Source organism: Pseudomonas sp. O39, from assembly GCF_045447295.1.
Lineage (GTDB): Bacteria > Pseudomonadota > Gammaproteobacteria > Pseudomonadales > Pseudomonadaceae > Aquipseudomonas > Aquipseudomonas antarctica_A.
On sequence record NZ_JBJGXV010000015.1, the window covers coordinates 1 to 56,408 of the forward strand.

The 56,408-nt window shown below is 59.9% G+C and carries 58 protein-coding genes, 1 tRNA gene and 1 pseudogene; 11 read left to right on the top strand and 49 right to left on the bottom strand.

The features are described 5' to 3' along the window. Positions 1-418, top strand: a 418-nt coding sequence (locus tag ACI77D_RS18850; RefSeq protein WP_407017244.1) for a hypothetical protein, incomplete at its 5' end; no start/stop codon positions are given. 208 nt (positions 419-626) lie between these two features. Here ACI77D_RS18850 and ACI77D_RS18855 read toward each other — a convergent pair. Next, a tRNA-Ser gene (locus ACI77D_RS18855) sits at positions 627-716 on the bottom strand. A gap of 336 nt (positions 717-1,052) precedes the next feature. Between ACI77D_RS18855 and ACI77D_RS18860 the strand changes: the two genes are divergently transcribed. From ACI77D_RS18860 to ACI77D_RS18870, 3 genes are all read left to right on the top strand, one after another. Then, complete coding sequence (locus tag ACI77D_RS18860) at positions 1,053-1,745, top strand: crotonase/enoyl-CoA hydratase family protein (RefSeq protein ID WP_064453715.1); 693 nt, start codon at positions 1,053-1,055, stop codon at positions 1,743-1,745. A gap of 213 nt (positions 1,746-1,958) precedes the next feature. Further along, a complete protein-coding gene (locus ACI77D_RS18865; protein WP_407017245.1) occupies positions 1,959-2,705 on the top strand; it encodes a lysophospholipid acyltransferase family protein in 747 nt (248 codons plus the stop codon). A gap of 42 nt (positions 2,706-2,747) precedes the next feature. Further along, the gene (locus tag ACI77D_RS18870) at positions 2,748-3,719 is read left to right on the top strand and encodes a magnesium and cobalt transport protein CorA (RefSeq protein ID WP_407017246.1); all 972 of its coding nucleotides are present in this window, start codon (positions 2,748-2,750) and stop codon (positions 3,717-3,719) included. On the opposite strand, the gene ACI77D_RS18875 is transcribed toward ACI77D_RS18870, so the two are convergent. The 3 genes from ACI77D_RS18875 to ACI77D_RS18885 form a co-directional block, all read right to left on the bottom strand. Beyond that, complete coding sequence (locus ACI77D_RS18875) at positions 3,716-4,441, bottom strand: amidotransferase (protein WP_407017247.1); 726 nt, start codon at positions 4,439-4,441, stop codon at positions 3,716-3,718. The two genes, ACI77D_RS18870 and ACI77D_RS18875, sit on opposite strands and share 4 nt — an antisense overlap. Positions 4,442-4,671: 230 nt before the next feature. Continuing rightward, entirely contained in the window at positions 4,672-6,819 is a 2,148-nt protein-coding gene (locus tag ACI77D_RS18880) for a 3-hydroxyacyl-CoA dehydrogenase NAD-binding domain-containing protein (RefSeq protein ID WP_407017248.1), read from the bottom strand. Positions 6,820-6,835: 16 nt separating this feature from the next. Beyond that, on the bottom strand, positions 6,836-8,041 hold the full coding sequence (locus tag ACI77D_RS18885) for an acetyl-CoA C-acetyltransferase (RefSeq protein WP_221295465.1): 1,206 nt from the start codon (positions 8,039-8,041) through the stop codon (positions 6,836-6,838). A 649-nt stretch (positions 8,042-8,690) separates the two neighbouring features. Here ACI77D_RS18885 and ACI77D_RS18890 point away from each other — a divergent pair. Beyond that, positions 8,691-9,497 carry a c-type cytochrome gene (locus tag ACI77D_RS18890; protein ID WP_407017287.1) on the top strand — a complete coding sequence of 269 codons (807 nt, stop codon included), beginning with the start codon at positions 8,691-8,693 and terminating at the stop codon, positions 9,495-9,497. A 138-nt stretch (positions 9,498-9,635) separates the two neighbouring features. On the opposite strand, the gene ACI77D_RS18895 is transcribed toward ACI77D_RS18890, so the two are convergent. The 14 genes from ACI77D_RS18895 to ACI77D_RS18960 form a co-directional block, all read right to left on the bottom strand. After that, entirely contained in the window at positions 9,636-10,439 is an 804-nt protein-coding gene (locus tag ACI77D_RS18895) for a transglutaminase family protein (protein WP_128588314.1), read from the bottom strand. Further along, on the bottom strand, positions 10,436-11,386 hold the full coding sequence (locus ACI77D_RS18900) for an alpha-E domain-containing protein (RefSeq protein WP_064453722.1): 951 nt from the start codon (positions 11,384-11,386) through the stop codon (positions 10,436-10,438). The genes ACI77D_RS18895 and ACI77D_RS18900 overlap by 4 nt, the downstream gene beginning before the upstream one ends. Before the next feature lie 4 nt (positions 11,387-11,390). After that, the gene (locus tag ACI77D_RS18905; protein ID WP_064453723.1) at positions 11,391-12,800 is read right to left on the bottom strand and encodes a circularly permuted type 2 ATP-grasp protein; all 1,410 of its coding nucleotides are present in this window, start codon (positions 12,798-12,800) and stop codon (positions 11,391-11,393) included. Between the two features lie 414 nt (positions 12,801-13,214). Continuing rightward, positions 13,215-13,556 (bottom strand): ribonuclease E inhibitor RraB, encoded by a 342-nt coding sequence (locus tag ACI77D_RS18910; RefSeq protein WP_003193463.1) that lies wholly within the window; start codon positions 13,554-13,556, stop codon positions 13,215-13,217. Positions 13,557-13,770: 214 nt separating this feature from the next. Then, positions 13,771-14,007, bottom strand: coding sequence for a hypothetical protein (locus tag ACI77D_RS18915; RefSeq protein WP_064453724.1), 237 nt, complete (start codon positions 14,005-14,007; stop codon positions 13,771-13,773). 103 nt (positions 14,008-14,110) lie between these two features. Next, on the bottom strand, positions 14,111-14,716 hold the full coding sequence (locus tag ACI77D_RS18920; RefSeq protein ID WP_064453725.1) for an START domain-containing protein: 606 nt from the start codon (positions 14,714-14,716) through the stop codon (positions 14,111-14,113). Between the two features lie 41 nt (positions 14,717-14,757). Further along, complete coding sequence (locus tag ACI77D_RS18925; protein ID WP_128588320.1) at positions 14,758-15,012, bottom strand: YkgJ family cysteine cluster protein; 255 nt, start codon at positions 15,010-15,012, stop codon at positions 14,758-14,760. A gap of 161 nt (positions 15,013-15,173) precedes the next feature. After that, on the bottom strand, positions 15,174-15,665 hold the full coding sequence (locus tag ACI77D_RS18930) for a translation initiation factor 2 (protein WP_407017249.1): 492 nt from the start codon (positions 15,663-15,665) through the stop codon (positions 15,174-15,176). 93 nt (positions 15,666-15,758) lie between these two features. Beyond that, complete coding sequence (locus ACI77D_RS18935; RefSeq protein ID WP_053257531.1) at positions 15,759-17,198, bottom strand: PLP-dependent aminotransferase family protein; 1,440 nt, start codon at positions 17,196-17,198, stop codon at positions 15,759-15,761. A gap of 251 nt (positions 17,199-17,449) precedes the next feature. Next, on the bottom strand, positions 17,450-18,265 hold the full coding sequence (locus ACI77D_RS18940) for an OmpA family protein (protein ID WP_064453728.1): 816 nt from the start codon (positions 18,263-18,265) through the stop codon (positions 17,450-17,452). After that, positions 18,262-18,624, bottom strand: coding sequence for a DUF4398 domain-containing protein (locus ACI77D_RS18945; protein ID WP_064453729.1), 363 nt, complete (start codon positions 18,622-18,624; stop codon positions 18,262-18,264). The genes ACI77D_RS18940 and ACI77D_RS18945 overlap by 4 nt, the downstream gene beginning before the upstream one ends. Positions 18,625-18,633: 9 nt before the next feature. Further along, positions 18,634-19,443 (bottom strand): substrate-binding periplasmic protein, encoded by an 810-nt coding sequence (locus ACI77D_RS18950; RefSeq protein WP_407017250.1) that lies wholly within the window; start codon positions 19,441-19,443, stop codon positions 18,634-18,636. 82 nt (positions 19,444-19,525) lie between these two features. Then, positions 19,526-20,455: an electron transfer flavoprotein subunit alpha/FixB family protein gene (locus tag ACI77D_RS18955; RefSeq protein WP_407017251.1), complete on the bottom strand. Its 930-nt coding sequence runs from the start codon at positions 20,453-20,455 to the stop codon at positions 19,526-19,528. A gap of 2 nt (positions 20,456-20,457) precedes the next feature. Continuing rightward, positions 20,458-21,207: an electron transfer flavoprotein subunit beta/FixA family protein gene (locus ACI77D_RS18960; protein ID WP_017138339.1), complete on the bottom strand. Its 750-nt coding sequence runs from the start codon at positions 21,205-21,207 to the stop codon at positions 20,458-20,460. A gap of 532 nt (positions 21,208-21,739) precedes the next feature. Between ACI77D_RS18960 and ACI77D_RS18965 the strand changes: the two genes are divergently transcribed. Beyond that, positions 21,740-23,404 carry an electron transfer flavoprotein-ubiquinone oxidoreductase gene (locus tag ACI77D_RS18965; RefSeq protein ID WP_407017252.1) on the top strand — a complete coding sequence of 555 codons (1,665 nt, stop codon included), beginning with the start codon at positions 21,740-21,742 and terminating at the stop codon, positions 23,402-23,404. A gap of 191 nt (positions 23,405-23,595) precedes the next feature. Here ACI77D_RS18965 and ACI77D_RS18970 read toward each other — a convergent pair whose 3' ends face one another. Continuing rightward, positions 23,596-24,486 (bottom strand): AraC family transcriptional regulator, encoded by an 891-nt coding sequence (locus ACI77D_RS18970; protein WP_221295469.1) that lies wholly within the window; start codon positions 24,484-24,486, stop codon positions 23,596-23,598. 221 nt (positions 24,487-24,707) lie between these two features. Between ACI77D_RS18970 and ACI77D_RS18975 the strand changes: the two genes are divergently transcribed. Further along, complete coding sequence (locus ACI77D_RS18975) at positions 24,708-25,760, top strand: NAD(P)-dependent alcohol dehydrogenase (RefSeq protein ID WP_064453734.1); 1,053 nt, start codon at positions 24,708-24,710, stop codon at positions 25,758-25,760. Here ACI77D_RS18975 and ACI77D_RS18980 read toward each other — a convergent pair whose 3' ends face one another. The 6 genes and pseudogenes from ACI77D_RS18980 to ACI77D_RS19005 form a co-directional block, all read right to left on the bottom strand. Beyond that, positions 25,761-26,564, bottom strand: coding sequence for an IclR family transcriptional regulator (locus tag ACI77D_RS18980; protein WP_064453735.1), 804 nt, complete (start codon positions 26,562-26,564; stop codon positions 25,761-25,763). Between the two features lie 193 nt (positions 26,565-26,757). Next, positions 26,758-27,723 (bottom strand): L-arabinose ABC transporter permease AraH, encoded by a 966-nt coding sequence (gene araH / locus ACI77D_RS18985; RefSeq protein ID WP_017138344.1) that lies wholly within the window; start codon positions 27,721-27,723, stop codon positions 26,758-26,760. Positions 27,724-27,740: 17 nt separating this feature from the next. Next, a pseudogene (gene araG, locus ACI77D_RS18990) lies at positions 27,741-29,247 on the bottom strand (L-arabinose ABC transporter ATP-binding protein AraG). Continuing rightward, the gene (locus ACI77D_RS18995; RefSeq protein WP_064453737.1) at positions 29,244-30,224 is read right to left on the bottom strand and encodes a substrate-binding domain-containing protein; all 981 of its coding nucleotides are present in this window, start codon (positions 30,222-30,224) and stop codon (positions 29,244-29,246) included. Before ACI77D_RS18995 ends, araG begins: the two are co-directional and overlap by 4 nt. 19 nt (positions 30,225-30,243) lie before the next feature. Then, a complete protein-coding gene (locus ACI77D_RS19000; protein ID WP_407017253.1) occupies positions 30,244-31,065 on the bottom strand; it encodes an SDR family oxidoreductase in 822 nt (273 codons plus the stop codon). A 241-nt stretch (positions 31,066-31,306) separates the two neighbouring features. Continuing rightward, on the bottom strand, positions 31,307-31,786 hold the full coding sequence (locus tag ACI77D_RS19005) for a GNAT family N-acetyltransferase (RefSeq protein ID WP_064453739.1): 480 nt from the start codon (positions 31,784-31,786) through the stop codon (positions 31,307-31,309). A 189-nt stretch (positions 31,787-31,975) separates the two neighbouring features. Between ACI77D_RS19005 and ACI77D_RS19010 the strand changes: the two genes are divergently transcribed. From ACI77D_RS19010 to ACI77D_RS19020, 3 genes are all read left to right on the top strand, one after another. Next, positions 31,976-33,172, top strand: coding sequence for an MFS transporter (locus ACI77D_RS19010; protein WP_262666022.1), 1,197 nt, complete (start codon positions 31,976-31,978; stop codon positions 33,170-33,172). An 85-nt stretch (positions 33,173-33,257) separates the two neighbouring features. After that, complete coding sequence (locus ACI77D_RS19015; protein ID WP_064453741.1) at positions 33,258-33,605, top strand: hypothetical protein; 348 nt, start codon at positions 33,258-33,260, stop codon at positions 33,603-33,605. A gap of 51 nt (positions 33,606-33,656) precedes the next feature. Further along, complete coding sequence (locus ACI77D_RS19020) at positions 33,657-33,923, top strand: hypothetical protein (RefSeq protein ID WP_064453742.1); 267 nt, start codon at positions 33,657-33,659, stop codon at positions 33,921-33,923. 277 nt (positions 33,924-34,200) lie between these two features. On the opposite strand, the gene ACI77D_RS19025 is transcribed toward ACI77D_RS19020, so the two are convergent. From ACI77D_RS19025 to ACI77D_RS19125, 21 genes are all read right to left on the bottom strand, one after another. Continuing rightward, positions 34,201-34,929 carry a class I SAM-dependent methyltransferase gene (locus ACI77D_RS19025; RefSeq protein WP_407017254.1) on the bottom strand — a complete coding sequence of 243 codons (729 nt, stop codon included), beginning with the start codon at positions 34,927-34,929 and terminating at the stop codon, positions 34,201-34,203. Positions 34,930-34,954: 25 nt separating this feature from the next. Continuing rightward, positions 34,955-35,872, bottom strand: a complete 918-nt coding sequence (locus ACI77D_RS19030) for a PfkB family carbohydrate kinase (RefSeq protein ID WP_407017255.1) — start codon at positions 35,870-35,872, stop codon at positions 34,955-34,957. Beyond that, entirely contained in the window at positions 35,865-37,331 is a 1,467-nt protein-coding gene (locus ACI77D_RS19035) for a cytosine permease (RefSeq protein ID WP_064453745.1), read from the bottom strand. The genes ACI77D_RS19030 and ACI77D_RS19035 overlap by 8 nt, the downstream gene beginning before the upstream one ends. A gap of 192 nt (positions 37,332-37,523) precedes the next feature. Further along, positions 37,524-38,525 carry an ADP-ribosylglycohydrolase family protein gene (locus ACI77D_RS19040; protein ID WP_221295473.1) on the bottom strand — a complete coding sequence of 334 codons (1,002 nt, stop codon included), beginning with the start codon at positions 38,523-38,525 and terminating at the stop codon, positions 37,524-37,526. After that, the gene (locus ACI77D_RS19045) at positions 38,522-39,235 is read right to left on the bottom strand and encodes a GntR family transcriptional regulator (protein WP_407017256.1); all 714 of its coding nucleotides are present in this window, start codon (positions 39,233-39,235) and stop codon (positions 38,522-38,524) included. The genes ACI77D_RS19040 and ACI77D_RS19045 overlap by 4 nt, the downstream gene beginning before the upstream one ends. Positions 39,236-39,305: 70 nt before the next feature. Beyond that, a complete protein-coding gene (locus ACI77D_RS19050) occupies positions 39,306-39,866 on the bottom strand; it encodes a DUF1285 domain-containing protein (protein WP_064453748.1) in 561 nt (186 codons plus the stop codon). Positions 39,867-39,892: 26 nt separating this feature from the next. After that, positions 39,893-40,498 (bottom strand): DUF4823 domain-containing protein, encoded by a 606-nt coding sequence (locus ACI77D_RS19055; protein ID WP_128588377.1) that lies wholly within the window; start codon positions 40,496-40,498, stop codon positions 39,893-39,895. 129 nt (positions 40,499-40,627) lie between these two features. Then, on the bottom strand, positions 40,628-41,596 hold the full coding sequence (locus ACI77D_RS19060) for a GTP 3',8-cyclase MoaA (protein WP_259763519.1): 969 nt from the start codon (positions 41,594-41,596) through the stop codon (positions 40,628-40,630). A 139-nt stretch (positions 41,597-41,735) separates the two neighbouring features. Next, positions 41,736-42,404 (bottom strand): TetR/AcrR family transcriptional regulator, encoded by a 669-nt coding sequence (locus ACI77D_RS19065; RefSeq protein WP_221295476.1) that lies wholly within the window; start codon positions 42,402-42,404, stop codon positions 41,736-41,738. A 445-nt stretch (positions 42,405-42,849) separates the two neighbouring features. Further along, positions 42,850-43,635 (bottom strand): TatD family hydrolase, encoded by a 786-nt coding sequence (locus ACI77D_RS19070; protein WP_407017257.1) that lies wholly within the window; start codon positions 43,633-43,635, stop codon positions 42,850-42,852. A 77-nt stretch (positions 43,636-43,712) separates the two neighbouring features. After that, a complete protein-coding gene (locus tag ACI77D_RS19075) occupies positions 43,713-44,702 on the bottom strand; it encodes a DNA polymerase III subunit delta' (RefSeq protein WP_221295478.1) in 990 nt (329 codons plus the stop codon). Further along, positions 44,695-45,327, bottom strand: a complete 633-nt coding sequence (gene tmk, locus ACI77D_RS19080; RefSeq protein WP_064453753.1) for a dTMP kinase — start codon at positions 45,325-45,327, stop codon at positions 44,695-44,697. The genes ACI77D_RS19075 and tmk overlap by 8 nt, the downstream gene beginning before the upstream one ends. 19 nt (positions 45,328-45,346) lie before the next feature. Continuing rightward, positions 45,347-46,549 carry an endolytic transglycosylase MltG gene (gene mltG / locus ACI77D_RS19085; protein ID WP_407017258.1) on the bottom strand — a complete coding sequence of 401 codons (1,203 nt, stop codon included), beginning with the start codon at positions 46,547-46,549 and terminating at the stop codon, positions 45,347-45,349. 1 nt (position 46,550) lies between these two features. After that, entirely contained in the window at positions 46,551-47,366 is an 816-nt protein-coding gene (gene pabC / locus ACI77D_RS19090; protein WP_064453755.1) for an aminodeoxychorismate lyase, read from the bottom strand. Beyond that, a complete protein-coding gene (gene fabF / locus ACI77D_RS19095; RefSeq protein ID WP_053257561.1) occupies positions 47,366-48,610 on the bottom strand; it encodes a beta-ketoacyl-ACP synthase II in 1,245 nt (414 codons plus the stop codon). The genes pabC and fabF overlap by 1 nt, the downstream gene beginning before the upstream one ends. A 128-nt stretch (positions 48,611-48,738) precedes the next feature. Further along, positions 48,739-48,975, bottom strand: coding sequence for an acyl carrier protein (acpP, locus tag ACI77D_RS19100; RefSeq protein ID WP_010566559.1), 237 nt, complete (start codon positions 48,973-48,975; stop codon positions 48,739-48,741). A 192-nt stretch (positions 48,976-49,167) separates the two neighbouring features. Then, a complete protein-coding gene (fabG, locus tag ACI77D_RS19105) occupies positions 49,168-49,911 on the bottom strand; it encodes a 3-oxoacyl-ACP reductase FabG (protein ID WP_010566560.1) in 744 nt (247 codons plus the stop codon). Positions 49,912-49,935: 24 nt separating this feature from the next. Further along, the gene (gene fabD / locus ACI77D_RS19110) at positions 49,936-50,874 is read right to left on the bottom strand and encodes an ACP S-malonyltransferase (RefSeq protein ID WP_064453756.1); all 939 of its coding nucleotides are present in this window, start codon (positions 50,872-50,874) and stop codon (positions 49,936-49,938) included. Positions 50,875-51,000: 126 nt separating this feature from the next. Next, on the bottom strand, positions 51,001-52,011 hold the full coding sequence (gene plsX / locus ACI77D_RS19115; RefSeq protein WP_407017259.1) for a phosphate acyltransferase PlsX: 1,011 nt from the start codon (positions 52,009-52,011) through the stop codon (positions 51,001-51,003). A 4-nt stretch (positions 52,012-52,015) separates the two neighbouring features. Then, on the bottom strand, positions 52,016-52,198 hold the full coding sequence (rpmF, locus tag ACI77D_RS19120) for a 50S ribosomal protein L32 (protein ID WP_008152339.1): 183 nt from the start codon (positions 52,196-52,198) through the stop codon (positions 52,016-52,018). 13 nt (positions 52,199-52,211) lie between these two features. Beyond that, positions 52,212-52,742, bottom strand: a complete 531-nt coding sequence (locus ACI77D_RS19125) for a YceD family protein (RefSeq protein WP_032886799.1) — start codon at positions 52,740-52,742, stop codon at positions 52,212-52,214. A gap of 105 nt (positions 52,743-52,847) precedes the next feature. Here ACI77D_RS19125 and ACI77D_RS19130 point away from each other — a divergent pair, with 105 nt between their 5' ends. Beyond that, complete coding sequence (locus tag ACI77D_RS19130) at positions 52,848-53,426, top strand: nucleoside triphosphate pyrophosphatase (RefSeq protein WP_064453758.1); 579 nt, start codon at positions 52,848-52,850, stop codon at positions 53,424-53,426. A 131-nt stretch (positions 53,427-53,557) separates the two neighbouring features. Here the strand turns inward: ACI77D_RS19130 and ACI77D_RS19135 are convergent, their stop codons facing one another. From ACI77D_RS19135 to rluC, 3 genes are read right to left on the bottom strand one after another with little or no spacing between them, the layout of a single operon-like run. Next, on the bottom strand, positions 53,558-54,541 hold the full coding sequence (locus ACI77D_RS19135; RefSeq protein ID WP_064453759.1) for a S49 family peptidase: 984 nt from the start codon (positions 54,539-54,541) through the stop codon (positions 53,558-53,560). Positions 54,542-54,562: 21 nt separating this feature from the next. Beyond that, on the bottom strand, positions 54,563-55,225 hold the full coding sequence (locus ACI77D_RS19140) for an HAD-IA family hydrolase (protein WP_064453760.1): 663 nt from the start codon (positions 55,223-55,225) through the stop codon (positions 54,563-54,565). After that, the gene (rluC, locus tag ACI77D_RS19145) at positions 55,212-56,171 is read right to left on the bottom strand and encodes a 23S rRNA pseudouridine(955/2504/2580) synthase RluC (protein WP_032886795.1); all 960 of its coding nucleotides are present in this window, start codon (positions 56,169-56,171) and stop codon (positions 55,212-55,214) included. The genes ACI77D_RS19140 and rluC overlap by 14 nt, the downstream gene beginning before the upstream one ends. Positions 56,172-56,408 lie beyond the last annotated feature (237 nt).

The window sequence follows — 56,408 nt, forward strand, 5'->3', positions numbered from 1 at the left end:
ACAAGCCTGCAGTTTCGTGCTCTCAGAACAGGCGAAGCAAAAACTGAACACGCTGGCGAAGCAGAACAAAAGCAGCATAACCAATTTTCTTGAGAGCCTGCTCTCTGATGAATACGAGCAGGCCGCCCAACAGAAAACCGTTGCTAAGAATGCCGCCAAAAGGGCCGCAGAAAAGGAGCAGCAACTAAAAAAGAGGCTGGACTCCCTATACCTAGCACTCCAGAAGTGCGCCACGGAACTCACGCAGCGCGTCGTCATGATGGAAGCCGTAGACCTCTCAATCGCCAGCCTCTCAGAGGAGCAGAAGAGCCAAAGCGAAGCGCTTTACGCAAAAACACTAAAAAAGCTTACAGGCAAAAGTCCAACGACATTTCTCAATGAGCAACTCTCTCGCAGCACGGAAAGAGCGCCGAACTAGCCGAGCCCTTCAGGGGCAGCGACGCCAACGCCCACCAGCGCAGCTCGGATCCCGATTTGAACACAAGCGCCAGCGTAGATTGCCAAGAAAGAAAAGCGCCCTATCGCGAACTACCTGACGACAGGGACACCTTTCCAAAATCCGAATGGGGGAACAAAAACCGTAGAATGCAAAAAGGCCCCATTTATGGGGCCTTTAGGTATCAATATGGCGGTGAAGGAGAGATTCGAACTCTCGATACAATTTCTTGTATACACACTTTCCAGGCGTGCTCCTTAAGCCACTCGGACACTTCACCGTATCTCGTCAAACCAGTTCAGTCTGTCGAGGCGCGCTAATGTAGTCGAAAGCCTTTCTGATGGCAAAGGTTTTTTTCAGAATTTTCATGCGGTTAGGCGGTTATGCCGTTACCCGCTCGGGGAGGGCGGTGATTCTGCCATTCTCGGGCACCGCTGGCACGCACTTGGGGCGGCTGCTGCGCCCTGCCCTGGGCCGTCTAACCTAATGAGATACGGGAAAAGTCTGACTGAGTAGTCAGTCATGGCGCTTTACCGGGGCGGGCGTGGTGGGTAACGTCTGCGCATGCTCTTCTATAAACAGCCTATCTATAACAAGTCCTACAAGGAACCGCGTCATGAGTGAGTTGATTGCCTACCACCTCGAAGACGGTATCGCGACCCTGACCTTGAGCAACGGCAAGGTGAATGCCATTTCTCCGGCGGTGGTGAGTGAGTTTAATGCGGCGCTGGATCAGGCCGAGAAAGATCGGGCGGTGGTGATCATCACCGGGACGCCGGGGATTCTGTCGGGCGGTTATGATTTGAAGGTGATGACGGCCGGCCCTAAAGAGGCTATTGGCCTGGTGACGTCGGGCTCGACGTTGGCGCGTCGCCTGTTGTCGCACCCGTTTCCCGTCATCGTCGCATGCCCCGGGCACGCAGTGGCCAAAGGTGCGTTCCTGCTGTTGTCGGCAGATTATCGGATTGGTGTGGAAGGCCCGTTCAGCATTGGCCTGAATGAAGTGGCGATTGGCATGACCATGCACCACGCCGGTATCGAGTTGGCGCGGGATCGTCTGCGCAAGTCGGCGTTTCATCGTTCGGTAATCAATGCAGAAATGTTTGACCCGCAGGGCGCACTGCAAGCGGGCTTCCTGGATAAGGTGGTCGCACCGGAAGAATTGCACGCGGCGGCCCTGGAAGCAGCCCGCCAGTTGAAGAAGATCAACATGAACGCCCACAAGCACACCAAGCTGAAGGTGCGTAAAGCGCTGCTGGAAGCGTTGGATGATGCAATCATCCAGGATCAGGGCCATATCCTGAGCTAACACCCCGCAGCGGCAACGCCAGAGCCCGACCTAGAGTCGGGCTTTTTCTTACCGATAAATCCGAAACCTCTTTAGCCGCTCTAGTCAGGCCTTGTCGGCACACGTTGAAACATGTACTTAAACATCGCCTATCTCCTACGTCTGTAGGGGCAATTGCCGAATACAGTGCACATCCGTACACTGCGCCACCTTTTGTCCCGATGGGCCGCGTCGATGCTCTTTCTGTTACGTATGTTGTTGATGAGCCTGCACTTTATGGTTGCCGGTGTGCTGGGCGTGCTGTTGGGCATTTGTCGGCCGTTCAATCCCGACAACAGCCGCTTGTGCGCGCGCCTCTATGCGCTGCCCGCCATGTGGATATTGCGTTTAAACGTGAAGACGGATGTTGACTCGCTGCGCAACAAACCCGGCACGTGCGTGGTCATCGCCAACCACCAGTCCAACTATGACTTGTTTGTGTTGGGTACTGTGGTGCCTTACCGCACGGTGTGTATTGCCAAGAAAAGCCTGAAATGGGTGCCGCTGTTCGGCCAGTTGTTCTGGCTGGCAGGCAATGTGCTGATCGACCGCGGCAATGCGCACAAGGCGCGTCGCGCGATGCTCACGACCACGCATACCTTGCAGCATCAGGACACGTCGATCTGGGTATTTCCGGAAGGCACGCGCAACCTCGGCAAAGGCCTGCTGCCGTTCAAGAAAGGCGCGTTCCATATGGCGATTGCGGCAGGTGTGCCGATCGTGCAGGTGTGTGTCAGCAATTACATCACCCATATGCAACTTAATCAGTGGAACAGTGGTGATGTCCTCATACGCTCGTTGCCACCGATTCCTACCGCAGGCCTGACTTCGGATGACATCCCTCAGTTGATGCAGACCTGTCAGACGCAGATGGATGAATGTATTGCCGCGATGGACAGTGAGCTGCAAAGTGCCGTAACAATCGAACTCGCTTCCAGCTAAGCTGCCCAACACCTGTCCTCCTAATAAGAAGCGATCAGCACCATGGGTAGAGTTGTTGCGGCCGCCGTTTACAGCGGCGGAAAGAAAGTCACCGATATTACCCTCGATGAGGGCGCGGCCTGGGCCGCCAAACCCGACCATTTTGTGTGGATTGGCCTGGAAGAGCCCAACGCCCAGGAACTGGCCAACCTGCAACGCCAGTTCAACCTGCATGAACTGGCCATTGAGGACGCCCTGGAAAAGCACAGCCGACCGAAGCTGGAAACCTTCGGCGATGCGCTGTTTATCGTGACCTACTCACCGGTACGCGAGAACGGCAAACTGGTGTTTATCGAAACTCATATTTTTGCCGGCAACGGCTACATCATTACCGCACGCAACGGGCACTCAGCGTCGTACGGCTATGTGCGCCAGCGCTGTGAGGCGCGGCCGCTGTTGCTGGAGCATGGGGAAGATTTCGTACTCTATGCGCTGCTGGATTTCGTCACCGAGAATTACCAGCCGGTGAGCGAGGCGATCCATGCCGAGATCGATGAGCTGGAACGCAACGTGTTGTGCAACTCCCTCAATGAAACCCATATCCAGAACCTCCACGGGCTGCGCCGTGACGTGCTGCGGCTCAAGCGTTATGTGGCGCCGATGGTCGAAATCAGCCAGGAACTGCAGAAGCTGAGCTTCCCGTTTATCGACAAGAACATGCGCCCCTATTTCCGTGACGTGCAGATCCACGTGACGCGGCAGATGGAAGACCTGACCACCCTGCGCGATATCGCCAGCCAGACCATTGAGATCGGTGTGTTGCTGGAGGCCTCACGCCAAAGCGTGGTGCAACGCAAGTTCGCCGCGTGGGCGGCGATTCTGGCATTCCCCACCGCGGTGGCGGGGATTTACGGGATGAACTTCCAGAACATGCCCGAGCTGCAATGGCACTACGGCTATTTTGCGGTGCTCGGGTTTATTGCGGCGGGCTGCACCGGTTTGTGGGCAAGCTTCAAGCGTTCGGGCTGGCTTTAAGCCGCAGTCTCTGGCTTGTGCGCGACAAAACGCATCATCCACTCCGCCACGGTGGCACCGTGGTGGTCGCGTTCCAGGCTTGCCACGCCGTGGGTGTAGACCTTTTCCCCAAGAGTTGTCTGAAGAATCTCCAGCAACTCGCGGGAATAATCGTGGATGAATTCCGGGTGGCCCTGGAAGCACAGCACCTGGTCTTCGATGTGATACGCCGCATAGGGGCAAAAATCGCTGGAAGCGATCACCGTGGCGTTTTCCGGCAGGCTGGTCACTTGATCCTGATGACTGATCAGCAACGTCAGTTCTTCCACCACCGGGCTCATCCAGGGCGCCTTGGCATTCAGCGTGTAGTCGTGGATGCCCATGCCCCAGCCTTTGCTGGCGCGTTCAGTCTTGCCGCCCAACAGCAGCGCCAATAACTGGTGACCGAAACAGACGCCCAGCAATTTATCGCCGCGCGCATAGCGTTCGAACAGGTAGGTCTTGAGGGTCTGGATCCATGGGTCGGTGCCGAAGGAGTCGGCTTTGCTGCCGGTGATCAGGTAGGCGTCAAACACTTCATCATCTGACGGGTATTCGCCCTGGACGACGTTGTAGATTACAAATTCGGCGGCAATCGGTTGCTTGGAGAACAGGCGCTTGAACATCTGCCCGTACCCTTGGTAGTGATCGATCAAGCCTGGACGCAGGATATCGGTTTCCAGGATACAGACGCGTAGCGACATAAAAAATACCTGACACGGTGATGGGAATAATGCACACCCCAGAGCCTGCCTTGAAATACCCCTGCAAAGCAACCCCCACCCTGTGCCTAACTGCAGGAGCGGCGGTGCGAGGATTCAACTTGCCCGCGATGGCGTCATATCAGCCAACATTTGCAGTGGCTGGCATACCGCTATCGCGGGCAAGCCCGCTCCCAAAAGGGTTCTCTATTACCCAAAATATTGCGTTTCGGTCAGGCGAATATTGCTCCCTGTGCAGCTTTTTCCAGTAGCAGGGCCGGCGGTGAGAACCGCTCCCCATACTGCTCGGCCAGGTAGCGTGCCCGAGCGATAAAGTCGTTGAGCCCGTACTGGTTGATAAATTGCAGCGCGCCGCCACTCCACGCGGCAAAGCCAATACCAAAGATCGAGCCCACGTTGGCGTCGGCCGTCGACATCAACACGCCCTCCTCCACACACCGCACGGTTTCAATCGCCTGGATAAACAGCAAACGATCGCGCACATCTTTTGGCGAAATCTGATTGCCGGGCTGTTCGAAGCGCGCTTTCAGCTCGGGCCACAGGTGTTTCTGCCCGCCTGCGGGATAGTCGTAAAAACCGCCCCCGGCCGCCTTGCCCACGCGTTTGTATTCATTCACCAACAGATCGATCACCCGCGTCGCAGGATGCGTCGGTACCGCCTTACCTTCCGCCTGCAGATCCTTCGCGGTTTGCTGTCGGATATGGCTCATCAGGCTGAGCGATACCTCATCGGACACCGCCAACGGCCCCACCGGCATCCCAGCCTTGCGCGCTTCGGTCTCGATCATTGGGGCGGCCACGCCTTCGCCTAACATCGCAATGCCTTCGTTGGTGAAGGTGCCGAACACCCGCGAGGTGAAGAAGCCGCGACTGTCGTTGACCACAATCGGGGTTTTCTTGATTTGCAGTACGAAGTCGAAACCTCGTGCCAGGGTTTCGTCGCTGGTCAGGGCGCCCTTGATGATTTCCACCAGCGGCATTTTGTCGACAGGGCTGAAGAAATGCAGGCCGATAAACTTGCCTTGATCAGGCACCGCTTTGGCCAGGCCGCTGATGGGCAGCGTCGAAGTGTTGGAGGCAATCACCGCACCGGCGCCAACCACGTTTTGTGCAGCCGCCGACACCCTGGCTTTGAGTTCACGGTCTTCGAAGACGGCTTCGATGATCAGGTCGCAGCCAGCCAGGTCGGCGTCATCCTGAGTAGGATGAATCCGCGCCAGGGTGCTTTCACGCTGTTCGGCCGTCAGTTGCCCACGGCTGACCTGCTTGTCCAGCAGCGCGGCCGAATGGGCCTTGCCCTTCTCGGCAGCCGCCAGGTTGACGTCCTTGAGCACCACCTCGATGCCCGCACAGGCACTGACATACGCGATGCCCGCCCCCATCATTCCCGCGCCAAGCACGCCAACTTTACGCGTGACGTAAGGCGCGAAGCCTTGGGGCCGTGAACGGCCGGCGTTGATTTCGTTGAGCTGGAACCAGAAGGTACCGATCATGTTTTTCGCCACCTGCCCGGTGACCAGCTCGGTGAAGTAGCGCGTTTCAATCAGGTGCGCCGTGTCGAAATCCACCTGGGCGCCTTCCACGGCGGCACACAGGATCTTCTCCGGTGCCGGGAAGCAGCCTTGGGTTTTACTGCGCAATATCGACGGCGCAATTGCCAGCATCTGCGCCACTTTGGGGTTCGACGGCGTGCCGCCGGGGAGCTGATAGCCTTTGTTGTCCCACGGCTGCCTGGCCTCAGGATTGGCAAGAATCCAGGCGCGGGACTTGGCCAGCAGTTCGTCGCGGTCCACCGCCAGCTCATTGATCAAGCCCGCCTGCAGCGCCTGCTGCGCACGGACTTTTTTACCTTCCAGCAAATACGGCAAGGCTTTTTCCAACCCCAGCATGCGCACCATGCGGACCACCCCGCCGCCACCCGGCAACAGGCCCAGGGTGACTTCCGGCAAGCCGAGCTGCACCGACTTGTCGTCCAGCGCGACGCGGTAATGGCAGGCCAGGCAAATCTCCCAGCCGCCGCCCAGGGCAGCGCCATTAATCGCGGCAACCACCGGTTTGCCGAGCGTTTCCAAGCGGCGCAATTGCGCCTTTAACACGACCACACCGGCGTAGAAATCCTTGGCGTGCGCTGTGTCGACTTTGATCAATTCATTGAGATCACCCCCGGCAAAAAAGGTCTTCTTCGCCGAGGTAATGACCACACCGGCCAGCGTGTCCTTCTCCGCTTCCAGGCGCGCGACAGTGGCCGCCATCGCCTCGCGGTACACACTGTTCATGGTGTTGGCGCTCTGGCCAGGCATGTCGAGGGTCAGCACCACGATCTGGTCCTGGCCTTTTTCGTAACGAATGGCTTCGGTCATGACAAATTCCTTGGGCTCAGAGGCGTTCAATAATGGTGGCGATGCCCATGCCACCGCCGACACACAGGGTGGCCAGGCCGTAGCGCTGCTGGCGCACTTCCAGCTCGTCGAGCAACGTGCCAAGGATCGCGCAGCCCGTGGCGCCCAGTGGATGGCCCATGGCGATGGAGCCGCCATTGACGTTGACCCGCGCAGCGTCGATACCCATATCCTTGATGAACTTGAGCACCACCGAGGCAAACGCTTCGTTGACCTCGAACAGGTCGATGTCTTCCACGCGCAAACCAGCCTTGGCCAGGGCTTTGCGTGTAGCAGGTGCCGGGCCGGTGAGCATGATGGTGGGGTCGGTGCTGGTAACCGCCGTGGCGACAATCCGCGCCCGCGGTTGCAGGCCCAGTTCACGGCCTTTGGCCTCGGAGCCGATCAGCATCAGCGCCGCGCCATCGACGATGCCGGAGCTGTTGCCGGGCGTGTGCACGTGGTTGATGCGCTCCACATGGCTGTAGACCCGCAGCGCGGTGGCGTCGAAGCCCATCTGCCCCATCATCTCGAAGCTCGGCTTGAGCTTGCCCAGGCCTTCGAGGGTGGAGTCGCCACGGATAAACTCGTCATGGTCCAGCAGTACGATACCGTTCTGGTCCTGCACCGCAATCAGCGATTTGTTGAAAGAACCGTCTGCGCGTGCCCTGGCCGCTTTCTGCTGGGACTGTAGGGCGAAAGCGTCGACGTCCTGGCGAGTGAAGCCTTCCAGGGTCGCGATCAAATCCGCGCCGATGCCCTGGGGCGTGAAGTGGCTGTGCATGTTGGTCTGTGGGTCGAGCACCCAGGCGCCGCCATCACTGCCCATCGGCACGCGGGACATGGATTCGACGCCACCGACCACCACCAGGTCTTCAAAGCCGGAACGCACTTTCATCGCGCCAAGGTTGACCGCTTCAAGGCCCGAAGCGCAAAAGCGGTTGATCTGTAAGCCGGCGACACTGACGTCCCAGTCCGCCACCAGCGCGGCGGTCTTGGCGATGTCGGCACCCTGGTCGCCTACCGGGGTGACGCAGCCGAGGACGATGTCATCCACCTGGCGCGTGTCGAGGTCGCTGCGTTGTGCCAGCGCGGTGAGTAAGCCCGCCACCAGGTTTACCGGTTTGACGCTGTGCAAGGCGCCGTCGGCCTTACCTTTGCCCCGGGGCGTGCGTATCGCATCAAAGATCAAAGCTTGGGTCATGACGTCCTCGAACCGCTGTGCATGTGTGCCCCTTACCTTAGGCCCGATTGACACGGTTTCAATGACGGATGCGCTCATTGCTTTTGACACCCACGCTCGGACGAACGGTAGCCAGCTACGGAAAACGGTCGGTTAAACGTTTTAGCTGTCTAGCCTCGGGGCTGGCGCCAAGATGGCCTTAGGCCTCATGCCGTTTTTAGCGGATTTACTGATTAGCTGATATGAAATGGATCTAAGCCGCAAAGAACGAGGGCTCTAAGGTTGAATCAGTAAGAAGTTGCTGCCGGGTTTTGCTGGAGCAGCTGTAAGAAAAGCGACACGTCACGTTGCGATACTGAAATTAACCGGCACGCATTTGACGTTCAGGAATAACAACAAAAGGCAGACAGCCATGTTCAAACACACCAAAGTACGTCAGGCGGGACTTATTCTTTTCGCCACCACCCTGATTCTGATCTTGCCCAATTTAACCAAGATTATTGGGTGACGACTCGATCCTCACATTGCGTGCACACAGTCCACCAGGACTGCAGTTTTTGGCAGCACCTGCCGGGACATTGCGTATAGCGGTCCTGTTGCAGGGGCTGTCTTTTTGCGTGCAGATTTCCGGTATCGTGTGCGCAACCGTCACTTCGAACCGGGCTCCCTCTTGAAACCGATCCTTGCCTTCCTCGCCTTGCTGTTGGCCCTGCCCGCTGCGGCGGCGCAATTGACCATTGAGTTGGACCACGCCAGTAAAACCTGGCAGACCGAGGACTTGCTCAAGCACCCGGATGCGCAGACGGTGCAGATCGTTGATGACGTTTCCTACAAGCGCAATATGACGTATCGCGCAGTGCCGTTGGCAGATCTCCTGCCCGGTTTGAAACCTGAAAACCACCTTCAAGCCGTGGCCCTGGATGGATTTGCCGCTGAGCTAACCGCTGCGCCATTGTTGGAGAAACACGGCGCACGTGCCTGGCTGGCGGTGGAAGACCCGGCGCACCCGTGGCCCGCGCTGGCGGAAGGCAAACCCGGTGCCGGGCCGTTCTATCTGGTGTGGACCGACCCGCAAGCCGCCCATGTCAGCCCGGAGCAGTGGCCGTTTCAACTCTCCGCCATCAAGCAACTGAAGACGGTGGCCGAGCGTTTTCCGGCCCTGTTGCCCGACCCGAAGTTGGCTGCAAATGACCCGATCAACCAGGGCTTCGCGTTGTTCCAGAAAAACTGCCTGGCCTGCCATCGCCTCAATGGCGCCGGCGATGCACAGATGGGGCCGGACCTGAATGTGCCCTACAGCCCCACCGAGTATTTCAGCGGGGATTTCCTCAAGCGTTATATCCGCGACCCGCAGAGCCTGCGGCATTGGCCACAAGCGAAGATGCCGGCGTTTACGGCCAGTGTGTTGCCGGATGGCGAGCTGGATTTGCTGGTGGGGTATTTGAAGCATATGGCGGGGCGTAAACAGCAGCCCTGAGCCTGGCAATTTTTCTGAAAACACCCGCGCCCACTGTGGGAGCTGGCTTGCCTGTGATAACGGACGTTCAGTTAACCCATTTGTAGCTGACCCAGCGCAATCGCAGGCCCGCCAGCTCCCACACCAGAGTTGCCTCGCCTATTGCTGCTGCACGGAAATCACCGGCGTCGGCGCCACACACACCTTGGCATGCATCTGCTCATGCCCACCGCCACGACGCATGCCGCGTACCGGGCAGGCATCCAGGTAATCCAGGCCCACGGCCAGTTTCAAATGCCGTTCCGGCCGGGCCAGTTGGTTGGTCACGTCAAAGCTGTACCAGGCGTCATCCAGCCAGGCTTCCGCCCAGGCATGGCTGGCGAGGTGCGTGCTGTCCTCAGTGTACAAATACCCCGACACATACCGCGCCGGAATCCCCAGGCTGCGCGCGCAGGCCAGGAACGCATGGGTGTGATCCTGGCACACGCCTGCGCGGCCGGCGAAGGCCTGCGCGGCACAGGTGTCGACTTCAGTGGCGCCGGGCGTGTAGACCATTGACTGGTTGAGGGCGTGCATCAGGTCGATCAGCGCGCTGCGGTCACGACGGCGCTGGCAGTGTTGCTCGGCAAAGCCGCGCAGTGCCTGGTCGGGCTCGGTCAGGCGTGTGCTGCGCAGGAACGGAAAGGCCGACTGGCTCTCGTGTTCGGCCTCGCGTAATTCGTCGATATCCACTTGGCCACGGGCGCCAATGATGATGGCGTCGTGGGGTTCATCCAGGGTCAGCACGTGCAGGATGTTGCCGAACGGGTCAACCTGCGCCCGCACCGGGCGCGGCAGGTCGAGTTGCCAGCTGAGCACATGCTGGCGCTCGCTGTCGTGGGGCGTGAGGCGCAGGTACTGGATGCTGGCGCGCACCTGGTCTTCGTAACGGTAGGTGGTTTCGTGGCTGATGGAGAGTCTCATGCCGCCTCCAGGTAGGAACTGTAGATGGCGTCGCCCAACTGGCGGACCAAGGGAATAAAATCGGTCAGCCAGGCGTGCAGGCCTTCCTCGAGAATTTCATCGATGGCGGTAAAGCGCAGGCGCGCGTCCATCTCGGCGGCCAGGCGCTGGGCCGGGCGGCCATTGAGGCCGGGCAGGCTGGCGAGAATCTGGTCGATCTCTTCGCTGCAGGCCCGCAGGGAACGCGGGACGTCTGCGCGTAACAGCAGCAGCTCGGCCACTTGCCGGGCGCCGGGCGCGTCGCGGTAGATCTCGGTGTAGGCCTCGAATGACGACAAGGCGCGCAACAAGGCGCTCCATTGATAGTAGGCGTGGGCCGTGCCGTCGGTGACGGCGGCGGCTTGGTCACCGGCCATTTCGTAGCGAGCATCGAGCAGGCGCAGGGTGTTGTCGGCGCGCTCGATAAAGGTGCCCAGGCGAATAAAACGAAACGCATCGTTACGCATGATGGTGCCGTAGGTAGCGCCTCGGAACAGGTGCGAACGCTCCTTGACCCATTCACAAAACCGGCTCATGCCGTAGTGGCTCAGCCCTTGTTGGGCAATATCGCGAATATCCAGCCAGGTGGCGTTGATGTTTTCCCACATGTCGGCGGTAATTCGCCCACGCACTGCATGGGCGCTGGCCCGCGCAGCACCGAGACAACTGTAGATGCTGGCCGGGTTGGCCGCGTCCAGTGCAAAGAAGTGCAACAGGCGTTCGGCGTGCAGTTCGCCGTGGCGTTCGTGGTAATCCTCCAGAGTGCCGGTGATCAACAACGGCATGGCCAACTCATGCAGGCCATCGCCACGCCCGTCCTGGGGCATCAGCGACAACGAATAGCTGACATCGAGCATGCGCGCGAGGTTTTCGGCGCGCTCCAGGTAGCGCGACATCCAGTACAAATCCGAGGCAGTTCTACTCAACATGGCATCAGTCCTCGACCACCCAAGTGTCTTTGGTGCCGCCGCCCTGGGACGAATTGACCACCAGCGAGCCTTCGCGCAGCGCCACACGGGTGAGGCCACCGGGAACGACGCGGGTTTCCTTGCCGGACAATACAAACGGCCGCAAGTCGATATGGCGCGGCGCGATGCCGTTTTCGACGAAGGTCGGACAGGTGGATAAACACAGGGTCGGTTGTGCGATATAGGCGTGGGGCTTGGCCTTGATACGGGCGCGGAAGGCTTCGATTTCCGCCGCCGTGGAAGCCGGGCCGACCAGCATGCCGTAGCCGCCGGAGCCTTGGGTTTCCTTGACGACCAGGTCCGGCAGGTTGGCCAGCACATGGGACAGTTCATCGGGCTTTCGGCACTGAAACGTCGGAACGTTCTTCAGAACCGGCTCTTCATCCAGGTAAAAGCGGATCATCTCGGTGACGAAGGGGTACACTGACTTGTCATCCGCCACCCCCGTGCCGATCGCATTGGCCAGTACCACATTGCCCGAGCGGTATGCCGCGAGCAGGCCAGGCACGCCCAGCATAGAATCCGGGTTGAAGGCCAGCGGGTCGAGGAATGCGTCGTCGAGGCGCCGGTAGATCACGTCCACTGCCTTGGGGCCGTCGGTGGTGCGCATGAATACGCGGTCATCGCGTACAAACAGGTCCGCGCCTTCTACCAGTTCCACGCCCATCTCCCGGGCCAGGAAGGCATGTTCAAAAAACGCGCTGTTGAAGCGGCCCGGCGTCAGCACCACCACACTTGGATTATCCAGCGGGCTGGAGCTTTTGAGGGTATCGAGCAGCAGGTTGGGGTAATGATCAATCGGCGCAATGCGCTGCGCCGCGAATAATTCCGGGAACAGCCGCATCATCATCTTGCGATCTTCAAGCATGTAGCTGACACCGCTTGGGGTGCGCAGGTTGTCTTCCAGCACGTAGTAAGTGCCATCGCCATCGCGTACGAGGTCGACCCCGGAGATGTGGGAATACAGATCGCGGTGCAGGTCCAGGCCCTGCATCGCCAGTTGGTATTGCTCGTTGGCCAGCACCTGCTCGGCGGGGATAATGCCGGCCTTGATGATGCGCTGGTCGTGATACAGGTCGGCGAGAAACATGTTCAGCGCCTTGACCCTTTGAATACACCCACGCTCGACAATCCGCCATTCACTCGCCGGAATACTGCGCGGGATGGTGTCAAAAGGGATCAGACGCTCAGTGCCCTGCTCGTCCCCATAGAGGGTGAAGGTGATACCGGCACGGTGGAACAGCAAGTCGGCCTCACGCCGGCGCTGCGCCAGCAGTTCGGCCGGCGTTTCGGCCAACCAGCGGGCGAACTCGCGGTAATGGGGGCGAACCTGCCCTGCCCCGTCGTACATTTCATCGTAATAAGTGCGGGTCATGCCGTACTCCTTGTCACCCGGGCGCAAGCACTGTCGCAAGGCCCGTGCCATCGGCATAAACACTTAGAAATCAGTCAGTTAAATAAGCTGCGAAATCTGACCGCACCGTCCTGGTGCGCAGAATGCTGGCGCTCACGACCCGCGCTTCATCGCAATGCAGGCTTTGACTATCAACAGCATAGTCAGAGTTGATTTCACTGCCCGGCCCCTCCTGCGGATAATCACCCACATCGGCTGAACAGGATTGTTTCCTGAGATTTCAGCGAACCTCTCTTCCCTTTGGGCCACCCTTTTCGGGTGGCTTTTTTTTGCTGCTCGAAAAGTGCGCTGCACGTTCGGGAAATTTCAGACAGCACAAACAAAATCGGCCGACCCAAAGGTCAGCCGATACGCTGTGTTGCTCATAAAATCCAGCTACATGGGTAACCCACGCACCTCCTGCTTGACGCCCCACCCTTCGATGATTCCGCCCAGCGGCTCGACCACCGCTTCAAAGTCTTGCTCGAAGTCTCCTATACCGTCGTAGGTTGCGAACATGATTTTGCTCAGCTCCAGGTACCAGGCGCCATCATCGCGCGCGCTGACCTGGGCATTCAGGGATTCCCCACGAAATCGACCCGCAGCCCTTCGCGCCCGTTCCTCATCCGGGAAAATGGCGTAGAACTCGATGGGGTGAAAACGCGAGAAGTCGAAGCCGCCCTCTTTCATGCGGCGCAGTACGTTGGTGCTGATGTCTTCTTGATAGGCTGTGCTCATGAAACGTCCTCCTCAAACCGATGGATAGACTTTCCGTGCTTCCCGAAGCCCGCGCCCTACTGGCGCGGGTACTACGGCAATGACATGACCGCGGGAAAACAAGCATGTAGCTGACAAGACCAGACCTTAGCGATTCATTCGCTGATCTCAGTTGCAGAGTAGCGCGAAGCTATCACCTCCACCAGAGGTGGTTTGGATGCCATACAGGGAATATTCAGGCGGCGGGGGAGATGTCGAGAATCTGAATACTGTTCTGATCCTTGAGGATCTTGACCGTAGGCTCGGGCTTGCGGCCCTCAAGGTCATTAAGATCGAGTTCGGCGGCTACGGGCACCAGCTTGCTGCGAATCATGTGTGCCGCATCTTCGAGGCTGGGTTTTTGTGCGCAGGTGAACTGCTCCACGGACTGTACGCCGTGATCATCAACGAAGGTAATCTGCCACTTTTGCATCGGTGCCTCCTCGATAAAACCCGTGTGTGGGCTTACACATATCTGGACCTTGAGGGACCGGCAAACGTTCCACTCAAGGCCGGAGGCACCTGATCAACTGCGCTTATTTTTCAGCGTGTTCTTTCAAGGCTTTCAAGGTGTTGAACGGCGCGTCCACCACAAACTTGTTGGCCAGCCACGACGGCACACTGCCACCTGGCTCGGTGTGCACCTGGTAGGTGACTTCGGTCTGGTTGTCGCCTTTTGGCACCAGTTTCCAGTAGCCATCTACCTGGGCGACACGCACGTAGCCTTTGACTTCCGGCTGGTAGGTCGGCACTTCCAGCAGTTTACGGGTCACAGTGCCATCGGCGGCCTTGGACGTGGTGATCTCAAGGATCGAATCGCGGTCGGTCACCGGGAACGGTGCCTTGAACTGGGTGTAGGTCCAGCTCTTGTCACCTTCGGTCTTGAGCAGTTTTTGCGATTTGCATTCGTGAATCCAGGAACAGGCACCGGCCACGTCTTCCTGCAGGGCCTGGATCTTGGCGACGGGCGCCTTGATCAGGGCCACACCGCGATACGCCTTGTATTTGGAGCCGGCAATTTCGCTCAGGGACACCTTGATACCGTCTTCGTCCTTGGCCACTTGCCAATCTTCAGCCTGGGCAGTGGCTGCAAATAACACCGTAAAACCGCACAACACAGCCATTCGTTTCAGCGAACCCATTGTTGTATTCCTTATTGTTGAAGTTCCGATAGTAAAGCCCATCAAGCCGCCGTCATTTGTTCCCACCAGCCGATCAGCCGGATCGCATCGGCTTGATCGTTGCCACAAACCTCAAGGTCTGCCTTGAAGTCACTGCACACCGCCGGTCGCTCCGGTTGCCCGAACAGCAGGCACAGCTGTTCGACCGACAGATGCAGGCAGCGTTCGCCTGCCGGTTTGCCGTGGGGCATTCCAGGTAATGGCGAACTGATGGAGGGGGCGATGCAGCAAGCGCCACAGCCTTCACGGCATTTCATGACCAGCAGGTCCTCGACGACTCAATGTGGATGGCCGGGCTAGAGTACGCCCTTAAACAGCCGTTTTAAAATGGTCTAACAGGGGTTTTTCGCACAAAACAAAAGTGACTGACCAGTCTGCGACAAATGGTCGATGGCCTGCGTCACCTTTGCGGGAAAATTTATTGCTTGAATTCGAAATCGAGCGCGGCGCCTTCAATATCGCGTCGTTCTTCACTGCGCAGTTGCAGCTGCATCTGGTTGCTGAGCAGGCGGCCATTGATCTGGAACGCGCTGTCGTCGGTGGGTTTTTCAGCAAACATGGGCGGTAACAACGGCACGCTCTTCGGTTTAGGCATGGTGCCAATGGGCTGCAAATGCCTGACCATTTCCGTCGGCAGGGACAAGTCCAACTGTGCCGGTGGCAGTTTGGTCTGGGCTATTTCGTGGGCAGACTTGGATTTGCTCGCGACCGGTGCGCGTTTTTTTATTACTGCAGGTTTCTTCTTGGCTGCCGGAGCCTTTTTAACCGGCGCCGGCTTCTTCGCAGGGGTCTTCTGTTCGGTACTGGCAGCGGGCTTGCCGTCAGTCACGGGAGCCGCCGCCAGCACCGAGCTGGCATTGCACAGGCTTAGCAGGCCAATCACCACAACAGTGCGAAAAATAGAGGTCATATCGCCAACAGCATTAACGGCAGAGAGCCATATGCTCGCTTTTTGTGCGTGGCATGACAAGTCTGGTGATTCACCAGCCCATCTTGCCACCCTTCAAAAACCGGCCGCAGTTTCCTGACACAACTGGTTGGCCAACATCCCCAGCGTCATCAGTGCCCGCTCTGCCTCGCGGTTCCACGGCGTGCCGCAGTTAAGACGAATACAGTGGTTGAACTGTTCCGTATTACTGAAGATCACCCCCGGCGCGATGCTGATGCCCTGCTGCAGTGCACGCACATGCAGTTCCTGGGTATTGACCCTTCCCGGCAAACTGACCCACAGAATGAAGCCGCCCGTCGGGCGTGTCATCTGTGTGCCCTCCGGGAAATACTGCTGCACCGCCAGCTGGAAAGCACTCAGGTTCTTGCGGTATTCCTGGCGGATGTAGCGCAGATGCCGATCATAGCCACCGTTCTCCAGGTACGCCGCGACCCCCATCTGGGTGACGCTGCAGGCCGAGTGGGTACTGAACATCTGCAACCGCTGGATTTCCTGTTGATACTTGCCGGCGATCATCCAGCCGATGCGCACACCCGGGGACAAGGTCTTGGAAAAGCTCGAGCAATAGATCACCCGGTCCAGGCGGTCATAGGCTTTCAGCGCCTTGGTGCGGCCCAGTTCGAACATCAGCTCGCCGTAGATATCGTCCTCGACGATCTGAATATCAAAATCCGAGGCCAGGCGCAGCAACTGTTTCTGGCGCTCCTCGGGCATGGTCGCGCCCAGCGGATTACTCAGGCGCGTAGTCAGCACCAACGCCTTGATCGACCATTGGTTGGCTGCCAGTTGCAGGGCTTCAAGGCTCATGCCGGTGGACGGGTCGCTGGGGATCTCGATGACTTTGAGGCCCAGCAGATCCGCCAGTTGCAGCAAGCCGTAATACGTCGGGGACTCGGCGGCAATCAAGTCGCCGGGACGGGTCAGCACACGCAAGGACATCTGCAACGCATCGACACAACCGTGGGTAATCACCACTTCGGAGGGGTCCACAACCACGCCGGCATCGCGCATGCGAATTGCCACCTGGCGCCGCAGCGGTTCAAAGCCGGGGCTGAACATGTAGCTGAACGCCCGCGGGCTCTGGAAGCGCGTGACCTTGGCCAACTGTTGATGCAGCGCCCGTACCGGCAAGTAGTCAACACTCGGTACCGCCGCGCCGAGCGGGAACACACCTTCACGGCGCGACTCGACCAATACCTGCTGGATAATGCTGCTGCGGGTGACCAACCCCGGGCGTTCAACCCGCGCGATGTCCGGCGTGGGCGCCGTGAGTGCGGGCGTCTGGTGCACATAATAGCCTGACTGTGGCCGCGCCCGGATCAGCCCCTGGTCTTCCAGGTTGGCGTAGGCCTGCAACACCGTGGCGTGGCTGACGTTGAGCTGTGAACTCATCTTGCGCACCGAAGGCACGCGCTCGCCGGGTTGATAGACACCGCGCCGGATGTCCTCAGCCAGTTGCTGGGCGATACGTTGGTAAAGCAACAGATTGGTCATGACGCAGCACTCGATTTCACGGGTATTTTATTTTTGTGTGAAACATACCGGCACAGTTTAGAAGTGTACGGGGACAGTTGCGAGAATAGTCGAGCGCGAGCGGCAGTGATAGAAAAAACTGTAAGGTGTATACAGAACAAAAATGTGGGAGCGGGCCTGCTCGCGAATGCGGTGTGTCAGCCAATGAAATGTTGACTGATACTCCGCATTCGCGCGCAGGCCCGCTCCCACATTTTATTCGGCGACAGGCTTCAGCGCGCAGCGCCTAACTGGCCTTTCTCATCGGAGAACACAATTTCCACACGACGATTCTGTGCGCGGCCCCGCTCGGAGGCGTTGACCTCCACCGGGTACTGGTCGCCGTAGCCTTCAACCTGGATGCGTTTTTCGTCGATCCCCAGGTCCATCAGCACGTCGGCCACGGCCTGCGCACGGTCGCGGGACAGCTTGAGGTTTTCCTGTTCGCCGCCGGTGTTGTCGGTGTAGCCCTCGATGCGCACCACGCGCTTGGGGTTCAGTTGCAGGAACTGCACGATCTTGAGCACGGTGCGGTTGGCCGAGTTTTGCAGCTGCGCGTCACCGGTGTCGAACAGCACATCGCCCAAGGTCATGACCAGGCCGCGATCGGTCTGGGTGGTGGTCAGGCTGGCGATTTGCTCTTCGAGCCACTTGCCTTGCTGCTGCACACTGGCCAGCTTGTTTTCACGCAGGGCGAGTTGCAGGCGTTGGCGCTCCAGTTCGAGCTTGGTACCGCGCTCTGCGTTAAGGCCTTGCTCGGTGTGTTCGCGGGCGATGGCACTGTAGCGCTGGCTCAGGTAGGCGTAATGCACCACGTCGGCACCGCTGCCCCAGTAGCTGGACAAGCGATCGGCGCGGGCCAGGGATTCACCGGCGCGAATCACATCTTTAGGCGCGAAGCGCAACACGTTGGAGTCTTCCTTGACCTTCTGGAAGTCACTGCCGGCCTGCTGCAACGCCTGCTCGCTATTGGGTTGGCTGGCGCAACCGCCCAGGGCGGCGCTGCTCAACAGCAGCACACAGCTCAGACCACGGATCATCGGGCTCATTGGGCTTCTCCCAACTGCAATTGCTTGCGCAGGCGAGTGATGCGGGTATTGAGCACGTTCAGTTGCTCCTGGCTCTTGCGGGTCAGAATTTTCGCTTCGGCGAGGCGCGCGTCCAACTCGGCCTGTTCGGCCCGCATACGCGCATGCTTGTAGGATTGGTCAGCCATATCGGCCTGGGCCCTGGCGAACTTGTCTTCGGCCAGTTTCAGTTCCGGCGACTCATCGGTGCTGGCACCCACGGCGCCGGCTTGTTCCAAGGCTTGCTGGGTGAGGCGTATTTGTTCATTCGGCGCAGGATCGGCTGCACATCCCGCCAGAGCGACAACGGCGAGGGCCGCGAAAAGAGGTCGAAGAGTCACTGTAAATCCTTACTTTGCTGGGGTGCCGACGGGTTGCTGCAATTGCGCTTTCCAGCGTTCGAGGTTGCGCTGCAATGCGGCTTGCGCGGCACCGGACGCGGGCAATTCTGTCATCTTTTTGGCCAGCTGTCCGCGCAGCCACGGATCATTGCAGGCGGAGTTGTGGGAAATCGCCAGGTACAGGCCAGGTTGATCGACGGGCACTTCGCGCGCGATCAGGTCGTTGCTCATGCCCAAGGTCTGGGCCATGGCCATCCCGGAATAACGCCCGGCAAGCACATAGTCGACCTCCCCCAGCAGCAGTTTCTGAAAGGCCGGCGTCAAGCTGGGCAGGCGTTGCAGGCTGAGTTGCTGGGCGGCGAAGGTCTCGAAGCCGGCACTCAAGCGCGCGCGTTCGGATACCGCGCCCTTATGGCCGTGAAGGTCGGCGGCCGTGGTGTAGGGCAACGGCGAATCCTTGCGGGTCCAGACCAGGTAATCGATCTGTACCAGCGCCGGGTGGATGTAGTCGAGGGTTTCCAGTTCGCCGAGGTTCAGCGGTGCGTCCGCGAGGATGTCCACGCGCCCGCTGCGCACTTCATCCAACGCCAGGGAGCGTTTACCACCGTAGAGCAGGTCGATTTTAAGCCCCAGATCCTTGCCCACTTGTTGCAGCACGTCGGCGGTGGCACCGATCAGGTGGGTCGGGTCTTGGGGGTCGCGCCACAGCAGCGGCGGTGCATCCGGGCTTCCGGTAATCACCAGGCGATCACATTTGCCGGCGGCCAGCGCCAGGCTTGGCAGCAGCAACAGAGCCAGCAATACGGGACGCAAATCCATGGCAATTTCTCCAGGTTGAAAAAGGGCGCGCAAAAAAAAGCCCGGTCACTCGACCGGGCTCTTTATAAGTGAAGCGGCTGGATTAGACCAGCTTCTCCAACTCAGGTACGGCTTCGAACAAGTCCGCAACCAGGCCGTAATCAGCCACCTGGAAGATCGGTGCTTCTTCGTCCTTGTTGATCGCAACGATCACTTTGGAGTCTTTCATACCGGCCAAGTGCTGGATCGCGCCGGAGATACCGACCGCGATGTACAGCTGTGGCGCAACGATTTTGCCGGTCTGGCCGACCTGCATGTCGTTGGGTACGAAACCTGCGTCGACGGCCGCGCGGGAAGCGCCGACCGCAGCGCCCAGCTTGTCGGCCAGGGCGTACAGGTGCTTGAAGTTGTCACCGTTCTGCATGCCGCGACCGCCGGAAACGACGATTTTGGCAGCAGTCAGTTCAGGACGATCCGACTTGGCCAGCTCTTCGCCGACAAAGCTGGAAGTGCCAGCGTCGTGAGCAGCGGAGACGGCTTCAACGGCAGCCGAACCACCTTCAGCGGCAACCGGGTCGAAGCCGGTGGCGCGCACGGTGATCACTTTGATGGCCGCGGTCGATTGCACGGTGGCGATGGCGTTACCGGCGTAGATCGGGCGCTTGAAGGTGTCGGCGCTTTCTACCGAGATGATCTCGGAGATCTGGTCAACGTCCAGCTGCGCAGCAACGCGTGGCAGGATGTTTTTGCCGTTGGAGGTGGCAGCGGCCAGGATGTGGCTGTAACCAGCGCCCAGCTCTGCTACCAGCGGAGCCACGTTTTCCGGCAGTTGGTGAGCGTAGGCGGCGTTGTCGGCCGACAGTACTTTGCTCACACCAGCGATTTTCGCCGCGGATTCAGCCACGGCGCCAGCGCCTTGGCCTGCTACCAGCACGTGAATGTCGCCACCGATTTTCGCAGCAGCAGCCACTGTGTTCAGGGTGGCCGGGGCCAGCACCTTGTTGTCGTGTTCTGCGATTACCAAGATAGTCATTTTTAGATTACCTTCGCTTCGTTTTTCAGTTTCTCAACCAGTTCAGCCACCGACTTGACCTTGATGCCTGCGCTGCGTGCAGCCGGCGCTTCGACTTTAACGGTCTTGTTGGTGGAGGCGGTGGAAACGCCCAAAGCTTCTGGAGTTACCGACTCAAGCGGCTTCTTCTTGGCTTTCATGATGTTTGGCAGGGACGCGTAGCGCGGCTCGTTCAAACGCAGGTCGGTAGTGACGATAGCCGGCAGTTTCAACGAAACGGTCTGTGCGCCGCCGTCGATTTCACGGGTAACAGCAACGCTGTCGCCGCTCACTTCGACTTTGGAGGCGAAGGTGCCCTGGCCGTAACCGGTCAGCGCAGCCAGCATCTGGCCAGTCTGGTTGTTGTCGCTGTCGATGGCCTGCTTGCCGAGGATCACCAACTGAGGCTGTTCCTTGTCGACAACGGCTTTGAGCAACTTGGCAACGGCCAGGGAGGTCAGGTCTTCAGCGGACTCAACCAGGATGGCGCGGTCGGCGCCCAGTGCCAGGGCAGTACGCAACTGCTCTTGAGCAGTGGTCGGGCCGATGGAAACCACGACGATTTCAGTCGCCACGCCTTTCTCTTTCAGGCGTACGGCTTCTTCCACAGCGATTTCGCAGAAAGGGTTCATCGACATTTTGACGTTAGCGAGGTCGACGCCGGAATTGTCCGCCTTGACGCGAACTTTCACGTTGTAATCGACAACGCGTTTGACAGCTACAAGAACCTTCATGGATTCCTCGTTACTCTCCGGTGAAAAGAAAGTCGCCTAGGCGAACCTGGCGGTTGATGCTCATCGGCACACAAGGGCACCTCCAAAAACCTCGGCGTGTGACACAGCGATGGGGGGATTGATGACCGTTCGTCAGTGGTGACTGAGAGGTCATTCCTTATCGCGGCGTGTAAACTGCGCGCCATCAATCAAACGCGCGTCACCTGTTTTGCCGTTGCCCTGCTTTTGGACGTGCTCTTGAAACCTGCGGTGTGCCTACGGTTAGCGCAAAACCGACCGTATATTGACCGGAACGCCTATTCTGGTCAATACGCCAAAATAGCCAGTCATAAGCCGCGTTGCTTTGATTTACCTAGCTTCCAAGCAATTCAAACAAACGTTTGTATTGGACGCTGCCAGTGGTGTAGATATAATGCGCCACCTAGAGAGAAAGGTGGGTCATCCCCTGCCCTTTTGCAGCGATGACGGACACGACACCGAACCTCCACCCATTAGAAAAAAAGCCTGTTGAGCCTTGAGTAGGAGATAGCCTGTGGAACGCGAATACATGGAATTCGACGTAGTCATCGTCGGCGCTGGCCCGGCAGGCCTGTCTGCCGCCTGCCGACTGAAGCAGAAGGCCGCCGAAGCCGGTAAAGAAATCAGCGTCTGCGTGGTCGAGAAAGGCTCCGAAGTCGGCGCACATATCCTCTCCGGTGCCGTGTTCGAACCGCGCGCCCTGAACGAACTGTTCCCGGACTGGAAGGAACTCGGCGCCCCGCTCAACACTCCCGTGGTGCGCGATGACATCTATGTACTGCGCAGCGCCGACACCTCCACCAAGGTTCCCGACTTCTTTGTGCCCAAGACCATGCACAACGAGGGCAACTACATCATCTCCCTCGGCAACCTGTGCCGCTGGCTGGCCCAACAGGCCGAGAACCTGGGTGTGGAAGTCTACCCAGGCTTCGCCGCCCAGGAAGCACTGTTCGACGAAAACGGCGTGGTCCGCGGGATCATCACCGGTGACCTCGGCGTCGACCGCGAAGGCAATCCAAAAGAAGGTGTCTACACCCCTGGCATGGAACTGCGCGGCAAGTACACGCTGTTCGCCGAAGGCTGCCGTGGCCACATCGGCAAGCAACTGATCCAACGCTTCAACCTGGACAGCGACGCCGACGCCCAGCACTACGGCATCGGCCTCAAGGAAATCTGGGAAATCGACCCGGCTAAACATCAGCCAGGCCTGGTGGTGCACACCGCCGGCTGGCCGCTGGACATCATGAGCAACGAGAACACCGGTGGCTCGTTCCTCTATCACCTGGAAAACAACCAGGTGGTGGTCGGCCTGATCGTCGACCTGTCCTACAGCAACACCTTCCTGTCGCCGTTCGATGAGTTCCAGCGCCTCAAGCATCACCCGGTTCTGGCTCAATACCTGGAAGGCGGCAAGCGCATCAGCTACGGCGCCCGTGCCCTGGCCAAAGGCGGCATCAACTCGTTGCCGAAGATGGTATTCAAGGGCGGCGCATTGATTGGCTGTGACCTGGGCACCATGAACGTGGCCAAGATCAAAGGCAGCCACACGGCCATGAAGTCCGGCATGCTCGCGGCTGACGCGGTGGCCGAACGTCTGTTTGCCGAATCCGAAGGCGGCGACGAGTTGACCAACTACGTCGACAGCTTCAAAGCCAGCTGGCTCTACGAAGAACTGTTCGCCAGCCGCAACTTCGGCCCGGCGATGCACAAGTTCGGCCCGATCATCGGCGCCGGCTTCAACTGGCTCGACCAGAACATCCTCGGCGGCAAAATGCCGTTCACCCTGCACGACACCAAGCCGGACTACGCCTGCCTGAAGCTGGCCAAAGACAGCAAGCAGATCAACTACCCAAAACCCGATGGCAAGTTGAGCTTCGACAAGCTGAGCTCGGTGTTCATCTCCGGTACCAACCATGAAGAAGAACAGCCGTGCCACCTGAAGCTCAAGGACCCGAGCATCCCGATCAGCACCAACCTGCCGCTCTACGATGAACCGGCGCAGCGCTACTGCCCGGCCGGCGTGTATGAAGTGATCACCAAGGAAGACGGCGAAAAGCGCTTCCAGATCAACGCCCAGAACTGCGTGCACTGCAAGACCTGTGACATCAAGGACCCTTCGCAGAACATTACCTGGGTAACACCGGAAGGCGCGGGTGGGCCGACTTATCCGAATATGTAAGTCGATTGCTTGACCTGAAAGGCTCCCAGACGGGGGCCTTTTTTGTGGCCGGCATAAATCGAATGTGGAACCCGCTTTCTGTGGGAGCCTGGCTTGCCCGCGATGCAGGCGACTCGGTCTGTCAGTAAAACTCAGCGGATGCCATCGCAGGCAAGCCAGCTCCCACATTGACCGAGTTGTATCAACAGAACCTAGGCCGCGCGCTCTTCACCCGGATTACGCAGGAAGTAGCGCTTATATTCGCGACTGAACTGCGACGTACTCTGATACCCCACACTGTGCGCCGCCTGCGCCACGCCCATGCCTTCTACCAATAACAATTGCTGAGCCTTGAGCAAGCGCAAACGCTTCAGGTACTGCACCGGCGACAACAGCGTGCAGCGTTTGAAATGCTCATGAAACGTCGACGCACTCATGTGCGCATAACCTGCCAGGGTCTCGATATTCAACGGCTCGGCGTAATGGGCATGCAGGTGATTCAACGACGTGGCGATTCGCGAAAACTGCCCCTGCTGCTCCACCAAGGCGCGCAACACATCCGCCTGCGGCCCGCGCAGCGCCGTGAACAACAACTCACGCACCCGTGCCGGGCCCATGATCCGGCTCTCCAGCGGATCGTGCAGGCATTGCAACAGCCGCTCGACGCACCCGCGCATCGCATCATCGAGCACCACCGAGCTCATCGACTCCAGGGTCTGCGCCGTCGGCGGCGGCCCCGCCTGAATGCCCATGGCCATGACCAACTCGCCCAGCACCACGCGGTCAATGCCAACCGTGACGCCATACAGCGGCGCATTCGGCAGGGCAAAGGTCTCGCACTCAAAGGGCACCGGCATCGCCTGAATCAGGTAGTGCCCCGCGCCATACTCCAGCGTACGCGGGCCCAGATAGGCGACTTTGCTGCCCTGGGCGACGATCATCAGGCTCGGCTCATAAATCTGTGGCCCGCGCGCCACGTCGCAACTGGCGCGCAATACCTGCACGCCCGGCAGGTTCGTCGGGGAAAAACCGTCGCGGGGCGTAAGCCCTTTTATCAAGGCCACCAGCGTGGCGTTGGCGTCGAGATGGCGGGTCAATAACATAAAAGCAGTTCTCGGGAGTTTTCAGATCTGAGCGTCTGCAAGCTTCAAGCCTCAAGCAGCAAGAGAGCGTGCAGTTTATAGCGTGCAGCTTAAGGCTTGACGCTTTTAGCTGCTCCTCCGGAGCTTTAGGCATGAGGTTCGGAGCAATCGCCATGGCCGCAGCCAGGCCGGGCGCGGAGAATGCGCCGCCTCCCTAGTCATTCCTTTTGCGAGGTTTCTTCATGTACACCGCCATCGGTTATGCCGCCCAGTCGGCTACCACTCCCCTCGCCCCCATGTCCTTCGAACGTCGCAGCCCGCGCGCCGATGACGTGGCCATCGAGATACTCTACTGCGGCGTCTGCCACTCCGACATCCACCAGGCTCGCAACGAATGGGGCATTGCCGTCTACCCGCTGATGCCGGGCCACGAGATCGTCGGCAAAGTCACCGCCGTCGGCGCCAGCGTGACCGCGCATAAAGTCGGCGACCTGGTTGGCGTCGGCTGCATGGTCGACTCGTGCCGCCACTGCGACGCCTGCCATGCGGACCTGGAGCAATATTGCCTCGAAGGCCCGACCATGACTTACGCCACCCCGGACCGGGTCGATGGCAGCAATACCATGGGCGGCTACTCCGACAGCATCGTGGTCAGCGAACACTTCGTGGTGAAGATCCCGGCCAAGCTCGACCTGGCCAGCGCCGCGCCGATTCTCTGCGCCGGCATCACCACTTACTCGCCGCTCAAGCACTACGGCGTGAAGGCTGGCGACAAAGTTGGCATTCTGGGTATGGGCGGCCTGGGCCACATGGGCATCAAGTTTGCCAAGGCGATGGGCGCGGAAGTGACGCTGTTCACCCGCTCCGCAAGCAAAGCAGAAGAAGGCCGTCGCCAGGGCGCCGACCACGTGATCGTGTCCACCGACGCCGAGCAGATGAAAGCCGCTGCCGGGCACTTCGACTTCCTGCTGGACACCATTCCGGTACAACACGACTTGAACCCCTACCTCGACGTGCTGCGCTTTGACGGCGTGCATATCCTGGTTGGTTTGATCGAGCCGGTGGACCCGCCTGTGAATGCGGCCAAGCTGGTGTTGGGGCGTAAAGTGCTGGCCGGCTCCTTGATCGGCGGCATTGCCGAAACCCAGGAAGTCCTGGATTTCTGCGCCGAGCACAACATCACGTGTGATATCGAAATGCTCGACATCCGCCAGATCAACGAAGCCTACACCCGCATGATCGCCGGTGATGTGAAGTACCGCTTTGTCATCGACATGGCGACCCTGAAGGCCTGATCAGGCCTTTGCGCCCAACTCCGCTGACAGCCGGGCTGCGACCTGTTTGATCACAGGAATCAGCTCGGCCATTTTTTCCAGCGGCATGTAGGGCACGGTACTGGCGATGCTGATGCCGGCGACGATTCGCCGGCTGGCATCGCGCACTGGTGCCGCCACACAGCGGATCGACGGTTCGTTGTCTTCCAGATCGAACGCATAACCCCCCACCACGTATTCGCGCATGCGCTGCTCGAACTGCGCCCAGGATTGCTCCGGGTGCTGCGGCCATTGCAGGCTTTTCCCGCCGGCAGGCAAGCTGACTTCGTACAGACGCTGCCACTCCTCGACCGAATCATCCAGCAGCAACGCCTTGCCGATACCGGTGCGCGCCAACGGCATGCGATGGCCGACCCGCGAACGCATTTCCGGGCCGTTGCGGCCGGGATTCTTGTGCAGGTAGAGCACGTCGTCGTATTCGCGAATGGCCAGGTGGATGGTGTCGCCGGTCAGCGCCGACAGCTCGTCCAGATAAGGCACGGCCAAGCTCACCAGAGGCAGTTCTTCACGGGCCTGGAAGCCCAGTTCGATCAACTTCGGCCCCAGCAGGTATCCGACTTGCGGCACCACGCGCAGGTAACGCTCTTCCACCAGGCAACTGGCCAGGCGGTGGGTGGTGCTGCGGGTGGTGCCGATGCGCCTGGCGATCTCTTTCAGATCCCGCGCACCGGCCGCCACCGCTTGCACCACGCCCAGGCCACGCAGCAGGGTCTGGGTGCCGGTGGGCGCGGCGTCTTTGACGGGGGTGTGGGCGTTTTCCTGCATATCGGGCCTATTGGGAAGTACGAAAACGGCGCCATTATGGCAAATGCTGAACCTCAATACAGTGGAGATCCAATGTGGGAGCGGGCTTGCTCGCGAATGCGGTATGTCAGTTTGCACATCTGCGTCTGATACACCGCATTCGCGAGCAAGCCCGCTCCCACATTGGATTTTCAGTGTTGTTGAGACCGGGTTTCTAACGCTGCTTCATGCGGTCGATAATCACCGCCAGCAACAGGATCGAACCACGGATCACGTACTGGTAAAAGGTGTCGATGTTCTTCAGGTTCATCGCGTTTTCAATGATCGCCAAAATCAGCACGCCGGCAATCACATGGCGGATCATGCCGATGCCGCCGCTCAGCGACACACCGCCCAACACACAGGCGGAAATCACCGTCAATTCAAAACCCTGGCCGATCATCGGCTGGCCCGACGTCATGCGCGACGCGAGGATTACCCCGGCCAAGGCGCCGATCAAGCCGTGCACGGCAAAGATGATGATCTTGGTGCGATCAACGTTCACCCCGGCCAGCAACGCCGCTTCCTGGTTACCGCCGATGGCCATGGTGTTGCGCCCGTAGGTGGTGTAGTTGAGCAGCCAGCCGAAAAACACAAAGCACAGCACGGTGATGATGATCGGCACCGGCACGCCCATCAGTTGGCCGTTACCGAACACGAAGAACCGCTCATCCATCACGCCGACAGCCTTGCCGTTGGAGAAGATGTAGGCCAGACCCCGCACGATCTGCATGGTTGCCAATGTGGCAATCAACGCATTGATGCGCAGCTTGGCGATCACAATCCCGTTGATCAGCCCCACCACCAGGCCCATGGCCAATGCCGCCGACACGCCGAGCACCACGCTGTCGGTGTCACGGATCACAATCCCCGCCACCACCCCGGCGCAGGCAATCACCGAGCCCACCGACAAGTCGAAGTGCCCCGACGCCAGGCAGAACAACATGGTGCACGCGGCAATGCCGACCGTAGAAATTGCCAGGCCCAGGCCACGCATGTTCAGCGGCGAAAGGAAGTTGTCGATAAACAGCGCACTGAGCACAAAGATGCTTAACGCGGCGAGCAGCATCACCCAATCATCCAGAAACTTGCGCTGGTTGAAACCCGGCCAGAAGCCTTTTGCAGTTTTTACCTGGGACATCATTCACCTCGAATTCTTCAAGCCCGCGTACGCGGAAGTGCCAGTTGCAATAGCTGTGCTTCGTCCGCGTGTTCGCGGTTCAACTCGCCGGTCAGCACGCCTTCGCTCATCACCAGGATGCGGTCAGAGATGCCCATCACTTCCATCAGGTCGCTGGACACCACGATCACCGCGATGCCGCTGGCCGCTGGCCGCCAGGTTGTGGATGATCTGGTAGATCTCCGACTTGGCGCCGATGTCGATGCCACGGGTCGGCTCGTCGAGCAGCAACACCTTCATCGGCATCGACAGCCAGCGACCAAGGATGGCCTTCTGCTGATTACCGCCGGACAGGTACATGATTTTCTGTTGTGCGTTCGGCGTTTTGACTTTCATCGCCTTGATTTGCTGGTCGGCGTTACCTTTCTCCCAGCCCTCACGCAACAGCCAGCCAAACGTGGAATGGGCACCCCGTGCGCTGATATTGATGTTCTCGGCCACACTGGACAGCGGAATGATGCCCTCCTTCTTGCGGTCTTCCGGACACAGCAGCACACCACCGGCGATAGCATCACGCGGCGAGCGCAAGTGCAGCGGTTGCCCACACAGTTCAAGTTGCCCGGCCGTGCTGCGCACCAGCCCGCTGAGCAGGCGCAGCAGTTCCGTGCGCCCTGCGCCGACCAGCCCGAACAGCCCCAGAATCTCGCCCTTGTGCACCTGCAAGCTGACCGCTTCACGCAGGCCCGGGCCAAGCAAACCCTCGACCTTGAGCGCCACTTCACCGCGTTCGCGCGGGCGGTAATCGTAGATATCCTGGATGTCGCGCCCGACCATGCACGTCACCAATTGGTCGTGGGTGAACGTGGCCATGTCGTCAAAGGTGCGCACGAAGCGGCCGTCCTTGAACACCGTCACCGCATCGCAAATACGGAACACTTCTTCCATGCGATGCGACACATACAGCACCACTTTGCCCTCATCGCGCAGGCGCGTGATGATTGCCATCAGCCGGTCGATTTCCCGCGCCGACAAACTGCTGGTGGGCTCGTCGAAGGCAATCACATGGGCGCCACGGGACAACGCCTTGGCGATCTCCACCAGTTGGCGCTGGCCCAGGGACAGCCGCCCGAGCTTTTCCTGCGGGTCGATTTCATCGGCCAGGCCTTTGAGGCATGCCAGCGCCTGCTTGCGCAGCAGGCCGCCGTTGACCACCCCGAAACGCGACGGCAGATGCCCGAGAAACAGGTTCTCCGCCACGGTCATTTCCGGCACCAGGTGCAGTTCCTGATGGATCACCGCGACGCCGCTGGCAATGCTGTCGGCGGCGGATTTGAAGTCCATCGTCTGCTCGCCGATCTGTACCGTACCGCTGCTCGGAATGTAGGCGCCGCCGAGGATCTTCAACAGCGTGGACTTGCCCGCGCCGTTCTCGCCCATCAGCGCGTGCACCGAGTGCGGCCGCGCTACAAAGCTGATCTGCGCCAGGGCTTTGACCCCGGGAAATTCCTTGCCGATGCCGTTGAAGCGCAGGGCCGCGCCGGTCATTTCCACAGACCGATTTTGCTCAACTCTTCCTTGAAGTTGGCGCGCGTGATCAGGGTGACGTTATCCAGGGCGGTGAACTTGGCAGGCTCGGTGCCTTTGGTGACCCACGCGAACATCGCGCTGGCGGTTTTGTAGCCCGACGCGTCAGGGCTGAGCAGCATTGAGCCGTAGAAACCGGTGTCGGATTTTTTCAGTTCTTCAATCGCATCGGTGCCGTTGATGCCGACCCCGATCACGTTGGCAGCCTTGAACCCGGCGCTTTCAGTGGCGCGCACGCCGCCCAGCACGGTGCTGTCGTTCATGCCGCCGATAAGCAGGTTTTTCGCGCCGCTGGGCAGTTTCACCAGGGCCGAGTTGGTGGCGTCCATGCTGCCCGGCACGTCGAGGGTTTTCTGTGCGCTGAACAGGATGTGGTCGGCCGGCAAGCCGGCGGCCTTGAGGCCTTCTACCGAACCGTCGGTGCGTTTCTTGCCGGTTTCCAACTCGTCAAAGGTGTTGATGACGGCGTAGGTGTCCTTCCAGTCCCAGTTGCGATGCTTGGCTTCGGTGGCCATGGCTTCGCCTTGTTTCTGGCCGATTTTGTAGGCGTCCAGGCCGACGTAGGGCACGTCTTCCATGGGCTTGCCTTTGGCGTCGACGAAACGGTCATCCACCGCCAGCACTTTCAAACCGTTGAGCTTGGCCTTGGCCATGATCGCAGGGCCCAGGGACACGTCCGGCGGGCAGATCACAAAGCCCTTGGCGCCGTTGGCAGCGAGGGTGTCGATAGCGGAAAGGGTTTTCTCGCCGTCGGGCACGGCGATCTTGATCACGGTGAAGCCCTGGTCCTTGCCGGCTTTTTCGGCGAAGGCCCATTCGGTCTGGAACCAGGGTTCTTCGGCTTGCTTGACCAGAAAGCCGATCTTCACCTCTTCGGCGGATGCAAAGCCGCTGAAGGCGATCGCAAGTGCCAGGGTGCCGAGTGTCTTCTTAAACATGAACCACCTCTTGTTGGATTTAGTCGTGGTACATCACAGAACGCCCGCCATCGATCATCAGGCAGGTTGCATTGATAAAAGGCGCCTCGTCAGTCGCCAGGAACAGTGCCGTCATCGCCACTTCTACCGGCTGGCCGATACGCTTGGGCGGGTGCAAATCGAAGGCGCGCTGACGCTCGGCGTGAGGGTCAGGAAAACCGTTCCAGTAATCGACATTGAGCTGAGTTTCGATATACCCCGGGGCGATGGCATTCACGCGGATGCCCTTGGGCGCGTATTCGATGCCCAGGGCGCGAGTGAGCCCGAGCAGGCCGTGCTTGGCGACGGGATAGGGAAAGCAGCCGGGGATGATGTGGCTGGAATGGGTGGAGGCAATGTTGATGATGTTGCCGATGCCCTGCTCGATCATAGATGGCAGCACCGTGCGGCAGCCGAACCAGGCGCCGTCGAGGTCGATGGCGAAACAGCGGCGCCAGTCTTCGTCGGTCATCTGCAGTGGGTCACGGAACACGTTGACGCCTGCGCAATTGACCAGCACATCCACGCGACCAAAGCGCTCAATGGCCAGGTTGACCAGCGACTGCCATTGCTCTTTGGAGGTGATGTCGACGGCTTGCGCGACGATTTGCGCCCCGCGCTCGCGCCAATGCGCGGCGACTTTTTCGACCTTTTCGCCCTGGATATCCGCGATCACCAGGCGTGCCTGCTGGGCCTGGAAACAGGCGACGATCGCCTCGCCAATGCCTTGGGCGGCACCGGTGATGATCACCACTTTGTTCTTCAACCGCTCGCCATAGGTAGGCTCGGGGACGGCGGGTAACGACAACGGTTGGGGCTGCATCGCTTCACCTGTTTTATTTTTGGTAGTGAGTGCTGATGCAGGCGACTATAAACCCATCATTTAAAATATCTCAATATATAAATTTGCATCCCATATATTGGAATAAAATCAAAAAATAATGTGGGAGCGGGCCTGCCCGCGAATGCAGTGGGTCAGTCAATAAATCATTGGCTGAACGACCGCATTCGCGAGCAAGCCCGCTCCCACATTTTTGATCTTGGGTGCTTTAGGAGAAGTGTTTTCAGCCGGTGGCGAAATCGCGCAGCGCGTCACCTTCCATGCGGTAGCGCACCCACTCCTCCTGCGGCTGGGCGCCGATGGATTTGTAGAAGGCAATCGCCGGCTCGTTCCAGTCCAGCACGCTCCACTCAAAACGCCCGCAGCCGTTGTCGCAGGCGATCCTGGCCAGGTGGCGCAACAGTTTCTTGCCCGCACCGCCACCGCGTTGCTCGGGGTTGATATACAGGTCTTCGAGGTACAGGCAGTTGCTGCCCAACCACGTGGAATAACTGAAAAAGAACACCGCAAAGCCAATCGGCAAGCCGTCCCGCGAACAGATCAAGCCATGGGCGGTGGCACCCTCGCTGAACAGGCTGCGCTCGATATCCACCACACTGGCGATCACTTCATGCCGGGCCTTTTCGTACTCGGCAAGCTCGGTGATGAACGTCAGGATCTGCGCAGCATCGCTGGGCACGGCGGGGCGAATCTCGATGGTCATGGGCGAGCCTTGGGCAAATTCAAAGCCCACATATTAAGGCGGTTTGATGACGGATTGCAGTGCAATTTCGCGGTGACTGGGGCGCTTTACTCCGTCGCGCGGTAACCCGAGCACCACCAACCACAGAACAATCCGCCGGGTCGTGCATGGTAAACAGAGCGTATAAATCCAACGATTCGAGACTTGCTCATGCACACCACGCCTGCGGTCGGCGCGAAGACATTCGCGCTGTTCTGCCTTGCCAGCTTTTTGTTGTCGCTGTCCTACGGCTCGACGTTTCTGCTGTCGCTATTGATTCATTCGCGCGGGGGGAACGAGCATGATGCCGGCAGCGTGATTTCCATGGCGATGCTCAGCACGTTCGTGGCGGTGGTTTTTTGCGGGCATTTGGCCGATGCCGTGGGCGCGGCACGGGCTATTGCGGGGATGGGCGTGTTGCTGGTGGTGGCCTGCCTGGGGTTTGCGCTGACGCCGGGTTTTGGTCAAGGCCTGATGCTGTTCGGGCTGTCCTTGGGGTTGGGCTGGGGCGTGTTCTACACCTTGGGGCCGATCATCGTGACACTGCTGGTGGAGTCCCATCAGCGGGCCAAATACTTTGCGCTGCTGTCGGGCAGCATGTTGAGCGGGATCGGCGCCGGCCCTTTGCTCGGGCGAGCCGCCAGTGCATTGGACCTGCCGCTTACAACGGCCTTCTATATTGCGGGGTTGGCCAGCCTCGCCGGCGTTGTGATGTTCTGGCGCATGGGCGCACGCCTCAAACATCACGCGAATGTGCCCACCTCGAAAATTTCCTGGGCTTCCAGCCGCCGAGTGCTGTCATCCAAAGCGGCATTTGCGATCTTGATGGTCGGCCTGGGTGGCTGTGTATTTGGCGGGCTGTCCTCGTTCCAGACCAGCTATGCAGCGGCCCATGGGTTGGACTATTCGCTGTTCTTCGCGGGCTTCCTGAGTGCCGCCATCACCAGCCGCCTGTTGATCGCCGGCCACGTGGTCAAGCGTGACGCCTACCGGGCCGCCTGCGTGTTATCCGGGATCATGCTCGGGTCGATCGCGCTGTTTGCTTTTGGCGTCAGCGGTAACTTCAGCTACCTGCTGGCGGCTGCCATGTTGGGGGTTGGATATGGCCTCACGTATTCGGTGATTAATGGACTGGTGGCCAGCGAGGCGCCGTCCGGCACTACGTCCCAGGCACTGCTGCTGTTCAGCCTGGCGTACTTTATCGGCGTGTTCGGGTTTCCCTGGCTGGCCGGCAAGCTCATCGTCGACTACGGCCTGCCGACGCTGCTGGCGAGTGTGCTGGGCGTGGCCGTGCTCAACTGGCTGATTACGGTGGCGCGGTTGATCTGGCGCCAGCGCTCGGCACACAAAATCTTACAGGTAACTTGATACCGTTCGTCGCCATCAAGGCACGAACCAGAAACGGGCGCGGACCAATAAAGGGTAAGGACATTAATCATATGGAGACACCCCCATGAAGAATTCCAAGTTTGCCGCCCTCGCCCTCACCGGCCTGCTGTCTGCCGCCTCGCTGAGCGCCTTCGCCGCGACCTCGTCGACCGGCAAGACTGACCCCGTCGGCAGCCCGCCAAGCCCTGCCACCCAGGAATCCCAGGATTCGATGGGTACCGGCCTCGACACCAATGGTGGCGCGATTATCGACAACGGCGCTGACCCACGCACCAAAGGCGCCGACACCCAGCGTCAGGCACCGGCTGCGGTGGGCAACGGCAAAATGGGCCCGGGTATCAGCAACGAGCCGAAGGTCAATAAAGGCGATGACAACAACATCCCTGGCGCACCGAAACAACCCGCGCCTTGATGCAGCGATAGCACGACTTACACCCGATCATTTCCCAGTGAAGAGGTACACATGAACGTCGATAGAAACCTTGAAAAAGAAGTCCTCACCCGCCTGTTGCACGCCCACCCGAACGGTTTGGGCAAGGAGGTGCTGGATAACTACCGCGGCGAGAAGGAGGTTGCCAGTGTCTTGGCATTCCTGCAGGACCGTGGGCTTATCAAGGATGGGCATGTGACCACCGACGACGCCGGTGAATATTCGTTGAACCTGCCGATCAAGTTGACCGCGTCCGGCGTGGACGAGGCGCGCAAGTTGGAAGGTGAAAGCCGTCACTGATCCATTTTGTCTGGCCTGGCCCTGGCAGCAGGGCCAGTGGGCTTAGGGCAATGCCTCTTGGAAGCAAAGCCAAATACACCGCCGCACAGGAGCGCAAGGCTGCGCGTATCGAAGCCTGAGAAAGACGGGTTAGACCAGGCTCAGATCAGGCACTCGACACCCATGTGCTAGCGGGCTTGTTCGCGAATGCGGTGGGTCAGTCAGCTGAGATGTCGACTGACACTCGGCATTCGCGAGCAAGCCCGCTCCCACAGGTTGATCCGATTTGCCAGTGAGATCAGCGGTGGGCCGACACCAGCAGCATCATAGGGCGCTCTTGCTCTTCGCCCAGCTCTGGCCGCGCAATCAGGTCCGCCTCGCTTGGGCCCCACTCCTCGATATGACTCAACGCAAACCCCGCCTGAATCAACAGATTGAGCAACGTGCCCAACGTACGGTGCTGTTTGATCACCCCATCGGCCAGCCAGTTGGTGACCCGTGGCCCTTCGATTTGATAGCCATCCAACGGCCAACTTTTTCGGCCTTGATCATCGACCAGCCATCCTGGATTGCGCGGCGACATGAAAATAGGGTGTTCAATGGAAAACACCAGTCGCCCGCCGGGCACCAGCGCCTGGTGGATACGCTCGAACAGGCCCTTGAGGTCGACGATGTAATGGAACGCCAGGGAGCTGTAGGCCAGATCGAATGAGGCCGCCGGCAGGTCAAGCTGCTCCAGGTCGGCAACTGCATAGGTGATAGCGGGCGCCGAGGTCATCTCTTTGGCCCGCGCCAGCATCTTGTGCGACACGTCCAAGCCAAGTACATGCGCAGCGCCCTGCTCCTGAGCCCAGCGACTGAACCACCCGTAGCCGCAGCCCAGGTCCACCACGTTCAAGCCAGGCATCGCCGGCAACTGTGCCTGCAACGCAGGCCACTCGGGCGCACCGGCCAGGCCTTCAACCGAGCGGCCCATCTTGCTGTAGCCCTCGAAGAAGGCAGGCGTGTCGTAGATATTCTGAGTCATTGCGTTGCTCCGTGCTGAGTACGCCCTATTCTGCCAACAACGCATCCACTTCGTCAGCCCCGGGCGAAGTCGCCGGGCCCCAGCGCGTGACCGCCAACGCTGCCGCCGCATTGGCCCTGCGTGCCGCTGCAGCGGGCGCCAAGCCCTTGGCCAACCCGGCCAGAAACACACCGGCATGGGCATCGCCCGCGCCGTTGCTGTCCACCGCTTGCACCTTGAACCCCGGCACATGCTCAGCCTTGCCTTGATGGCTCACCCAGCAACCATTGGGCCCATCGCGCACCACCAGCAATGCTTCGGCAGGCAGGTGGCGATTGAGCGCCAGCAGCGCATCGGCCAGCGTGCCCGCGCCGGTAAACGCAAGCGCTTCCGGGCCGTTGCTGGTCCAGATATCGATACGCGGCAGCAAGGCAATCATCAACGCCGAATCCGGCGCCTTGACCAACGGCCCCGGGTCGAACACCACCGTGATTTCACGCGGCAGCGCCAACAGCCAATCGAGCAAGGCCCGGGCCTTGCCTTCGAGCAACAGGCTGTAGCCGCTGACGTACACATAGTCGTCCGCGCGCGGTAATACGCCCGCCAAATCCTCAGCCCTCAAGTCACCTTCAGCGCCGATGTGGGAAATGAAGGTGCGCTCAGTGGTGGCCTCGGTCAGCGACACGCACAAACCCGTGTCCTTATCGTCGCTGGCATCCTGGGCTATCTCCACACCTTCGGCCTGCATGGCAGCGCGGGCCAGGTCGCCGAAGCGCCCTGCTCCATGGCGCCCCAGGTAGACCACCGGCAAACCATTGCGCCGGGCCGCCGCCATCACGTTGAAGCCACCGCCGGCTTCGAAACTGGCGGATTGCGCCAGTACGTCGCCACCGGTTGCGGGCAAGGTGTCGAGGGCCATGACCAGGTCGACGATGACCTGGCCGGTGTGCAGCAATCTAGACATTGGGGCTCTCTACTAACGCTGAACGACGGTCAGCCGCGCCGCCCAGTACGGCATAAATACCGCCGGCCACCAGGAAGGTGACAATCCAGCCCAGGCCGTTGTGGCCCAGCCAGGAGTCGGACAACGGCCCGGCGAACCAGATGTTTTCGGCGGTAGTGCCGATGGTGGTGAAGCTGAAACCCAACACGATCGCCACAGCCCAGGCGCCGAATGCACGCCACTCCACACCACCGCGGTACCAATAGGCACTGCTTGGGCTCACGTCCAGCAGGTCTTTGGCGCTGTAGTAGTGACGGTGAATCAGGTCGACCACGAAGATCCCGACCCACGCAGTGATCGGCACCGCCAGCAGCGAGATGAAGGTAATAAACGGGCCGTAGAAGCTGTCGGCGATCAGCATGAAGTAAATCGAACCGGCGAAGATCGCCACAATATCAACGATGACCGCGTGTACGCGCTTGACCTTCAAGCCGAGGGTCAAGGTAGTCAGACCCGCCGAATACACCGAAAGGTTGTTGGAGAGCAGCAGCCCACCAAACGCGGTGATCAGGTACGGCACGGCCATCCAGGTAGGGAGCATGTCGCGGATCGCGATGATCGGGTCAGTGGCCGAGGCCAGGTCGTTGTTGCCGACCGACAGCAGGCCGCCGAGGGTGATCAGCAGCACCAACGGAATTCCCGCACCAAATGCGGCAGACGCCACCAGGCGCGCAGCTTTGACGCTGCGGTGCTGGTAGCGCGACATGTCGGCACCGGCGTTGGCCCAACCGATACCGGTGCCGGCGGCCATGGTGCCGACGCCAATGATCATCGCGCTCAGCGGTGCCGGGGTGGCGTTGAACACCGCGCTCCAGTCGATGGTTGCGCAGAGGAAGCCGCCCACCAGAATATTCAAACCGCCGAATACGTAAGTGGCCCACTTCTGAATCACCAGCAGCGTGGCGTGACCCAGGCCGGACACGGACAAGGTCAGCAGCACGAAAATGGCGATGAATATCAGTGTCAGAACCGGTGCACTTTTCGCCTCGACCGGCGAATGAAACAGGATCGAACACAGTGACAGCAGCACGAAGGCAGCGGTGGTGGTGTTGACCGTTTCCCAGCCCAGGCGCGACATCAGCGACACAATGGTCGGGCCGATATTGCCACGCACGCCGAAGATCGCGCGCGACAGGGTCAAGCTCGGTGCACGACCACGCCGGCCGGCAATGGAGATGATGCCCACCACCGCGAAAGAGCCGGCGGCGCCGAGAATAGCGACGATGATTGCCTGCCAGATTGCCAGGCCACGAAACGCCACCAGAGTAGCACCGAGCGGCAAGCCGAGGATGCTGATGTTAGCGGCGAACCACACCCAGAACAGTTGCAGCGGATGGCCGTTGCACTCGCTTTCCGGGACCGGTTCGATACCACGTGTTTCCAATTGCCCGGCGCTTTGGCCGGAAGAAGGGGTGCTCATGAGGGGTGCTCCTGGTGCCTGTATTGTTGTGGTTGTGGCAGATACTCAAAGCTTTAACCGGTCGTCCTGACTCACCTACGATTTAATGTGGGAGCTGGCTTGCCTGCGATAGCGGCCTTCCAGTTGATGCATCAGTGACTGACAGGTCGCTATCGCGGGCAAGCCCGCTCCCATGGTTTTGAGCTGCGGTACTTAGCGCAGATCAAGCAGCCCCTGGACCAACGGCTGCAAATCCAGGCCATTGACGGCCTTGACCTGTTCGATCATTTCTTCAGGCCAGCACTGCATCCCCAGGCACGCGCCCAACATGGCGCCGAGAATCGCGGCGATGGTGTCGGTGTCGCCGCCGAGGCTGGCGGCCAGGCACAGGGCCTCTAAGGCATTCATCGCGCCCACCGCTACTTGCTGCGCGAGGGCAAACGACACCACTACCGACTCCTGGGACGCGACGGAGGTACCGATCAGTTCGTACAGCAGGTCGGCAAACAGGGCTTTGTCGCCGCTGCCGACGCTCAAGGTCCGCGCCCAACTGATGCGGGTGGCGATGCGTCCGCCGGCAATCCAGTGACCATGGCCTTCCGCCTGCTGGGCGATTTGGGTGCCGATGTTCAGCGCCTCTCCCAGATCCACACCGTTGATACCCGCCGAGACCACCGCCGCAACGGCCGCCGCGCTGGAAATGCCCAGACTGGTGTTGTGAGTGACTTGGCACGCCTGGATCACCGCCTGGATAAACTGCGCCGGATCGCTGACATCCGCGGCAATCCCCACAGGCGTGATGCGCATGGCAGCGCCATTGGTGGTGCCATAGCGCCCGGACTCTTCCGGGGTGTGGCCAGCGAGGATCATGTCGATTGCGCGCTTGGTCGATGGCCCGAGCAAATCCTGCGAGCCCTTGGCGCGCATCACGGCTTCCCAATCGATCAGGCGCTGGGCGAGCACGGTCGGTTCGATCTTGCCTTGGCCTTCCACCAGCAACTCGCCTACCAGGATCGCCTGTTCTGTGTCATCGGTGATGGAGCCGGCCGGCATGTTCGGCGCGATGGGTTGGTCGGCGTCGGCGTCTTCCAGGGCGGTGATGGCACCGAAACGCTGTTGCACCTGCTCTCGGCTCAGGGACTGGGTGGGCATACCCAGGGCGTCGCCCAAGGCCAGACCGTAGAAGGCGCCAAGGGCGCGATTTTCCGAGGTCATTTTGAAGCTCCAAACTGCAGGTGCAGGCGAAAGTGCAGAGGGTCGAGCAGACTTTCGACGTACTCCATGAAGCGCTCACGGCGGTCGTAGGTGGTGCGCGAAGCCTTGAGAAACACGGTGCCGGCTGGGCGACCAAGCAACTCGGCGTCTTCATCGCTGAGAGGCTCTGCGCCGATCCATTGGTCACCTTCGGCGCCGACATAACCGTAAGCGGCCAGGGTAATGGTCAGGGAGTCGTCGATCAGGCCGACACGGTGCAAGCCTTCCAGGCCACCGGCGGCAGGCATCAGCGAGCGCTCAAGGGACACAGCAGTGCCGTCCGTGGTGCGCCGGCGGCGGTCGAGGGCGATGAATTGGTCACTGCCGAATCGGCTGAGCAGGTCGGGACGGGTCACCGCCTCCAAACGCAGGATGTCAGTGATGACCCGTGCGCCGGTATCAGCCAGGGCCTGGGCCCAGCCGCTGCGTTGGTCGAGCACCATGCCGTCGAAGGTGACGATTGAGCCGACGCCGCTCTGGGTGGCGATGTAGTTGCGCCGCTTGAGCTCAGCCAAGGCTTCGCGCAGGGTGCCACGGCTGACCGCAAACTCTTCGGCCAACTGATGCTCGCCCGGCAGCAGGAAACCGTCGGCCATTACTCCGCCCTCGATACGGCGGATGAGCTCGTCGACGACGCGTTTTTTCTTATCAAATCGGACATGTCTAATCATGTACAAATTGATAACCGAAAGCGTCCACCTGCAGCAAGCGAATTATTTCAGAGAGATGAAAAAACCGGCCTCAAGGCTCAAGGCCAATGCGGAAAAACTCCCCGCCGCTCCATACGCCAAGCCAGTTCTGACCGTTGATCGGACGGCTCACCGCCAACTCGACCAATTGATAGAACGCGTTGCGGTGCACGAGGGCTTCGAGGTTGGTGCGCACCCGCAGATAAGGCGCGGGCTCTTGGGTGACCGGGTCGATCACCACCCGCAACGGGTGTTCAAGCCCGGCTTCGACCTGTTCATCGACATTGGTGGTAAAGCGCAATACCTGGCTTTCGCCCTGCCCTTCGACTTCAAGGGTTAGCGCGACAAACGGCGCATCATCGACGGTGATGCCGACCTTTTCCACCGGGGTCACCAGGAAATACTCATCGCCATCGCGGCGGATGATGTTGGAAAACAACTTGACCATCGGCTTACGCCCAATGGGCGTGCCCTGATAGAACCAGGTGCCGTCGCGAGCGATGCGCATGTCGATAGCGCCGCAGAAATCCGGGTTCCACAGATGCACCGGTGCCGGCCCCTTGCCCTTGGGCAGTTGAGCCAACAGATCATTGGCCTTGGCGGAATCGGTCATGGGCTCTCCCTTATCTACGTGCTGGGTTACTGATCACTCATGCCCAGCAGGCCTCGGGCGTACTTCGCCAGAGGGCGGGCAATCAGATCTTCTGGCTTGTTGTCGTGGAACGTCAGTAAACCGCCACGACTGCGAATGCGTGCAGTATCAATCAAATACTGGGTGCTGGTCTCGATCAACATGATCTGGATGACGCCGCTGTCGAGTCCCACGCGGTCCAATGCCTGCTGATCGGTCCACTCATCGGCATTGCCGATACGGTCATCGGCTGCCGCAAAACGGCAATACAGCAGGTAATGTGCACCCGCTCCACGGGCTTCGGCCATGGCCTGTTCCAGGCCTTCAGGCTTGCGGGCGCGGCGCACCATGGGGAAATATTCGACGAAGCCGTTGAAGGCTTCTTCGGCCACCACGTTAGGACGCGGGTAGGCACTGCCCGGCGGTACGAAAGCACCCTGGGCGATAAAGACAAAGGAGTCCGGCTGTATGCGAACTGACGCGGTACGGCGGGTATCACTGTGGTCCAGCAACCCGGCGTCGCTCATCTGATAGCGGGTGCCTTCGGCCATATCGCTGACGGTCATGCAACCACTCAGCGTCAACGACGCCAGCAACAAAACCAGACTACGCATCCCAATCCTCCAAAAGCCGGTGACGGAAAACCGGCGAATGGGCACAAGATGCAGAATCCGCGCCATTCAAGAACAACACACAACAAATGTGCGAGCGGGCCCGCTCCCACAGGGTTCAGCCAGTTTTGGCTAGCCGCCGATGATCTTCATGATCGTCGCACCACCGGAGAAGGCCACTTCCTGTTTATCGCCCAACGCCTTCACCAACAAGCCTTGCAAGGCCGGCAACGCCTGGTGACGCGGTTTGTCCAGCAGGTCGCCGATGTAGTGACGGTTGCTCGACGACAGGCAGCCATGCAACCAGCCGGTGGATGACAGCCGCAGGCGCGAACAGGTACGGCAAAACGGCACGCTTTCGTTGGCGATCACGCCAAAAAAACCCTTGCCTGGCACTTCGTAGCGCACCGCGGTGGCGTCCACCGGCGCATTGGCTTGCAGGTATTCGTGGTGTTCGCCGATCAGGCTGAGCAATTGCTGCAGGCTGACGAATTGTTGCAGGAACGCATTGGAGTCCTTGGCCAGGTGGCCCATGCGCATCAGTTCGATAAAACGCAGCTCGTAGCCGCGTTCCAGGCAGTAGTCGAGCAGCGGCATCACCTGGTCGAGATTCTGCCCGCGCAACGGCACCATATTGACTTTGATTTTGATCCCGGCAGCGCGGGCCTGGTCCATACCGTCCAGCACGGTGGCCAAGTCACCGCCACGGGCGATGCTGCGAAAAGCGTCGGCGTCCAAAGTGTCGAGGGACACGTTGATGCGGCGAATACCGGCGTCCACCAGCAGTGGCAATTTGCGGGCGAGTAGTTGGCCGTTGGTGGTCAGGCTGATATCACTGAGCCCCATCCCGCCCACCGCGCCCATGAAGGCTTCCAGCTTGGGGCTGACCAGCGGCTCGCCGCCGGTGATGCGCAGGCGCTCGATACCCGCCGCTTCGATCAGATAAGCCACGCCACGGGCCATGGCCTCAGCCGAGAGTTCGTCCTGGGCAGCCACCAACCGCTTGCCGTTAGGCACGCAGTAGGTACATGCGTAATTGCAGGCTGAGGTCAGGCTGATCCGCAAATTGCGAAACCGCCTGCCTTGACGATCAACGATCATGGATCACTCCGGCAGAGGATTGTACGGGCGAGCTAAAAGCTGACTTATAAATCAACTTTTAGCAAGGTCCTTGCCTGAGTATATTCCTGGGGTACTGCAACTGGCAGTAATTCATTGCGCCATCACTGTCGGGAATAGCTTAAGTAGCAGGGGTCTCGGCGCTCTTCGGCTCAGCGCCTGGCAGTTCAGCGCTGTGCTTGCGCTTGTTGCCCATGCGCACGCCGATATCCATCAGGAACTGGAAGAAACCTTCCTGATCTTCCAGCACATTGCTCCAGAACGGCGAGTGGTACAGCGCAACCGCGCCGTGCACCAACGCCCAGGCAGCGCAGTAGTGGAAATAAGGCGGCACATCTTCAAGCTTGCCTTCACTGATGCGGCCCTTGATCAGCAAGGTCAGGCGTTCGAAGTTCGAGGCGCGGATCTTGTGCAGCTCCTCGACCATTTCCGGCACCTGATGGCCTTTGACCACCTTCTCTTCCAGGCGGTCGAACAGGCGGTAGCGCTGCGGATCACGCATGCGGAACTCGAAGTAGGCGCGGGACAGGGCTTCCTTGTCCTTGTCCACGTCAGCCGAATGCAGCAGTTCGTTCAAGTCGCGCTCATAGTCGAGCATCAGGCGCAGGTAAATCTCGGCCTTGGATTTGAAGTGCTTGTAGATCGTGCCTTTGCCGATACCCACGGCATCCGCAATCATCTCGACGGTGACACTGTCTTCACCTTGTTCAAGGAATAACTTGAGTGCGGTGTCGAGAATTTCCTGCTCACGGCGGCGAAACTCACGGACCTTACGGGGTTCTTTGTGCATGAGGAAGAGGTCTGCAAAGGTCGAAATAGGGAGGGTTGCGCAGGGCCATGAATACGTGGCGATACGATTTACCCGGTGCGAGGGATTATCCCGACTGAACGGTCGTTGGGCAACGCCTATGTGAACCCGCGACGCACTTTACTTTCAGCACGCCAACGATTTGCTTGATATCAGTCAGAAATAATACGCAACAACTACCCCTGTGCACCTGCGCAATGAGAACTCAAGCGAAGCGCGCGTATTCCAAATCTGTTTAAAAAACGATCAGATGTGACTGGACTGAATCCGATACTGATCAATACTTGAACTGTCGACGTGGCATCTCCCCCAAGTGACGCGTCGACCTGGGTACCGACGGACTGCGTGCCCTTGTTTTACTCCTAATGGTCTTAGCCCGGATTCACCCCCCAGAACCCGGGTTTTTTTTGCCTGCGATTTGCCTGCTCTACCCGGCGACATGGGCCAGCGGGAACAACCGCTTGAAGTTCTCGGTGGTCTGCTCGGCAAAGCGCTCGTACGACTCACCCCGCAGCATTGCCAGGTAATCCGCCACGTCGCGCACATATTCCGGCAGGTTCGGCTTGCCGCGATGGGGGATCGGCGCCAGGTACGGCGAGTCGGTTTCCACCAGCAGGCGGTCGGCAGGCACCTGGCGCGCAACGTCGCGCAAGGCGTCGGCATTGCGGAAGGTGACGATACCGGACAGGGAAATGTAGAAGCCCAGGTCCAGGGCGGCCTTGGCCATGTCCCAGTCTTCGGTGAAACAGTGCAGCACGCCGGCCTGGGGCAACGCCGCTTCGCGCAGCAGGGTCAGCGTGTCGGCGCGGGCGCCGCGGGTGTGGACGATCACCGGCTTGTCGGTTTGCTGCGCGGCGTGCAGGTGCAGGCGAAACGAGGCCTGCTGCAACTCGGCGGCCTCCGGCTCGTAGTGATAGTCCAGGCCGGTTTCGCCAATGGCCACCACACGGGGGTGGTTGAGTTCGCCCAATAGCCAATCGAGGGCCGGCGCTTCACCGGGCTTGAGGTCCAGCGGGTGGATGCCTACCGAGCAATCGACATCGGCATACCGATCGGCCAGTGCTTTGACGTCGGCAGCGTTTTCGGCGCTCACGCCGATGCACAAGAAGTGCCCTACTCCGCGCTGGCGCGCTGCCTCAAGGGCGGAATCGAGGGAGCCGCCGTGCTGGGCAAGGTCGAGGCGATCAAGGTGGCAATGGGAATCTACGAGCATAGGAAGTTACGACTTGAGTCCGGAAAGTTGAGTCACGGAAAGTATGCGGCCAACGATACACCCGTCGGCCACTGAAATTAACGGCGGCCGAGCAGGCCGACCCACTGCACCAGCAGCGCTTCAAGCAACAGCACGCGGTTGAGGTTGGCTTTGCCGAGAACCTTCTGGCGCTGGGCCAGAATCCAGTCCTGAATATTCAGCACCTTGTCTTGCGCGCTTTTCTGCGCGAGGTACTGCACCACCTTGCGCATATCCGGCAGGCCCAAGCCGCTTTCATCCTGGGTCAACTGGTAGCGCAGGATCAGGCTCGACCAGTCGCAGAACCAGTCGAACAGCAACAACAAGGGAATGTCTTTCCAGGCGCCTTCGGCCAGTTGCGTCGCGGACTGCTCTTGCTTGAGCAGCTTTTTGACGCCCTCCACCACCAGCGCGCGCTGCTCGCGCACGCCTTGGGCTTGCAGCTTCACGGCAGCCAGCGGTGAACCGGCGGCCAGGGTCAGCAGCTCGACCCGTTCGTCCTGCGAACACTCAGGCAGCGCCTGGGCCAGCCACTGCAAGCTCAGGGCTTCGCTTGGCAAAGGGCAGGCCTGTTGAACACAGCGGCTGCGAATGGTCGGCAACAAGCGGCTGGACTGATGGCTCACCAGCAACAGCACCGTATCACCCGAGGGTTCTTCCAGGCTCTTGAGCAAGGCGTTGGCGGCGTTGATGTTCATCGCTTCCACCGGCTCGATCAGGACCACCTTGCGCCCGCCCATCTGCGCGGTCTGCACCACAAAGCTGACCAGGTCACGCACCTGGTCGACCTTGATCGCCTTGTCGGCTTCCTCGGGTTCCAGCAAATAGTTATCGGGGTGGCTTCCGGCCTTGAGCAACAGGCAGGATTTGCACTCGCCGCAGGCTTCCAGATTGACCGGGCGCTGGCACAGCAGGCTGGCCATGAGCCGCTCGGCCAATGCGCGCTTGCCGATACCGATCGGCCCGTGCAGCAAATAGGCGTGGGCATGCTGGGCGCGGCCGGCCAATTGTTGCCAGAGACTGTCCTGCCACGGATAGGCTTCAGCCACGGGCGCGCTCCAGGAGTTTGGGTAGCAGAGCGTCAATGGCGTGTTGTACCTGAGCCAGCGGCTGGGCCGCGTCCAGCAGGGAGTAACGCGCCGGCTCAGCCTTGGCGAGCGTGAGGAATGCAGAGCGCACGGCTTCGAAGAACGCATGCCCTTCCAGCTCGAAGCGGTCCAGGCGACCGCGGGCACTGGCACGCGCCATACCGACTTCCACCGGCAGATCGAACAGCAGGGTCAGGTCGGGGCGCAAATCGCCCTGGACGAAGGTTTCCAGTGCAGCGATGCGCTCCAGGGACAAGCCACGGCCACCGCCCTGGTAGGCATAGGTGGAATCGGTAAAACGATCGCAAATCACCACGGCGCCGCGCGCGAGTGCCGGGCGGATCACTTCAGCCAGGTGCTGGGCACGGGCAGCAAACACCAGCAGCAGCTCGGTGTCCGGGTTCATCTGTTCTTCACCTGGAGCCAACAGCACTTCACGAATGCGTTCGGCCAACGGCGTGCCGCCAGGCTCACGGGTCAGCACCACTTCAACACCCTCGGCGCGCAAGCGCTCGGCCAGGTAATCGCGGTTGGTGCTTTTGCCGGCGCCTTCCGGGCCTTCCAGGGTAATAAACAAGCCAGTCACAGGCAGTCCTTAGTCAGAGTCATTGCGGGCTTTGCGGCGCGGCGGTGGCCGGCGCAGGCTCGGTCGGCTTTTCAACCGGCGCTTGAGTCGGCACATCGGCAGGTGGCGCCGGGTCTTCCGATGGTTTCACCACCGGCGCGTGAGTCGGCGCATCGGCCGGAGCCGCCGGGTCTTCCAATGGTTTCACCACCGGCGCCGGGCTGGAGCGATAGTCGGCCCGGCGCTTGAGCTGAAACTCACGCACGGCGGCATTATGCGCATCCAGGTCATCGGAGAAAATATGGCTGCCATCACCGCGGGCGACGAAGTACAGGCTGCTGCCCGACACCGGGTTCAGCGCTGCGTGGATCGCCTCGCGGCCGACCATCGCGATCGGCGTCGGCGGCAGGCCGGCGATCATGTAGGTGTTGTAGGGGTTGGCTTCCTTGAGATGAGCGCGGGTCAGCTTGCCGGTGTAGCGTTCGCCCAGGCCATAGATAACCGTCGGATCGGTCTGCAACAGCATGCCGATCTTCATGCGGCGCACGAATACGCCGGCGATCTGCCCGCGCTCTTCCGGTACGCCGGTCTCTTTCTCTACCAGGGAGGCCATGATCAGCGCTTGGTAAGGGTCGGTGTACGGCGCATCGGCGGCGCGCTTGCTCCACTCCTGGGCAAGGACGTCGTCGAGGCGGTTGTAGGCCTTTTTCAGGAATTCGACATCGGTCATGCCGCGCACGAAGCGATAGGTATCAGGGAAGAATCGCCCTTCAGGGAACACGCCAGCGTGGCCGAGCTTGTCCATCACTTGGCTGTCGCTCAGGCCCGACAAGGTCTGCACGATCTTTTCGTGCTTGGCCAGGGCCGACCGTACCTGACGGAAGTTCCAGCCTTCCACCAGCGTCAGGCTGTATTGCACCACTTCGCCACGCTGCCACAAACCGATCAGGCCTTCAGCGGTCAGGCCAGGCGTCATGCGGTATTCGCCGCTGTGCAGCGGCTGGCCATCGAGGGTGAAGCGCCAGTAAAGGCGTAACCAGAAAGCGCCATCAAGCACACCGTCGGCTTCAAGGCGATTGAAGGTACCCGTCGGGGTCGACCCGGCAGGCACATCGAGCAATTGTTCCTGGGTCAGATTCAGGGGCTGCTTCAAGGCAGAGTCGAGCTTCCAGGCCGAGAAGCCCAGCAGCAAGCCTGCCGAGACCAGGCCGATCTGCAGCAGTAAAACCAGTTTTCGTATCAACTCAAATATCCAATAGCGCGCGAACAATGCCCTGCAGTTTACGGGTGAGCGGCCCAACCGACCAGCTCATCGCAGCGCAACCACGCACCGGCCAAATGCCATAAACGCTGTTGCACACGAAGACTTCGTCAGCCTGCCGCAACTGCTCAAGGCTGATGTCGGCCACGGCCAACGGGATGCCCAGCGCCTGTGCCTGTGCCAGAACCTCCGCGCGCATCACTCCGGCAACGCCACAACGATTCAGATCAGCGGTTAGTAACAAGCCGTTGCGCACTAGAAACAGATTGCTGAAAACGCCCTCAATGACGCGTCCGGACATATCCAGCATCAAGCCTTCGGCATGTTCGGCATCTTGCCACTCAGCGCGGGCGATCACTTGTTCGAGACGATTAAGGTGCTTGAGACCGGCCAGCAACGGCTGCTCGGCCAAGCGAGTAGCACACGGAAACAGGCGGATGCCATCGGTTCCGTGAGCATGGGGATAGGTAGCGGGCGGACTGCCCTGCAAGATACGGCGCACCGGAGCGCCGGGATTGATGCCATACCCGCGCAGGCTGTCGCCACGGGTGAGGATCAACTTGAGTACACCGTCGCCAAGGGCGGCGGCATACGCCAACACTTCGCTGCGGATCAGCGTTTGATCCGCAACCAAGGCGAGGCGCCGGCAACCCTCAGCGAGGCGTTGCAGGTGGCGGTCGAGCAGCACTGGCTGCCCGGCCTTGACGGCAATGGTCTCGAACAGCCCGTCGCCATACGCCAGGCCGCGATCTTTCAGGGGCACGCTGTCCGCTGGCTGACCGTCGACCCAGCTGTGCATCACTCAGCGAACCGGCGGAACACCAGGGAACCGTTAGTGCCACCAAAACCGAACGAGTTGGAAATCGCCACGTCGATCGGCATCGGCTGCGCTTCATGAGGCACGAAGTTCAGGTCGCAGCCTTCGTCCGGCTCATCAAGGTTGATGGTCGGTGGTGCGACCTGGTCCTTGATCGCCATCACGCTGAAGATCGCTTCGACCGCGCCCGCCGCACCCAACAGGTGGCCGGTCATGGACTTGGTGGAACTGACCGCCAACTTGTACGCGTGCTCGCCGAACACCGACTTGATGGCTTCGGCTTCCGCCAAATCGCCGGTCGGGGTCGAGGTGCCGTGGGCGTTGATGTACTGCACCTGGTCAGGGTTGACCTTCGCATCACGCAAGGCGTTGGTGATGCAACGTGCAGCACCGGCACCGTCGGCCGGCGGCGAGGTCATGTGGTAGGCGTCGCCGCTCATACCAAAGCCAATCAGCTCGGCGTAGATCGTGGCACCACGCGCTTTGGCGTGCTCCAGCTCTTCCAGTACCAGCGCACCCGCGCCGTCGGACAGTACAAAGCCGTCACGGCCCTTGTCCCACGGACGGCTGGCCCGGGTCGGCTCATCGTTACGAGTCGACAGCGCACGGGACGCGCCGAAGCCGCCCATGCCCAGCCCGCAGGCGGCCATTTCGGCGCCACCGGCGATCATCACGTCGGCTTCGTCATAGGCAATGTTGCGTGCGGCCATGCCGATGCAGTGCGTGCCTGTGGTGCAAGCCGTGGCGATGGCGTAGTTAGGTCCCTGTGCGCCCAAGTGGATCGACAGGAAACCGGAAATCATATTGATGATCGAGCCCGGCACGAAGAACGGTGAAATTCGACGGGGGCCGGAATCGTGCAAGGTGCGGCTGGTTTCTTCGATATTGGTCAAACCACCAATACCCGAACCCATGGCCACGCCGATGCGCTCACGGTTGGCGTCGGTTACTTCCAGGCCAGCATTACGCACCGCCTGAAAACCGGCTGCCAGGCCGTATTGAATGAACAGGTCGAGTTTGCGGGATTCTTTGATCGAGAGATATTCCTCGACATTGAAGCCCTTTACCGAGCCGCCAAAACGGGTGGAATAGGCAGAAAGGTCCGTGTGTTCGATCAGACCAATACCACTGTGGCCAGCAAGAATGCCCTGCCAACTGCTCGGCACATCCGTACCCAGTGGCGACAACATACCCATACCGGTGACTACGACGCGTCTACGCGACACAGCACTCTCCTTTTTCTTGATGACGACACTTTGCTTCAGAGCTCACTTTGCTTCAGAGCTAAAGAAAAAACCGCACGCCGTTACAGCAGTGCGGTTTTTCCCTAACAGCAAGCGACGACTACAAACTATTACGCCTGGTGGGCAGTAACGTAGTCGATAGCAGCTTGAACGGTAGTGATTTTTTCAGCTTCTTCGTCCGGGATTTCGGTCTCGAATTCCTCTTCCAGAGCCATCACCAGCTCAACGGTGTCAAGGGAATCGGCACCCAGGTCTTCTACGAAGGAAGCAGTGTTGGTCACTTCTTCTTCTTTAACGCCCAGTTGCTCGGCGACGATTTTCTTGACGCGCTCTTCGATGGTGCTCATACCTTGTTTAACTCCTAATGGACAAATTCAGGCAGCTGGCCAGTGGGTAAGTGTATAGAAAGCCTTTTCAGCTTTTCAACTGAAAGCTTCACCCTTGTACCCGGCAGACCACCTGCCTATAAATTAAGTTGCAGCTTTATAACGGATTTTAGACAGCTCGTATGACATTTTTTTGAAGCGATCCGTCACAATTTAACTCATGTACATCCCGCCGTTCACCGGGATTGTAGCCCCAGTCACGTATGCCGCACCGTCGGATGCCAGGAAAGTGACCACATTCGCGATCTCTTGAGCCTGGCCCAGACGGCCCAGCGGAATCTGTGTCAGCAAAGCTTCACGCTGTGCTTCCGGCAGTTCACGGGTCATATCGGTGTCGATGAACCCTGGGGCTACCGAGTTGACCGTAATCGACCGCGAACCGACTTCACGTGCCAATGCACGACTGAAACCTTCCAGACCGGCTTTGGCGGCTGCGTAGTTTACTTGGCCTGCGTTGCCCATGGCACCCACTACAGAGCCAATATTGATAATTCGGCCCCAACGCGCCTTGGTCATGCCGCGCAAAACGCCCTTGGACAGGCGAAACAGACTGTTCAAGTTGGTATCGACCACGTCGTACCACTCGTCGTCTTTCATACGCATCATCAGGTTGTCGCGGGTGATACCAGCGTTGTTTACCAGAATAGCCGGCGCGCCAAATTGTGCAGTGATCTGGGCCAATACAGCAGCAACCGACTCATCACTGGTCACGTTCAGCTCAAGGCCGGTGCCCTGCACGCCGTTTTCCTTCAAGGTGGCGGCGATACGCTCGGCACCCGAAGCGGAAGTAGCGGTGCCGATCACAACAGCACCCTGACGGCCCAGTTCGAGGGCAATCGCCTGGCCAATACCACGGCTGGCGCCGGTAACCAGTGCAACTTTACCTTGCAGACTCATGCAGGCTTCTCCTAATTTCAGGGTTCAGGCCAGCGCCGCACGAGCGGCAGCGAAGGCGTCAGGTGTATTGAGGTTGGCGGTGGATACGCCGTCGGCGCAGCGCTTGTTCAGGCCGGCCAGGACCTTGCCCGGGCCGCACTCAACCAGCTCGGTGGCGCCGTTGGCAGCCAGGGTCTGGACCGACTCGACCCAACGCACTGGCTTGTAGAGCTGCTCCAGCAGGTCGCGCTTGAGGGTGTCGAGGTCGACGGCCACGGCCGCGCTGACGTTCTGCACCAGCGGGATCTGCGGCGCCTGCCAATTGATGGCGGCGATGGACTCGGCAAAACGCTCGGCGGCCGGGCGCATCAGCTCACAGTGGGACGGCACGCTCACCGGCAATGGCAAGGCGCGCTTGGCGCCACGGGCCTTGCAGCCTTCGATGGCACGCTCAACAGCCGCCTTGGCGCCAGCGATCACCACCTGGCCAGGGGAGTTGAAGTTCACTGCGCTGACTACTTCGCCCTGGGCCGCCTCGCTGCAGGCCTCGATCACAACGGCATCGTCCAGACCCAGGATAGCGGCCATGCCGCCCTGCCCGGCCGGAACGGCTTCTTGCATCAACTGACCACGACGCTCGACCAGCTTGACCGCTTCAGCGAGGGTCAGGCTGCCCGCAGCCACCAGAGCGCTGTATTCGCCCAGGCTGTGACCGGCCACGTAAGCCGGGCGCGCGCCGCCTTCCGCCAGCCACAAGCGCCACAGGGCGATCGAAGCGGTCAGGATGGCCGGCTGGGTTTTATCGGTTTGATTGAGTTGCTCTTCCGGCCCCTGCTGGGTCAGTGCCCACAGGTCGTAACCCAGGGCATCGGAAGCTTCCTTGAAGGTTTCTAGGATCAGCGGATGTTGCGCGCCCAGCTCGGCCAACATGCCGAGGGACTGCGAACCCTGCCCTGGAAAGACGAATGCGAGGGATGTAGACATGTAACAAGCCCCTAATGATCTGGTCGTCAAAAATGCGCGCCCCTTCGGTCGGAGCGCACGAAACTGACAAGTTGGATGGTCTATTGAACTGGCCGGTCACATTTAAGCACTCCCAGGCCAATTCGCCTAAGGCAACAGATCCTCAAGACGGCCGCGCAAGCGTTGCGGCAGGTTTTCCTGAATCTCGATCAGCGCTCGCGCAATCGCACTCTGAAAGCCCTGCACACCGGCCGAGCCGTGGCTTTTCACCACAATGCCCTGCAGCCCGAGAAAGCTTGCACCGTTGTGCCGCGCCGGCGCGAGATCAGCCTGCAAGCGGCGCATCAACGGCAGCGCCAGGGCGCCTACCAAACGTGACGCCAGGCTCTGCTTGAACAAGGCCTCGATACGCGTGGCGATCATTGTCGCCAGGCCCTCGCTGGACTTGAGCAGGATATTGCCGACAAACCCGTCACACACCACCACATCCGCCTCGCCCCGGTACAAACCGTCACCTTCGACGAAACCGATGTAATTCAAGCCCCGAGCCCCTTGTAACAGGCTGGCAGCGAGCTTGACCTGTTGGTTGCCCTTGATGTCTTCGGTGCCGATATTCAGCAGGGCCACACGCGGACGAGCCACACCCAGCGCCTCTGCGGCCACCGAGCCCATCACAGCGAACTGAAACAAGTGCTCGGCGCTGCAATCGACGTTTGCACCCAGGTCGAGCAACTGGCAATAGCCTTTCTGCGTGGGAATCGCCGCGACCATCGCCGGCCGATCGATACCGGGCAGCGTCTTGAGCACATGCCGCGACAACGCCATCAACGCTCCGGTGTTGCCGGCACTGACACAGGCTTGCACCTTGCCATCACGCAACAACTCAAGCGCCACCCGCATTGAAGAATCAGGCTTGCCGCGAAGGGCGACCGCTGGCTTTTCATCCATGCTGATGGTTTCGCTGGCCGCTGTAACAGTCAGGCGCGCGCGATCCACCGCCGAATGGCTGGCAATCAATTCTTCAAGAAGGGAGGGTTGACCGACGAGGGTCAGGTGCAGCGAGGGCGTTGCAGACAGGCTGGCGATGCAAGCCTGAACAATGCTGCGGGGACCGAAGTCCCCGCCCATTGCGTCAATCGCGATGACTTGAGCAGACAAGTGATTACTCGTCAGCGCCCTTGTCGATCACTTTACGACCACGGTATACGCCTTCTGGCGATACGTGGTGACGCAGGTGAATTTCACCGGTGGTTTTTTCTACAGACAGAGTGCTCGCCGTCAGGGCATCGTGCGAACGACGCATGTCACGGGCGGAACGGGATTTTTTGTTCTGCTGAACAGCCATAATTGATTAACTCCTAAACGTTTGGGTCACGCTTTAACTGCGCCAATACACTGAACGGGTTGGACCGCGTTACCTCGTCCTCGCTCGGTTCGGCCTCGTCATCGAGACCCTCCGGCTGCTGGCATTCTTCCGGATGATGAGCAGGCACAATGGGCAAGGCGAGCAAAAGCTCCTCCTCGATCAGTGCATGCAGATCCAAAGGATCTTCGCCCAGTTCCAGCACGTCATAACCTTTCGGCAACGACTGGGTATTCGCACCCTCCTTCACCACGGCATAACTGCATTCGCTGTGGATCGGCAGGGTGACCAGCTCAAGACAACGCTGGCAAACCATTTTGACTTCGGTGTCGATAAAGCTGTGGATTACCACAGATTTACGTTCATCTCGTTCAAAAACAAATTTGGCCTGCACCGTACCGACAGTGTCGGAAAGCGGGTCGCAGAGTCTCTCCAAATCGGCCAGCAGCAATTCACCTTGAAGGGAAGTGCCACGATCTGCCAATTTGCGCGGGTCAACGTGAGGTGGAATCGGGTCATTCAACATAGGCGCAGCATTATAGGGATGCACCCAGCCATGTCAAAGGAAATTCAGCCCTGTGCGTCAGCTGGTCGCCCCGCTAGAATCCCTGACTGCCTTGAGGAGACGCTAATGCTGCCTTTATTACTCGCATCCAGCTCGGTTTATCGCCGGGAATTGCTGAGCCGCCTGCACCTGCCGTTCATTTGCAGCTCGCCGGATATCGACGAAAGCCATCGTGCAAATGAGTCCGCGATTGAGCTGGTCAAGCGCCTGGCCGAAGAGAAAGCCCGCGCCCTCGCCGACCGCCATCCCGGACATTTGATTATTGGCTCCGATCAGGTCGCCGCACTGGAAGGCAGGATCATCGGCAAGCCGCATACTTTCGAGAACGCCCGTGAGCAACTGCTTGCCGCCAGCGGCAAGCGTGTGAGCTTCCTGACGGGCCTTGCACTGCTTAACAGCGAGACCGGGCACTGCCAGGTGGACTGCGTGGCATTTACCGTGCACATGCGTGTACTGGACGCCCAGCGCATCGAGCGCTACTTGCGCATTGAGCAGCCCTACGACTGCGCCGGTAGCTTCAAGGCTGAAGGACTGGGTGTGAGCCTGTTTCAAAGCACCGAAGGGGCGGATGCCACCAGCCTCGTCGGCCTGCCACTGATTCGACTGGTGGACATGCTGCTGGCTGAAGGCGTGCAAATCCCTTAAAACCAGCGCAAAACCAAATGTGGGAGGGGGCTTGCTCCCGATTGCGGCGGGTCAGTTACAGATAAGCTGGCTGATCCACTGCTATCGGGAGCAAGCCCCCTCCCACATTTATCGACACAGACCTTGAGATTTCAGCGCAGCGTCGGGCCCTGGAAGCCCATGTACAAGGCCAGTTTCTCTGCCACGCTGGCGCCGAGCTTCTTGGAGAAGCGGTCAAACGGCGACTCCTGAACAGTGAAATCCACCAGCTCTTTCTCGCCAATTACATCCCGCGCCACCGAACTGGCACTGCCCAGGCCATCGATCAAACCCAGCGGCAACGCCTGCTCGCCCGACCACACCAACCCGGAGAACAGCTCCGGATGGTCTTTATCTTTCAGACGATCCCCACGCCCTTGCTTCACGCTCGCAATGAACTGACGGTGGGTCGTGTCGAGCACGCCCTGCCAGAACTGGGTCTCGTCGGCTTTTTGCGGCTGGAACGGGTCCAGGAATGACTTGTGCTCACCCGAGGTGTAGGTGCGACGCTCCACACCCAACTTCTCCATGGTGCCGACAAACCCGTAACCGGCCGCCGTTACACCGATAGAGCCGACCAGACTGGCCTTGTCGGCATAGATCTGGTCAGCGGCGCTGGCGATGTAATAGGCGCCCGAGGCGCCCAGGTCGGAAATCACTGCGTACAGCTTGATGTCCGGATGCAATGCGCGCAGACGCCGAATCTCGTCATACACATAACCCGACTGCACAGGGCTGCCGCCCGGACTGTTGATGCGCAGGATCACGCCTTTGACCTTGGGGTCTTCAAACGCAGCACGCAGGCTGCTGACGATATTGTCGGCGCTGGCGGACTCCTTGTCGGCAATCACCCCGCGAACTTCGATCAAAGCGGTGTAGTTGCTGCCACGGGTGGCGCCTTTCTCGATGTCCATCAGCGGACTGAACAGCGCCAGCATGGCAAGCAGGTAAACAAAGGTCAGCAGCTTGAAGAAAATCCCCCAACGCCTGGAACGGCGCTGCTCCTGGACGCTGGCCAGAAGCGTCTTCTCCAGCAGCTTCCAGCTTTTGTCATCACCGCTCTCGGCCTTTTCGGGCGCTTTCCACTCGTCACTCATGCCATTAACCCCAGCAAAGACTTATTGGGCACGGCTGAGCCAGGCCTGCAGTTCAGAAAAATGATCAATCGTCAGCCTGGGCTCATATTGCTGCAAGGCATCGGCCGCCTGGGCACCATAGCTGACCGCCACGCTGTCCATGCCGGCATTGCGAGCCATCATCAGGTCGAAGGAAGCATCGCCCACCATCAATGCCTGGCGCGGCGCGACGCCGCAATGAGCCAGGATCTGCTCCAGCATCAGAGGATGGGGTTTGCTGGCGGTTTCATCCGCCGCACGGGTGATGTCGAAATAATCTTCAAAGCCATGGGCCTGCAGCACCCGGTCCAGACCGCGACGGGCCTTGCCGGTGGCGACTGCGAGGTGATACCCCTCGGCGCGGAACGCCTCCAGGGATTGCCGCACGCCTTCAAACAACGGCGAAGGCTCAGCTTCCAGCGCGATGTAGTGATCAGCGTAGTGTTGCCGAAACGCTACCAGCTCTTCGTCGCCGATTTGCGGGTACAACGTGCGGATCGCCTCAGGTAAACCCAGGCCGATAATGCCCTTGACGGCCAGATCGCTGCACAGCTCGAAGCCTGAACGGGTCGAGGCCATGTGCATCGCTTCAACAATCCGACCGATGGAGTTACACAGAGTGCCGTCCCAATCGAAGATCAGCAGCTTGTAATCAAGGTGCGACACTCAAACGCTCCACGGTCTTGGCCCACATCTCATCGACCGGTGCCTGCAGCTTCAGCTCACCGCCATCGGGCAACGGCACCGTCAGCATGTAGGCGTGCAGGAACAGGCGCTTGCCGCCCAGGTCGCGAATTTCCTTGGAGAAATCCTCGTCGCCGTACTTGGTGTCGCCCGCAATGCAGTGGCCTGCGTGCAGCGTATGCACGCGAATCTGATGGGTACGACCGGTCACCGGCTTGGCCTCGACCAAGGTGGCGAAGTCGCCGAAGCGGCGCAGCACCTTGAACAGGGTCAGGGCTTCTTTGCCCTCCTCGTCCACTTCGACCATACGCTCGCCGGAGCGCAGGTTGCTCTTCTGCAACGGCGCGCGGACGCTCTTGATGGAACTGGCCCAATTGCCCCGTACCAACGCCATGTAGCGTTTGTCCACGCCATCGCCACGCAGGGCGGTGTGCAGGTGGCGCAACATGCTGCGTTTTTTGGCGATCATCAACAGGCCGGACGTGTCACGGTCAAGGCGATGAACCAGTTCCAGCTCCTTGGCATCCGGACGCAACTGACGAAAGGCCTCGATCACGCCGAACGTCAGGCCGCTGCCACCGTGAACCGCAATGCCGCAGGGCTTGTTGATCACGATCAGTTTGTTGTCTTCGAAGACAATCGAGGCTTCAAGGCGCTGCAACAGGCCTTGGGCCAGTGGCACCGGCTCGTCGCGCTCAGGCACGCGCACGGGCGGCACACGGACGATATCGCCCGCCTGCAGCTTGTACTCGGGCTTGATCCGACCCTTGTTCACGCGCACTTCGCCTTTACGCAAGATGCGGTAGATCAAGGTCTTGGGCACGCCTTTGAGCCTGGCCAGGAGAAAGTTGTCAATGCGTTGGCCGGCATATTCCGGCGAGACCTCAAGCAGCTGGACGCTGGGGGTCTGGGGGGCGGTAGTCGTCATGGCGGCGATGATAACAATTTTTTATGGAATTGAAGCACTTAATCATTGCTGCTATAGTCGCGAACGCCGCCAAAAGCGGCCTGGACAGAGGACTTGCGGCAAATTGCCGGCCCTGACCATCGCAATTCATCAGGACGCGAGGCCGTCCTACGGGGCTTTCGCCACCTTGGAAGGCTCAAGATTGTAACAAGCGCAGGTGACATGAGGCCTGAAGCGAGTGCAGAAAGCAGAGTGAAT

Coding starts and splice junctions, on each gene's coding strand:
- ACI77D_RS18860 (WP_064453715.1), top strand. CDS start 1,053: ATGAGTGAGTTGATTGCCTACCACCTCGAAGACGGTATCGCGACCCTG.
- ACI77D_RS18865 (WP_407017245.1), top strand. CDS start 1,959: ATGCTCTTTCTGTTACGTATGTTGTTGATGAGCCTGCACTTTATGGTT.
- ACI77D_RS18870 (WP_407017246.1), top strand. CDS start 2,748: ATGGGTAGAGTTGTTGCGGCCGCCGTTTACAGCGGCGGAAAGAAAGTC.
- ACI77D_RS18875 (WP_407017247.1), bottom strand. CDS start 4,441: ATGTCGCTACGCGTCTGTATCCTGGAAACCGATATCCTGCGTCCAGGC.
- ACI77D_RS18880 (WP_407017248.1), bottom strand. CDS start 6,819: ATGACCGAAGCCATTCGTTACGAAAAAGGCCAGGACCAGATCGTGGTG.
- ACI77D_RS18885 (WP_221295465.1), bottom strand. CDS start 8,041: ATGACCCAAGCTTTGATCTTTGATGCGATACGCACGCCCCGGGGCAAA.
- ACI77D_RS18895 (WP_128588314.1), bottom strand. CDS start 10,439: ATGAGACTCTCCATCAGCCACGAAACCACCTACCGTTACGAAGACCAG.
- ACI77D_RS18900 (WP_064453722.1), bottom strand. CDS start 11,386: ATGTTGAGTAGAACTGCCTCGGATTTGTACTGGATGTCGCGCTACCTG.
- ACI77D_RS18905 (WP_064453723.1), bottom strand. CDS start 12,800: ATGACCCGCACTTATTACGATGAAATGTACGACGGGGCAGGGCAGGTT.
- ACI77D_RS18910 (WP_003193463.1), bottom strand. CDS start 13,556: ATGAGCACAGCCTATCAAGAAGACATCAGCACCAACGTACTGCGCCGC.
- ACI77D_RS18915 (WP_064453724.1), bottom strand. CDS start 14,007: ATGCAAAAGTGGCAGATTACCTTCGTTGATGATCACGGCGTACAGTCC.
- ACI77D_RS18920 (WP_064453725.1), bottom strand. CDS start 14,716: ATGGGTTCGCTGAAACGAATGGCTGTGTTGTGCGGTTTTACGGTGTTA.
- ACI77D_RS18925 (WP_128588320.1), bottom strand. CDS start 15,012: ATGAAATGCCGTGAAGGCTGTGGCGCTTGCTGCATCGCCCCCTCCATC.
- ACI77D_RS18930 (WP_407017249.1), bottom strand. CDS start 15,665: ATGACCTCTATTTTTCGCACTGTTGTGGTGATTGGCCTGCTAAGCCTG.
- ACI77D_RS18935 (WP_053257531.1), bottom strand. CDS start 17,198: ATGACCAATCTGTTGCTTTACCAACGTATCGCCCAGCAACTGGCTGAG.
- ACI77D_RS18940 (WP_064453728.1), bottom strand. CDS start 18,265: ATGAGCCCGATGATCCGTGGTCTGAGCTGTGTGCTGCTGTTGAGCAGC.
- ACI77D_RS18950 (WP_407017250.1), bottom strand. CDS start 19,443: ATGGATTTGCGTCCCGTATTGCTGGCTCTGTTGCTGCTGCCAAGCCTG.
- ACI77D_RS18955 (WP_407017251.1), bottom strand. CDS start 20,455: ATGACTATCTTGGTAATCGCAGAACACGACAACAAGGTGCTGGCCCCG.
- ACI77D_RS18960 (WP_017138339.1), bottom strand. CDS start 21,207: ATGAAGGTTCTTGTAGCTGTCAAACGCGTTGTCGATTACAACGTGAAA.
- ACI77D_RS18970 (WP_221295469.1), bottom strand. CDS start 24,486: ATGTTATTGACCCGCCATCTCGACGCCAACGCCACGCTGGTGGCCTTG.
- ACI77D_RS18975 (WP_064453734.1), top strand. CDS start 24,708: ATGTACACCGCCATCGGTTATGCCGCCCAGTCGGCTACCACTCCCCTC.
- ACI77D_RS18980 (WP_064453735.1), bottom strand. CDS start 26,564: ATGCAGGAAAACGCCCACACCCCCGTCAAAGACGCCGCGCCCACCGGC.
- araH (WP_017138344.1), bottom strand. CDS start 27,723: ATGTCCCAGGTAAAAACTGCAAAAGGCTTCTGGCCGGGTTTCAACCAG.
- ACI77D_RS18995 (WP_064453737.1), bottom strand. CDS start 30,224: ATGTTTAAGAAGACACTCGGCACCCTGGCACTTGCGATCGCCTTCAGC.
- ACI77D_RS19000 (WP_407017253.1), bottom strand. CDS start 31,065: ATGCAGCCCCAACCGTTGTCGTTACCCGCCGTCCCCGAGCCTACCTAT.
- ACI77D_RS19005 (WP_064453739.1), bottom strand. CDS start 31,786: ATGACCATCGAGATTCGCCCCGCCGTGCCCAGCGATGCTGCGCAGATC.
- ACI77D_RS19010 (WP_262666022.1), top strand. CDS start 31,976: ATGCACACCACGCCTGCGGTCGGCGCGAAGACATTCGCGCTGTTCTGC.
- ACI77D_RS19015 (WP_064453741.1), top strand. CDS start 33,258: ATGAAGAATTCCAAGTTTGCCGCCCTCGCCCTCACCGGCCTGCTGTCT.
- ACI77D_RS19020 (WP_064453742.1), top strand. CDS start 33,657: ATGAACGTCGATAGAAACCTTGAAAAAGAAGTCCTCACCCGCCTGTTG.
- ACI77D_RS19025 (WP_407017254.1), bottom strand. CDS start 34,929: ATGACTCAGAATATCTACGACACGCCTGCCTTCTTCGAGGGCTACAGC.
- ACI77D_RS19030 (WP_407017255.1), bottom strand. CDS start 35,872: ATGTCTAGATTGCTGCACACCGGCCAGGTCATCGTCGACCTGGTCATG.
- ACI77D_RS19035 (WP_064453745.1), bottom strand. CDS start 37,331: ATGAGCACCCCTTCTTCCGGCCAAAGCGCCGGGCAATTGGAAACACGT.
- ACI77D_RS19040 (WP_221295473.1), bottom strand. CDS start 38,525: ATGACCTCGGAAAATCGCGCCCTTGGCGCCTTCTACGGTCTGGCCTTG.
- ACI77D_RS19045 (WP_407017256.1), bottom strand. CDS start 39,235: ATGATTAGACATGTCCGATTTGATAAGAAAAAACGCGTCGTCGACGAG.
- ACI77D_RS19050 (WP_064453748.1), bottom strand. CDS start 39,866: ATGACCGATTCCGCCAAGGCCAATGATCTGTTGGCTCAACTGCCCAAG.
- ACI77D_RS19055 (WP_128588377.1), bottom strand. CDS start 40,498: ATGCGTAGTCTGGTTTTGTTGCTGGCGTCGTTGACGCTGAGTGGTTGC.
- ACI77D_RS19060 (WP_259763519.1), bottom strand. CDS start 41,596: ATGATCGTTGATCGTCAAGGCAGGCGGTTTCGCAATTTGCGGATCAGC.
- ACI77D_RS19065 (WP_221295476.1), bottom strand. CDS start 42,404: ATGCACAAAGAACCCCGTAAGGTCCGTGAGTTTCGCCGCCGTGAGCAG.
- ACI77D_RS19070 (WP_407017257.1), bottom strand. CDS start 43,635: ATGCTCGTAGATTCCCATTGCCACCTTGATCGCCTCGACCTTGCCCAG.
- pabC (WP_064453755.1), bottom strand. CDS start 47,366: ATGCACAGCTGGGTCGACGGTCAGCCAGCGGACAGCGTGCCCCTGAAA.
- acpP (WP_010566559.1), bottom strand. CDS start 48,975: ATGAGCACCATCGAAGAGCGCGTCAAGAAAATCGTCGCCGAGCAACTG.
- fabG (WP_010566560.1), bottom strand. CDS start 49,911: ATGAGTCTGCAAGGTAAAGTTGCACTGGTTACCGGCGCCAGCCGTGGT.
- fabD (WP_064453756.1), bottom strand. CDS start 50,874: ATGTCTACATCCCTCGCATTCGTCTTTCCAGGGCAGGGTTCGCAGTCC.
- rpmF (WP_008152339.1), bottom strand. CDS start 52,198: ATGGCTGTTCAGCAGAACAAAAAATCCCGTTCCGCCCGTGACATGCGT.
- ACI77D_RS19125 (WP_032886799.1), bottom strand. CDS start 52,742: ATGTTGAATGACCCGATTCCACCTCACGTTGACCCGCGCAAATTGGCA.
- ACI77D_RS19130 (WP_064453758.1), top strand. CDS start 52,848: ATGCTGCCTTTATTACTCGCATCCAGCTCGGTTTATCGCCGGGAATTG.
- ACI77D_RS19135 (WP_064453759.1), bottom strand. CDS start 54,541: ATGAGTGACGAGTGGAAAGCGCCCGAAAAGGCCGAGAGCGGTGATGAC.
- rluC (WP_032886795.1), bottom strand. CDS start 56,171: ATGACGACTACCGCCCCCCAGACCCCCAGCGTCCAGCTGCTTGAGGTC.